This window comes from Streptomyces sp. NPDC051940 (assembly GCF_040680895.1).
Classification (GTDB): Bacteria; Actinomycetota; Actinomycetes; order Streptomycetales; family Streptomycetaceae; genus Streptomyces.
This window is the reverse complement of record NZ_JBFAXR010000031.1, coordinates 1-57094: the sequence shown is the minus strand read 5'-3', so window position 1 is coordinate 57094 and position 57094 is coordinate 1. Positions and strand designations below refer to the sequence as shown.

At 73.3% G+C, this 57094-nt stretch carries 46 protein-coding genes (1 of these 46 cut by a window edge); 18 read left to right on the top strand and 28 right to left on the bottom strand.

Annotation, left to right across the window (positions count from 1 at the left end; genetic code table 11):
* The 3 genes from AB0M28_RS15120 to AB0M28_RS15110 form a co-directional block, all read left to right on the top strand.
* On the top strand, nt 1–865 hold the 3' portion of the coding sequence (locus AB0M28_RS15120) for an oxygenase MpaB family protein (RefSeq protein ID WP_365403564.1). The gene continues 389 nt to the left of window position 1, outside the view; the window shows 865 of its 1254 coding nt (coding positions 390–1254); the start codon falls outside the window, past its left edge; its stop codon occupies nt 863–865.
* A gap of 61 nt (nt 866–926) precedes the next feature.
* Nucleotides 927–1469, top strand: coding sequence for a thioredoxin family protein (locus tag AB0M28_RS15115; protein WP_365403561.1), 543 nt, complete (start codon nt 927–929; stop codon nt 1467–1469).
* A gap of 240 nt (nt 1470–1709) precedes the next feature.
* Nucleotides 1710–2759 (top strand): M48 family metallopeptidase, encoded by a 1050-nt coding sequence (locus AB0M28_RS15110; protein WP_365403558.1) that lies wholly within the window; start codon nt 1710–1712, stop codon nt 2757–2759.
* Between the two features lie 56 nt (nt 2760–2815).
* On the opposite strand, the gene AB0M28_RS15105 is transcribed toward AB0M28_RS15110, so the two are convergent.
* On the bottom strand, nt 2816–3154 hold the full coding sequence (locus AB0M28_RS15105; RefSeq protein WP_365403624.1) for a helix-turn-helix domain-containing protein: 339 nt from the start codon (nt 3152–3154) through the stop codon (nt 2816–2818).
* 238 nt (nt 3155–3392) lie between these two features.
* On the opposite strand from AB0M28_RS15105, the gene AB0M28_RS15100 reads away from it, so the two are divergent.
* From AB0M28_RS15100 to AB0M28_RS15090, 3 genes are all read left to right on the top strand, one after another.
* Nucleotides 3393–4208, top strand: a complete 816-nt coding sequence (locus AB0M28_RS15100) for an NAD(P)H-binding protein (RefSeq protein ID WP_365403556.1) — start codon at nt 3393–3395, stop codon at nt 4206–4208.
* Between the two features lie 140 nt (nt 4209–4348).
* Complete coding sequence (locus tag AB0M28_RS15095; protein ID WP_365403553.1) at nt 4349–5350, top strand: NAD-dependent epimerase/dehydratase family protein; 1002 nt, start codon at nt 4349–4351, stop codon at nt 5348–5350.
* Nucleotides 5351–5500: 150 nt separating this feature from the next.
* Nucleotides 5501–6946: an ATP-binding protein gene (locus tag AB0M28_RS15090; RefSeq protein ID WP_365403550.1), complete on the top strand. Its 1446-nt coding sequence runs from the start codon at nt 5501–5503 to the stop codon at nt 6944–6946.
* 39 nt (nt 6947–6985) lie between these two features.
* On the opposite strand, the gene AB0M28_RS15085 is transcribed toward AB0M28_RS15090, so the two are convergent.
* The 10 genes from AB0M28_RS15085 to AB0M28_RS15040 form a co-directional block, all read right to left on the bottom strand.
* Nucleotides 6986–7624 carry a hypothetical protein gene (locus AB0M28_RS15085; protein WP_365403547.1) on the bottom strand — a complete coding sequence of 213 codons (639 nt, stop codon included), beginning with the start codon at nt 7622–7624 and terminating at the stop codon, nt 6986–6988.
* Between the two features lie 40 nt (nt 7625–7664).
* Complete coding sequence (locus AB0M28_RS15080; RefSeq protein WP_365403544.1) at nt 7665–9896, bottom strand: hypothetical protein; 2232 nt, start codon at nt 9894–9896, stop codon at nt 7665–7667.
* A complete protein-coding gene (locus AB0M28_RS15075; protein ID WP_365403541.1) occupies nt 9890–10339 on the bottom strand; it encodes a hypothetical protein in 450 nt (149 codons plus the stop codon). The genes AB0M28_RS15080 and AB0M28_RS15075 overlap by 7 nt, the downstream gene beginning before the upstream one ends.
* Before the next feature lie 114 nt (nt 10340–10453).
* Nucleotides 10454–11353, bottom strand: a complete 900-nt coding sequence (locus AB0M28_RS15070; protein WP_365403538.1) for a DUF5936 domain-containing protein — start codon at nt 11351–11353, stop codon at nt 10454–10456.
* 35 nt (nt 11354–11388) lie between these two features.
* On the bottom strand, nt 11389–12333 hold the full coding sequence (locus AB0M28_RS15065; RefSeq protein ID WP_365403621.1) for a type II secretion system F family protein: 945 nt from the start codon (nt 12331–12333) through the stop codon (nt 11389–11391).
* A 2-nt stretch (nt 12334–12335) separates the two neighbouring features.
* Entirely contained in the window at nt 12336–13670 is a 1335-nt protein-coding gene (locus tag AB0M28_RS15060; RefSeq protein WP_365403535.1) for a CpaF family protein, read from the bottom strand.
* A gap of 25 nt (nt 13671–13695) precedes the next feature.
* The gene (locus AB0M28_RS15055) at nt 13696–14031 is read right to left on the bottom strand and encodes a TadE family protein (protein WP_365403532.1); all 336 of its coding nucleotides are present in this window, start codon (nt 14029–14031) and stop codon (nt 13696–13698) included.
* An 80-nt stretch (nt 14032–14111) separates the two neighbouring features.
* Complete coding sequence (locus AB0M28_RS15050; RefSeq protein ID WP_365403529.1) at nt 14112–15785, bottom strand: AAA family ATPase; 1674 nt, start codon at nt 15783–15785, stop codon at nt 14112–14114.
* Nucleotides 15786–15788: 3 nt separating this feature from the next.
* Nucleotides 15789–16499, bottom strand: coding sequence for a Flp pilus assembly protein CpaB (gene cpaB, locus AB0M28_RS15045; RefSeq protein WP_365403526.1), 711 nt, complete (start codon nt 16497–16499; stop codon nt 15789–15791).
* Complete coding sequence (locus tag AB0M28_RS15040; RefSeq protein WP_365403523.1) at nt 16496–17359, bottom strand: hypothetical protein; 864 nt, start codon at nt 17357–17359, stop codon at nt 16496–16498. The genes cpaB and AB0M28_RS15040 overlap by 4 nt, the downstream gene beginning before the upstream one ends.
* A 579-nt stretch (nt 17360–17938) precedes the next feature.
* Between AB0M28_RS15040 and AB0M28_RS15035 the strand changes: the two genes are divergently transcribed.
* On the top strand, nt 17939–19567 hold the full coding sequence (locus tag AB0M28_RS15035) for a glycoside hydrolase family 18 protein (RefSeq protein WP_365403619.1): 1629 nt from the start codon (nt 17939–17941) through the stop codon (nt 19565–19567).
* 51 nt (nt 19568–19618) lie between these two features.
* Here AB0M28_RS15035 and AB0M28_RS15030 read toward each other — a convergent pair whose 3' ends face one another.
* From AB0M28_RS15030 to AB0M28_RS15020, 3 genes are all read right to left on the bottom strand, one after another.
* On the bottom strand, nt 19619–21937 hold the full coding sequence (locus AB0M28_RS15030; RefSeq protein ID WP_365403520.1) for a protein kinase: 2319 nt from the start codon (nt 21935–21937) through the stop codon (nt 19619–19621).
* A gap of 64 nt (nt 21938–22001) precedes the next feature.
* On the bottom strand, nt 22002–23333 hold the full coding sequence (locus AB0M28_RS15025; RefSeq protein ID WP_365403517.1) for an Nramp family divalent metal transporter: 1332 nt from the start codon (nt 23331–23333) through the stop codon (nt 22002–22004).
* Between the two features lie 90 nt (nt 23334–23423).
* Nucleotides 23424–23594 (bottom strand): hypothetical protein, encoded by a 171-nt coding sequence (locus AB0M28_RS15020; RefSeq protein ID WP_365403514.1) that lies wholly within the window; start codon nt 23592–23594, stop codon nt 23424–23426.
* A gap of 116 nt (nt 23595–23710) precedes the next feature.
* Between AB0M28_RS15020 and AB0M28_RS15015 the strand changes: the two genes are divergently transcribed.
* Entirely contained in the window at nt 23711–24673 is a 963-nt protein-coding gene (locus AB0M28_RS15015; protein WP_365403511.1) for a helix-turn-helix domain-containing protein, read from the top strand.
* A gap of 49 nt (nt 24674–24722) precedes the next feature.
* Here AB0M28_RS15015 and AB0M28_RS15010 read toward each other — a convergent pair whose 3' ends face one another.
* Genes AB0M28_RS15010 through AB0M28_RS15000 form a run of 3 tightly spaced genes read right to left on the bottom strand, consistent with a single transcriptional unit; the run spans nt 24723 to nt 26775 of the window.
* Nucleotides 24723–25127 carry a RidA family protein gene (locus AB0M28_RS15010; RefSeq protein ID WP_365403508.1) on the bottom strand — a complete coding sequence of 135 codons (405 nt, stop codon included), beginning with the start codon at nt 25125–25127 and terminating at the stop codon, nt 24723–24725.
* Nucleotides 25124–25873 carry an IclR family transcriptional regulator gene (locus tag AB0M28_RS15005; RefSeq protein ID WP_365403506.1) on the bottom strand — a complete coding sequence of 250 codons (750 nt, stop codon included), beginning with the start codon at nt 25871–25873 and terminating at the stop codon, nt 25124–25126. Before AB0M28_RS15005 ends, AB0M28_RS15010 begins: the two co-directional genes overlap by 4 nt.
* The gene (locus tag AB0M28_RS15000) at nt 25870–26775 is read right to left on the bottom strand and encodes a sugar kinase (protein ID WP_365403503.1); all 906 of its coding nucleotides are present in this window, start codon (nt 26773–26775) and stop codon (nt 25870–25872) included. The genes AB0M28_RS15005 and AB0M28_RS15000 overlap by 4 nt, the downstream gene beginning before the upstream one ends.
* 143 nt (nt 26776–26918) lie before the next feature.
* On the opposite strand from AB0M28_RS15000, the gene AB0M28_RS14995 reads away from it, so the two are divergent.
* Nucleotides 26919–28175: an amino acid deaminase gene (locus AB0M28_RS14995; RefSeq protein ID WP_365403500.1), complete on the top strand. Its 1257-nt coding sequence runs from the start codon at nt 26919–26921 to the stop codon at nt 28173–28175.
* Complete coding sequence (locus AB0M28_RS14990) at nt 28175–29731, top strand: D-aminoacylase (protein WP_365403497.1); 1557 nt, start codon at nt 28175–28177, stop codon at nt 29729–29731. Before AB0M28_RS14995 ends, AB0M28_RS14990 begins: the two co-directional genes overlap by 1 nt.
* Before the next feature lie 189 nt (nt 29732–29920).
* On the opposite strand, the gene AB0M28_RS14985 is transcribed toward AB0M28_RS14990, so the two are convergent.
* The gene (locus AB0M28_RS14985) at nt 29921–32326 is read right to left on the bottom strand and encodes a bifunctional polysaccharide deacetylase/glycosyltransferase family 2 protein (protein ID WP_365403494.1); all 2406 of its coding nucleotides are present in this window, start codon (nt 32324–32326) and stop codon (nt 29921–29923) included.
* A 713-nt stretch (nt 32327–33039) separates the two neighbouring features.
* Entirely contained in the window at nt 33040–33645 is a 606-nt protein-coding gene (locus AB0M28_RS14980; protein ID WP_365403491.1) for a hypothetical protein, read from the bottom strand.
* Between the two features lie 196 nt (nt 33646–33841).
* Here AB0M28_RS14980 and AB0M28_RS14975 point away from each other — a divergent pair, with 196 nt between their 5' ends.
* The 3 genes from AB0M28_RS14975 to AB0M28_RS14965 all read left to right on the top strand — a co-directional run bounded on the left by AB0M28_RS14975 (nt 33842) and on the right by AB0M28_RS14965 (nt 37866).
* A complete protein-coding gene (locus AB0M28_RS14975) occupies nt 33842–35056 on the top strand; it encodes a pyridoxal phosphate-dependent aminotransferase (protein ID WP_365403488.1) in 1215 nt (404 codons plus the stop codon).
* 77 nt (nt 35057–35133) lie between these two features.
* On the top strand, nt 35134–36246 hold the full coding sequence (locus AB0M28_RS14970; RefSeq protein ID WP_365403485.1) for a hypothetical protein: 1113 nt from the start codon (nt 35134–35136) through the stop codon (nt 36244–36246).
* 12 nt (nt 36247–36258) lie between these two features.
* Complete coding sequence (locus tag AB0M28_RS14965) at nt 36259–37866, top strand: substrate-binding and VWA domain-containing protein (RefSeq protein WP_365403482.1); 1608 nt, start codon at nt 36259–36261, stop codon at nt 37864–37866.
* Between the two features lie 20 nt (nt 37867–37886).
* On the opposite strand, the gene AB0M28_RS14960 is transcribed toward AB0M28_RS14965, so the two are convergent.
* Nucleotides 37887–38408 (bottom strand): hypothetical protein, encoded by a 522-nt coding sequence (locus tag AB0M28_RS14960; RefSeq protein WP_365403479.1) that lies wholly within the window; start codon nt 38406–38408, stop codon nt 37887–37889.
* A gap of 99 nt (nt 38409–38507) precedes the next feature.
* On the opposite strand from AB0M28_RS14960, the gene AB0M28_RS14955 reads away from it, so the two are divergent.
* The 3 genes from AB0M28_RS14955 to AB0M28_RS14945 all read left to right on the top strand — a co-directional run bounded on the left by AB0M28_RS14955 (nt 38508) and on the right by AB0M28_RS14945 (nt 42677).
* Nucleotides 38508–39872 (top strand): BTAD domain-containing putative transcriptional regulator, encoded by a 1365-nt coding sequence (locus tag AB0M28_RS14955; protein ID WP_365403616.1) that lies wholly within the window; start codon nt 38508–38510, stop codon nt 39870–39872.
* 97 nt (nt 39873–39969) lie between these two features.
* Nucleotides 39970–40605, top strand: a complete 636-nt coding sequence (locus AB0M28_RS14950) for a hypothetical protein (protein WP_365403477.1) — start codon at nt 39970–39972, stop codon at nt 40603–40605.
* A gap of 44 nt (nt 40606–40649) precedes the next feature.
* Nucleotides 40650–42677: a thioredoxin domain-containing protein gene (locus tag AB0M28_RS14945; RefSeq protein ID WP_365403474.1), complete on the top strand. Its 2028-nt coding sequence runs from the start codon at nt 40650–40652 to the stop codon at nt 42675–42677.
* A 45-nt stretch (nt 42678–42722) separates the two neighbouring features.
* On the opposite strand, the gene AB0M28_RS14940 is transcribed toward AB0M28_RS14945, so the two are convergent.
* From AB0M28_RS14940 to AB0M28_RS14925, 4 genes are all read right to left on the bottom strand, one after another.
* Complete coding sequence (locus tag AB0M28_RS14940) at nt 42723–43685, bottom strand: hypothetical protein (protein ID WP_365403471.1); 963 nt, start codon at nt 43683–43685, stop codon at nt 42723–42725.
* 8 nt (nt 43686–43693) lie between these two features.
* Nucleotides 43694–44305: a TetR family transcriptional regulator gene (locus AB0M28_RS14935; protein ID WP_365403468.1), complete on the bottom strand. Its 612-nt coding sequence runs from the start codon at nt 44303–44305 to the stop codon at nt 43694–43696.
* 5 nt (nt 44306–44310) lie between these two features.
* Nucleotides 44311–45939 (bottom strand): MFS transporter, encoded by a 1629-nt coding sequence (locus tag AB0M28_RS14930; protein ID WP_365403466.1) that lies wholly within the window; start codon nt 45937–45939, stop codon nt 44311–44313.
* 575 nt (nt 45940–46514) lie between these two features.
* Nucleotides 46515–47198, bottom strand: a complete 684-nt coding sequence (locus tag AB0M28_RS14925) for a hemolysin III family protein (RefSeq protein ID WP_365403463.1) — start codon at nt 47196–47198, stop codon at nt 46515–46517.
* 429 nt (nt 47199–47627) lie between these two features.
* Here AB0M28_RS14925 and AB0M28_RS14920 point away from each other — a divergent pair, with 429 nt between their 5' ends.
* A complete protein-coding gene (locus tag AB0M28_RS14920) occupies nt 47628–49460 on the top strand; it encodes a phosphoenolpyruvate carboxykinase (GTP) (protein ID WP_365403460.1) in 1833 nt (610 codons plus the stop codon).
* Between the two features lie 271 nt (nt 49461–49731).
* Nucleotides 49732–53037, top strand: a complete 3306-nt coding sequence (locus AB0M28_RS14915; RefSeq protein ID WP_365403457.1) for a tetratricopeptide repeat protein — start codon at nt 49732–49734, stop codon at nt 53035–53037.
* 41 nt (nt 53038–53078) lie between these two features.
* On the opposite strand, the gene AB0M28_RS14910 is transcribed toward AB0M28_RS14915, so the two are convergent.
* The 4 genes from AB0M28_RS14910 to AB0M28_RS14895 form a co-directional block, all read right to left on the bottom strand.
* The gene (locus tag AB0M28_RS14910) at nt 53079–53822 is read right to left on the bottom strand and encodes a GAF and ANTAR domain-containing protein (protein WP_365403454.1); all 744 of its coding nucleotides are present in this window, start codon (nt 53820–53822) and stop codon (nt 53079–53081) included.
* Nucleotides 53823–53841: 19 nt separating this feature from the next.
* Nucleotides 53842–54693: a GAF and ANTAR domain-containing protein gene (locus tag AB0M28_RS14905; RefSeq protein WP_365403451.1), complete on the bottom strand. Its 852-nt coding sequence runs from the start codon at nt 54691–54693 to the stop codon at nt 53842–53844.
* Nucleotides 54694–54718: 25 nt separating this feature from the next.
* The gene (locus AB0M28_RS14900) at nt 54719–56584 is read right to left on the bottom strand and encodes a CheR family methyltransferase (protein WP_365403448.1); all 1866 of its coding nucleotides are present in this window, start codon (nt 56582–56584) and stop codon (nt 54719–54721) included.
* A gap of 273 nt (nt 56585–56857) precedes the next feature.
* Entirely contained in the window at nt 56858–57052 is a 195-nt protein-coding gene (locus AB0M28_RS14895; protein ID WP_365403614.1) for a hypothetical protein, read from the bottom strand.
* Between the last annotated feature and the right edge of the window lie 42 nt (nt 57053–57094).

The following is a 57094-nucleotide window of genomic DNA, read 5'->3' as shown; positions in this document are numbered from 1 at the left end:
GCTGCCCGGCCTGTCGCTGTACGGCGGCTATCTGGCGTCCCGGATCGACAAGGTGCTGCTGCGCACCGGGGACCTGGAGTCGATGGCCCCGCGCAGACTCGCCGAGACGGCGACCTGGACGACGGACCTGGTCGCCCCCGGCGGGCTGGACCGGTTCGGCCCCGGGTTCAAGGGCATCCTGCGGGTCCGGCTGATGCACGCACTCGTACGGCGGGGGCTGAGCCGCCGCCCCGACTGGGACTTCGCCGCCTGGGACCACCCCGTCAACCAGATCCAGCTGGCCGGGACCCTCCTCCAGTTCTCCCTGATGGCCCTCACCGGCACCCGCGCCCTCGGACTGCGGTTCTCCGCCCGGGACAAGGCGGGGCTGTTCCACTTCTGGCGATACATCGGCCATGTCATGGGCATCGACCCCCGGCTGCTGCCCGCCACCGAGGCCGACGCCTGGCGGCTGCTCTGGCTGGTCGCCGCGACCGAGCTGCAGCCCGACGAGGACGCGGGCCGCCTCGCCGGCGCCCTGCTCTCCGCGATGCCCGGGTACGCGCTGCCCGCCCGGTGGCAGCGCTCCGCGCGGGCCCGCCACGCCCTCACCGCGTACGTCGGCTCGTACAGCCGTCTCGTCCTCGGCAAGGACAACGCGGACCGGCTCGGCGCGCCCGACAGCAAGGCCTTCCAGGCCGCCGTCCTGGCCACCACCGCGCTGACCTTCGGCGTCGAGACCCTGCGCCGCCTCACCCCCGGCGGTACCCGGCTGGCGGCCCGTGTCGGCTACCTCTCCATACGCCGCATGGTCGACCGCGGCATGCGCGACCACCACGGCGACCTCGCCTTCGACCGCCACGACCGGCTGCCCGGCGCCGCGTGAGCCGTGAGCCCCGCGGCGTCCGTGCAGGGCCTCCGCACCGCGGAGGCGTAGCATCCGGCCCATGGCCGTCTCCTCGCAGATGGTGCCGCTCGGCACCCCCGCCCCGGACTTCGCGCTCCCCGACCTCTCCGGCGAGACCGTCCGCCGCGACGACTTCGCCGCCGCGCCCGCGCTGCTGGTTGCGTTCCTGTGCAACCACTGCCCGTACGTCCGCCATGTCGAGGCCACCCTGGGCGAACTCCTCGCCCGGCACCCGGACCTGGCGGTCGTCGGCATCTGCGCCAACGACGCCGAGGCCTACCCCGGCGACCGCCCGGAGCGGCTCGCCGAGCAGGCCCGGCGGGCCGGGTGGACGTTCCCGTACCTCGTCGACACGCCGCAGGACGTCGCCCGCGCCTACCACGCCGCCTGCACGCCGGACTTCTTCCTCTACGACGCCGGGCGCCGGCTCGCCTACCGCGGCGCCATGGACGAATCCACCCCGGGCAACGACCGGCCCCTCACCGGCGCGGACCTGGACGCCGCCATCACCCGCACCCTCGCGGGTGAGTCCGTACCCGAGCCGCACCGGCCCAGCATGGGGTGCTCCATCAAGTGGCGGTGACCCGCCCGTCCGCCGGATAGTCCACACGCGCGACCCCCGTGGTTGCCGGATTCCGGCATTGTGCGGCTCCCGTCCCCCGCACGACCATGCCGACAGTGGAGCGCGCACAACCACGTGTGCCCTGATGCGGGGGACTTGCCGATGGGGACGGAGACGGTCGCGGCCAGCGGTGGCCTGCCTGCGGTAGCGCAGGTCGCCGGTGCGGGGGCTCCGGCGGTCCGGGGCCACCGGGTGCGAGGCGTGGCCGCCCGGGTCGTCGCCTCGGGCGTCCACCTGACGACCGGCGGTATCGCGGTGGGCGGCGGGCTGCTGATCGGCTTCGGCTGGGAGACCGGCATCCAGCCCTTCGTCGGGATCGGCATGATCGCCCTGGCCTACGAGCTGCATCCGCGCCGCGACCGGACGCAGGACTCCGGCGAGTCGCTCCTGCAACGCGCCGACGCTCCGGAGCACTTCGCCCTGCTGGACGAGGTCGCCGACGCCGTCGGCACGCACGGCTTCGACACCGTACGGCTCGACGCGGGCTATGCGATCAGGGCCACGCCGTACGGGCTGGGGCACCGGCGGCTCGACATCGGGCTCGCCCTGTGGGAGACGCTCACACCCGCGCAGCGCATCGCCTGCGTCGCGCACGAGCTGGGGCGGTTCGCCGAGCACGACGTCCGGCACAACGTGTTCGTACGGACCACCGTGCCGCTGCTGGGCGCCCCTTCCGACCGGGCGGCGGACGATTCGGACGCCCTGCGGGAGCAGTCCTTCGCCACCTCCCCGTACAGCCGGTTCGCGGACGAGATGGCGGAGGCCGCCGCCACCTTCCGGGTCACCAGCGCCATGTCGCGGTGGGTGATGTGGCTCCCCGCGCGACTGCTCGGGCGGACGGCCCGGCTGGCGCACCGGCTCGCCGTACCCGTGGCCGAGGAGGCCGCCGTCCGCGCGGACGCGGTCGCCGCACGGGTGGCGTCGACGGAGGCGGCCGTTCAGGCGCTCGTGCGCAGCCGTCATGCGGGGGCGGTGCTGACCGAGTTGGAGCGGATGGCGGTGGAGGCCAGGACGTTCAAGCGGAAGGACGTGGTCCGGGAGTTGTGGGGCAGGCTCGCCGCGTTCGCCGCGGGGCTCGCCGAGCCCGAGCGCGGCTCCGACGCGGTCTCGGCCCGTATCGCGCTGCTGGGCCGGGACGGGCCGCACGCGGCTCTCGTGGCCGTCGACGCTGCGGCGTCCGCCGCGATGGACGGGGAGCTGGCGGAGGTCAAGCAGGCGGTGGCCGAGCGGTTCGTCCGCGACAGTGTCTGATTCGTCTACGGCGTGGGGCACCCGGCTCGTCTACGGCGTGGGGGCGCCCGACTCGTTTACGGCATGGGGGCGCCCGACTCGTCGTACGCCTCGCGTGACCGCTCCACGTCGGGGAGGTGCCGCGCCGACCACTGCGTCAGCGACGCGAACAGCGGGGCGAGGCTGCGGCCCAGTTCGCTGATCTCGTACTCGACCCGGGGCGGCACCTCGGGGTGGTACGTCCGCACGACGAGGCCGTCGCGCTCCAGCTGACGCAGCCGCTGGGTGAGGACCTTCGGGGTGATCGTGCCGATGGCGCGCTGGAGTTCGACGAAGCGCTGGCGTCCGTACTCGTTGAGCGCCCAGAGGATGGGCGTCGTCCACCGGCTGAAGACCAGGTCCACGACCGGTGCGATGGGGCACGCCTGCGCGGGAGGCCCCGCCTCGGCCGTGCGACCGCCGCCGGCGGTGTCCCGGTCCGTCGCCCGGTGTGTGCTCGCAGTCGCCACCTCGCGCGCTCCCTCCGATCGGTTCCTCCCCCGATGCTAGGCGCCTCCGGCGGGGCGGGGCGACCATGGTCTCGGCCACGGCCAGGGCCACGGGGGTCACTTTCCTCTAGGTACCTACTATCTTCGCGCTGCTAGCGTCGGCCGCATGATCACAGTCACCGGTGCAACCGGCAATATCGGACGCGTACTTGTCGAGATCCTCAGCTCCTCGGGCCAGGACGTACGGGCCGTCTCCCGCAGCGGCCCGCACCCCGCGGACCTGGGCGATCCCGCCTCCCTGAAGGACGCCTTCGCGGGCGCCGACTCCCTCTTCCTGCTACTGGCCGGCGAGCAGCTGGTCACCGGCCCCGATCCGCGGGACGTCCTCTCGCTGGCCGCGGCGGCGGGCGTGAAGCGGACCGTGCTGCTCTCCTCCCAGGCCGCCGGCACCCGGCCGGACTTCGGCTCGCACGAGCGGCTGCGGCAGTACGAGACGGCGGTGCGGGAGTCGGGGCTGGACTGGACGGTCCTGCGGCCCGGCGGCTTCACCACGAACACCTTCGCCTGGGCGGAGTCGGTCCGTACGCACCGCGCCGTGTACGCCCCGTTCGGGGATGTCGCGCTGCCGCTGATCGACCCGGCGGACATCGCGGCCGTCGCGGCGGCCGCCCTGCAGGAGGACGGTCACACAGGCCGTACGTACGAGCTCACCGGTCCGGCGCCCGTCACGCCGCGCGAGCAGGCGGCGGCGATCGCGGGGGCGCTGAGCGAGCCGGTGACGTTCCACGAGCTGACGCCCGCGGCGGCCCGGGAGACGCTGCTCGGCTTCATGCCGCCGGAGGTGGCGGACGGCACGCTGGCGATCCTGGGCTCGCCGACTGCGCGGGAGGCCCGGGTCAGCCCGGACGTCGAGACGGTGCTCGGGCGCCCGGGGCGGTCCTTCGCGGAGTGGGCGGCGGCGAACGGCGGGGTGTTCCGGTAGGCGGGGGCGGGAGGCCGGGGCGGCGCCGGGTGCGGCCTTCTGCGGTGGGCCTTCTGCGGTGCGGCCTTCTGCGGTGCGGTCTTCTGCCGTGAGCAGATGCCCCTTGCCGCCGTCCCGTCGCTGGTCGCAGACTCACCGGCATGCGACTCCTCATTCTCGGCGGAACCGAATTCGTGGGCCGGGCCGTGGCCGAAGACGCCCTCGCACGTGGCTGGGAGGTGACCGTCTTCCACCGCGGCCGGCACGCGGCGCCCGAAGGGGCGCGCGATCTGATCGGTGACCGGACGACGGCGGACGGCCTGGCGGCCCTCGGCGCGACGGAGGAGTGGGACGTCGTCGTCGACACGTGGTCGGCGGCGCCCCGCGTCGTACGGGACAGCGCCCGGCTGCTCGCGGACCGGGCCGGCCGGTACGCGTACGTGTCGACGGCGTCCGTGTACGCCGCGCCGCAGCCCGTGGGCATCGACGAGGGCCGGCCCACGGTGGCCGGCGACCCTGACGCCGGGGAGGTGGGGTACGCCGAGGCCAAGCGGGGCGGGGAGCTGGCGGCGGTGGCGGCGTTCGGGGAGTCGCGCTCCCTGCTGCTGCGGGCGGGCCTCATCCTCGGCCCGTACGAGAACATCGGCCGGCTGCCGTGGTGGCTCACGCGGATCGCCCGCGGCGGCGACGTCCTCGCTCCCGGCCCGCGGGAGCAGAGCGTGCAGTACGTCGACGCGCGCGACCTGGCGGCGTTCACGCTGGACGCGTCGGTGGCCGGCCGGTCGGGGGCGTACAACGTGGTGAGCCCGCCGGACTTCACGACGCTCGGCGAGATCCTCGACACGGCGGTCGCGACGGCGAACCCGTCAGGCGCGCGTCTCGCCTGGACGGACCCGACCCGCATCCTGGACGCGGGCGTCCAGCCCTGGATCCAGCTCCCGATCTGGGTACCCCGCGGCGAGGACTTCGACGCCCTGATGACGCTGGACACCTCCCACGCCCGAAACGCGGGCCTGCGCTGCCGCCCCGTCGAGGCGACGGTACGGGACACGTGGCGCTGGCTCGAGTCGATCGGCGGCACGGCCCCCCAGCGCCCGGACCGCCCGGTGGTGGGCCTGGACCCGGAACTGGAGGCGAAGGTCCTTTCGGCTGACGCCGGCTGAGGCGCCCCGGGCCGGACGGGGGCAGGCGGGCCGTAACCATCCGGCCCGCCACTCTGTTATGTAGAGGTATACCTCTACTAACTACGCCTCGACATCCATGGAGGCATCATGGTCCGACGCCCGAGCAGGCCCGTCCCCAAGCCAGAGGAGATGTTCGACCGGGACGTCGAATGGAGCGAGCTCACCGCTTTTGCCGAGAATCCCGAACCTGGACCCTCCCTTGGTGTGGTGTCCGGACGTCGACGCCAGGGCAAGACGTTCCTCCTCGATTCGCTGGCAGAAGCGACCGGTGGCTTCTACTTCCAGGCGCTGGAGGCCTCACGTTCCGAGTCCTTGGCCATGCTGGGCCGCGCCGTGGCCGAATACACCGGCAGCGCGGTCCCTCATCGTCCCGAGAACTGGAGCGAGGGCATCGACCTCCTCTTCGACCTCGGCCGTGAGGCGCCGACCACCGTCGTTGTGGACGAATTCCCCTATCTGGTACGGACGGACCCCTCGCTGCCATCGGTGATCCAAGCAGCGATCGGCGCCCGGACAGGTCGCCACCTCAAGCGCTCGCCGAGGCTGTTGCTCTGCGGCAGCGCGTTGTCCTTCATGGGCGGCCTGCTCTCCGGCACCTCCCCCCTGTACGGGCGCGCGAGTCTGAACCTCGTCGTCCACTCGCTCCCGTACCGCCAGGCGGCCGCGTTCTGGGGAATCGACGACCCGCGCCTCGCCGTACTCACCCATGCCGTCGTCGGCGGCACACCCGCCTACCGGCGCGACTTCGTCGCGGGCGATGTCCCCGACGGACTGGCCGACTTTGACGACTGGATGTGCCGCACGATCCTCAATCCCGTGAGTGCCATCTACAGCGAGGCTCCGTACCTTCTCGCGGCCGAGAGCGAGTTGCGCGACCGCTCCCTGTACCACTCCACGCTCGCGGCCGTGGCCCTCGGGAACGAGACGTCCGGAGGCATCGCCGGCTACCTGGGCCGCGCTCGGACCGATGTGGCTCTGCCCCTCACGATCCTGCGGAACTGCGGACTGGTCACCGTGGAGGACGACGCCTTCCGGCGCAACCGCCCTCGTTACCGCATCTCCGAGCCCCTGATCACGTTCCATCACGCGGTGGTCCGTCCGGAACAGGCTGCCTTTGACCGCCACCGGACAGAGGCAACGTGGCAGCGGAGCCAGAACACGTTCCTGAGCAAGGTGGTCGGACCGCACTTCGAGTACCTGTGCCGCGAATGGGTGCTGGAGCATGCCGACCCCGAGACCTTCGGCGGCATGCCCGTACGGGCGGCACCCGGAACGGTGGCCGATCCGTCCGCGCGTACCTCACATGAGGTCGACGTCGTGGTGCACGGCGCAATCGGTCAGGACTCTGGGATCTTGCTGTCAGTGGGCGAGGTCAAGTGGAATCGGGTGATGGACCTCCATGACCTGGCCCGCCTCCGCAACATCCTCGGTCTGCTCACAGCCCGGGGCATCGATACGACCCACGCGGTCCCCGCGTGCTACAGCGGAGCCGGCTTCTCTCCCGACCTGCGCGCGGCTGAGGGGCGCGGTGAGGTGGTGCTGGTGGGGTTGGAGCGGTTGTATCGGGGGGAGTGAGTCGGCGGTTCCGAATCGCCCGGGCGCGTCCGGCGTCGCTCACCGTTTGTTGATGTAGGGCTTGTCCGCGGTCGGGACGTTCGCGGTGCGGGGGCAACCGAGGGAGGTGGCAAGCTGTCCTGCCAGTTCGCGCAGGAGTGCCATCCGGGCGTCTGGGGAGTCGTCTACCGCAACGCCGTCGAGGCTTTCGCTCTTCATTTCGACAATCATTGCGGCTCCGCTTCGATCTCCCTCACGGGCACACTTGAAGTACAGGTCCCCGCTCCGAAAACCTGCTGAGGCACGCAGGCCATACGGGTATCGCCGCGAGTAATAGCTGCTTTCCAGCCCTTCGTTCGGGTCCTGTGGCAGGTCAGCAAGAAGGGCAGCTGTCACGGGGATGCTTTCCATGCGCGGCGCGCCGGGACTCGTGTCTGGCTCCAGCGGACGGATGTCGCAGAGCTTCAGTGGCCGGACGGGTGTTCCACCGTTCAGCGCTTGGTTCAGCGTCGCGGCAGCACCAGGTACATCCCCCTCCGAGCCGTGCTCGAAGCGGTCGTCCCCGGCGATCGCCACCACGGCCGTCCCTGCCTTGTCCGAGACACCCCCGCACACCGCGGTGGCGGACACCCCGCCCTCACCCAGGCACGCGGCAAGGGGCAGGCTCACCGCGAAGGAGGCGGCCGCTGCGACCAGCACTCGCTTGAGACCACCAGCCCCCGTCCTTGGAGACACGCCTTCACCTTCCAAGCTTTCCTGAGGTCCAACCGACGTCGTTGGAGCCCCTGTCATACGCATTGGCAGCGCTGTCCAGCATGTTCTTGCCGTCTTCCAAGGACACGCCACCTCTCGAGTAGTAAGCGATGGTCGGCTCTTTCGCTGCGCCGAGCCCGGCCGTGCGATACCCGCTCGCGTCCTCGGCTGCTCGGCTCGTGTAGTCCGTCTGATGTGTGGCCGCGTCGATTCGTTGCCCGGCAAGCTCGTCGATGGCACTGACTCCGGCCTCCACAACCATTGGAACGGCGACTGTGGTAACCGCTGCCGCCCCAGGCCCGGCAAAGGGCAGGACCGCCAGACCCGCACCCGCACCGAGGCCTTGACTGACCCCGTACTTCTTCCATGAAGCGGCGTTCGCGGCCTCCGCATCCTGGCGCTCTGCCTGATCGTGGTAGGTCTGCTCGATGTCGAGAATCCGCGCGCCGTCCATGGCTCCGTGCGCATACGCGCCCGTGTCGGAAATGTGTTGGGCGGTCACAGGGTCGTGTGGATAGGCGGACATTGCATTAGCAGTGAAGGAACTCTGAGCGGCTGAGAGAATCGCGTGCCCCATCTCGCCCCGCGCTGCGGTACTCAAGAATGCCCGTGCCTCATCAGATCGCAGATCGAGGTGCCCTGCCCTCTCGTGACCGTAGAGCGCGCCCCGGTCCACAAGGTCGTTGTTCCCACCATCGTCGGCCAGCGACCAGTTCAGATCATCGATGTATCCCGCCCCCATCCGGGCGACGGAGTCACTCAACCCTGGCCGCGCATCAAGAAACCCGGCATCCTTCGCCACCGAGTGCACCACCTGCCCCATAACCCGCCCCGCCGCATCCGACCTCTCCAGCCCCACCTCCCCATGAGGCACCCCCAGCGTCGCCGCCTCCAGGGCGTGGCCCAGTTCGTCGTGGCCCAGGGAGCGGGGGTTGTCCGGGGGGTCCGCGAACCATGTGCGGTGCTTCAGGAGGTACTCCAGGTCCGGGTCCGTTGAGGAGCCGTTGTCGAAGAGTGACGTTGCCGCGGTGGGGTTGTGGCCCAGGGCCTCCAGGTAGCCCGGGAACGGGTCCGTGCCCGAGTCCGCGTGGCCGAAGGTGAGGTGGTCGCCGGCGCCTGCCGGGGTGCGCCAGAGGGTTTCCGGGGCTACGCCGCGGGACTGCCAGTCCTGCTCGAAGTCGATCAGGGAGCGGCCGTAGTCCTGCAGGAAGTCCGTCTCGTACTCGCCGTTGCGCAGCAGGGCGCTCATCACCTGGAAGCCGTACGGGCCCGGCGGGGGCGAGCCGGGGAAGGAGCCGCCCTGCAGGCTGACGCGGTCGTTGCCCAGCGCCGTCATCCGGCGTTCCCAGCGCTCCATCGCCGGCGCGGACGACTGGGTCGCCGTGGCCAGGGTGAAGCCGAGGGACTTCTGGAGGCGGGTCAGTTCGTCGATGGATGAGGGCGGCGCGTGAGCCGCGTTGCGGGCCCAGAACTCCAGTGTCCGCTTCGGGCCCATCGACAGCGCGAAGCGTTCCGCGAAGTCCGGGTCGCCCTCGTGCCGTGCGAGGAGGGTGTTCAGGCGGCGGAGTTCCGCCTCGGTGAGGGGGCGGTTCGCGATGCCTGCCAGTGCCGTGGCCGCGGTGGCGTCCCGCTCCGCCCGGTCCCGGCCCGTCTCCGCCGCCTCCAGGCTGCCGTATCCCGCGTTCGAGAAGCCCCTGTCGCGGCCGTTCGCGTCGCGTTCCAGGGCACTGCGGAGGTTCTCGTCGGCCTCCGTCGCCTCGGCGAGGATCGCGGCGATGTAGCGGTTCGCGGTGGCGGCGTCCGACGCGCCGGTCAGGAGCGGCTGGTCCGGGACGGTGAGCGCGGGTGGGCGTGGGGTCGCGGTGACGTGGCCCGTTGCGGGGTTCAGGGTGAGGTTCGGGTCCGTCGAGAGGTGGGCCGCGTAGTCGTTCAGCTTCTTCTGGAGCGCGGTGAGCGTCTCGTGCGCGTCCAGCAGCACCGCGTGGACGTCCCGGGCCTCTCCGGACGCGAGGCGCAACTGTTCGGCGATCGCCGCCATTTTCTGCTGGGCGGCGTCCGACGCCTCGCCCCGCCAGACCGCCGGGCCGATCGGCCCGCACACCTGGGCCGTGAACTCGCGCGCACGGTGCTCGAACTGCTCCGGCACCCTGCGCCAGCCCTCCACCGCGCCCGCCAGCGACCCGAAGTCCGCCGCCCTGAGGGCCTGATACGTCACCATGTCCGTACGGCCCCGCGTCCGCCCGCGCCGGACGCGATCCGCATGAGATCACCCTGCGCGCTGATGTCCCCCCGTGCCAGCAGGGTCGCCGACTGGCGGAGGCTCGAGCCGAGGTCGGAGGTCATCAGGCCCACAAGTCGGCGGGTCTGGTCGCGCCAGCGCTCTTCCAGTACGGCGAAGGCGGTCGCGCTGCCGAAGCCCTTCATGCCCGCTGCCGCGTCGCTGATCCCGGGGACGAAGTGGGACCTGAAGCCGTGCAGGACCGCGGCCTGCTCCCCCGCCTTGTCGGCCGCGGAGCGCAGCATCTGCGGGGTTACGACGAGTTGGACGCCGTACCCGGGCATCGGGTCGGAGCCGGCGCCGTCGAGGCTGGTGGGGGTCTCCGCGGCGCGCGCACGCACGCCCGCCTTGCTCTCCTCCCACTCCGCCCACGCCTCTGCCATCGCGTCCCTCCCGCCTCGAGCGCCAGTCGGATCTTCACCCTAGCGCCGGCGATCACGGTGAGCGTGCGCCTCGTCACCCTCCGGAGGGACCCCCGAAAGTGCCCATCTCGCGCCTTACTCCCCCGTCAGCACCCCGAACTCCGACCCCGAGCCCAGATACACCGCCGTGATCAGCAGGATGATCGTCGCCGGGACCATGAACGACGTGATCAGCAGCGTCGCCTTCGGGATCGCGCGGGCCGCGCGGCGGCGGGCGTTCTGGGCGTCGGTGCGGCGCTGGTCCGTGGCGATCTGGATGAGCGTGTCGACGATCGGGGCCCCCAGGTCCTCGCCCTGCTGCAGGGCGGTGACGAACTGGGCGACCTGTTCGGAGTCGTTACGGCGGCGGAGCTCCTCGAACGCCTGGCGGCGGCTGACGCCCATGTCCATCTGGCGCAGCGTGATGCGCAGTTCGTCCGCCCACGGTCCCTCGTACTTCTCCGCCACCCGGTCCAGGGCCTGGCGGAAGCCGAGGCCGGCCGAGACGACGACCGCGAGGACGTCGAGGAAGTCCGGGAGGGTGCGTTCGATCACCTCGCGGCGTTTGCGGACCGCCGCCCAGATGCCGACCTCCGCCCACCAGCCGCCGAAGGCGAACAGCAGTGCCGCGGCCACCCAGTTGCCCCGGGACAGCATCACCAGGGCGCCCACGCCGCCGAGCATGGCGTACACGGCGCGGCGGGCGGCGTAGCGGTCGAGGGTCAGTCCGCCGGGGTTGCCCGCCTGGTCGATGCGGCGGCGTTTGCGGTCGACCCGGGCCGGGCCCATCAGGCGCAGCACCAGGGGGGCGAAGCGCATGCCGAGGCGGTCCACGGCGGAGCCCACCTGGCCCGTGCGGGTCGCGCCCACCTCCAGGGCCAGCTGCAGGTCGGAGGGGAGTTTGACCTCGGAGCGGTAGACGCGGACACCGGCGAGGAGGCCGAGGACGGCCAGCGCGGTGACCAGCGCCAGCAACGGTGCGGCGTACTCAGACATGGATCCTCGCCATCCGCCGTATGTGCAGGGCGTACTCAGACATGGATCCTCGCCATCCGCCGGATCAGCAGGATCCCCGCGGCGTACAGGCCGACGGAGAGGATGATCGCGCCCTGGCCGAGGGCGGAGGAGCTCATCCGGTCCAGGGAGCCGGGGATGATCTGGTCGGTGAGGATCAGGGAGCCGAGGCCCATCACCGGGACCGTGTAGCCGGTGAGCGTGACCTGGGCGAGCTGGGTGCGGACCTCGCGGCGGGTCTCCTTGCGGTCGTTGAGGGTGACCGTCAGGTTGCGCAGGGAGGAGACGACCTGGCCGCCGGCGCGGTTGGACAGGACCAGGGTGGAGACCAGGACGACCAGTTCGCGGGAGGGGAGGCGGTCCTGGAGGTCGCCGAGGGCCTCGTCCAGGGAGACGCCGACGGAGAGCTGGTCGGTGACGCGGGCCAGCTCCTCGCCGGCCGGGGCGGGGAGTTCCTCGGCCGCGATGCCGAGCGCGGTGCGCAGGGCCAGGCCCGCCTGGGTGGCGTTGGCGAGGATGCGGGAGAAGTCGGGCAGCTGGTTGATGAACGCCTCGATACGGCGCTGGCGCTGCCAGTTGAGGAAGGCGTGCGCGCACCACAGGGCGATCACCCCGGCGACGGGCCCGAAGAACGCCGCGAACACCGCGTCCGCCACGATCCACACGGCGGCGACGAGCAGGACGACGTACACCGTGAACTCGCCCGGTGTCACGTCCAGTCCCGTGACCGCCAGCCGCCGTTCCAGGCGGCGGCCCAGCGCCGTACGGCGGACGCGGCGGTCCACCTGGGCGAAGCGGCGGCTCCGGCCGTCCGGGCCCTGGCCGCGTTCCTCGCTGAGGCGGCGGATGAGGGCCGCGCGCTGGGCCCGGCCCGCGGCGTACAGCCAGACGCCGGCGACGGCGAGGGCGCAGGCCAGCAGCGCGGCGCCGACGGCGAGGAGTGCGGCCGACTCGTAGTCCATGGTCACCGTGCCTCCCTCAGGTCCAGATGCGCGTCCGACGGCGCCACCCCGAACGCCGGCGGGACCGGTTCGCCCGCGTAGAAGAGGCGGTCGGCGCTGCGGCGCGGCAGCGGCGTGTAGTCGAAGCGGCCGCGGACGATCCGGTCCGCGCTGACAGGCAGCGGCTTGAACCGGCAGACCGAGGCCAGCTGGTAGACCTCGCGCCCGCGGGAGGACAGCATGACGATCTCGTCGATCTTGCGTGTGCCGTCCGTGTGCCGGGACAGCTGGACGATGCAGTCGACGGCGCTGTTGATCTGGTCGCGCAGCGCCTCGAAGGGCACCTCGACGTCCGACATGGAGGCCAGCGTCTGCAGCCGCATCAGGGCGTCCTCGGCGGAGTTGGCGTGGACCGTGGCCAGCGAGCCGTCGTGGCCGGTGGACATGGCCTGCAGCATGTCGAGGGTCTCGCCGCCGCGGACCTCGCCGACGATGATGCGGTCGGGGCGCATGCGCAGCGAGTTGCGGACGAGGTCGCGGATGGTGATGCGGCCCTTGCCCTCGACGTTCGGCGGCCGGGATTCGAGGCGGATGACGTGCGGCTGCTGGAGCTGGAGTTCGGCGGCGTCCTCGACGGTGATGATGCGCTCGCCCTCCGGGACGAGGCCGGAGAGGGCGTTCAGCAGGGTCGTCTTCCCCGCGCCCGTCGCGCCGGAGACGATGATGTTGAACTTCGACCGGACCAGGCCCGCGAGCAGCATCAGCATGTGTTCGTCGAGCGTTCCGAGCTCGACGAGTTCGTGCAGCTGGTACGAGCGGGGGAAGCGGCGGATCGTCAGGGTCGGGCCGGTCAGGGAGAGCGGGGGGATGATCACGTTGACCCGCTCGCCGCTCGGGAGGCGGGCGTCGACCATCGGGTTGGACTCGTCGACGCGGCGGTTGACGGTGGAGACGATGCGCTCGATGGTCTGCATCAGCTGCTCGTCGGAGGCGAAGCGCAGCGGCAGCCGCTCGACGCGGCCGGCGCGCTCGACGTAGATGTGGTCGGCGCCGTTGACCATGATCTCGGTGATGGAGGCGTCCTCGAGGAGGGGTTCGAGGATGCCCAGGCCCAGGGCCTCGTCGACCACGCGGCGGATGAGCTGGGCGCGTTCGGCGGTCGACAGGACGGGGCCCTCGCGGGAGAGGATGTGGGCGAGGACCCGCTCCAGTCTCACCCGGCGTTCGGCGGGGGCGAGGGCGGACATCTCGGCGAGGTCGATCTCCTCGAGCAGCTTGGCGCGGTACGCCGGGACGAAGCTCTCGCTGTGGCCCTCGACGGTGTGCTCGGGGCCGGTGATGCGTGAACGCAGGCTCATGGCGTCTCCCCCGTACGGCGGCCGCTCACGGCTCCTCACCTCGCGGCATCGTGGCGTCGCGGGTCACCGACCCGAAGCCGATGCCGGGGAAGAGGGAGGGGATCTCGACGGTGACGGTCACGTGCACCTCGTCCTCCCCTGTCGACGGCTCGACCTGGGCGCGTTCCGCCAGCCAGCCGCTCATCGCCTGCCGTCCCGCGGCGGCGGGGTCCGAGGGCGGGTCGTCCAGCGAGCCCATCCGGGCGGCGGCGCGGGCCGCGGTGCCGGCCTGCGAGGCGGCGTACGCGGCGATGCCCAGCTGGACGGCGCCCAGCGCCAGGACGAGCAGGATCGGCAGGAAGCCGATGAACTCGATGCTCACCGCCCCGCGGTCGCCGCGCCGCCCCGCCTGCGGCCGGCCCCTCGCACCACGCCTCAGGCGACGTATCCGACGCATACGGATCACCCGCCTTCCTCGTCCGTCGCCCCCGCCTTCCCCGTCACCGTGAACGGGAAGTCGAGCCCGCCGGGGAACAGCACCGGCACCTTCAGCCGCACCGTCGCCGTCGTCACCCCGCCCGACGTGGCCGTCGACACCTCCGCGTCCCACGCCGACGGCAGGTCCTCCTCGGCCGCCGCGGCCGGGTCGTCCCCGACGGCCGCCGCGCGGGCGGCCATGTCCGCCGCGTTCCCGGCGAGCGAGAAGGTGTAACCGACGAGCACGAACTGCCAGACCAGGGCCAGCACCAGCGCGATCAGCGGGATCATGCCCATGAACTCGACGGTGACCTGCCCCTTGTCGCCGCGCCGGCGCCGCCCCGTCGGCGGCACGGGGGTCATCCCCGGCGGCACTCCCGGCGCCGCTCCCGGCGGCAGGGCGGGCCGCGGGGCGGACGGCAGCTGGGGCGGGACGCCGGGCGGCTGCGGGGGGACGTCGGAAGACGGGGACTGCGCCGGGCGCGGCGCCGTCAGGCCCAGCTCGGCGGCGGTCGTCCACAGCGCCTGCCGTACGGCGGACTTGGGGCCGAGGTCCTGCAGCCGGCCCGCGTCGATGTGCGGCTGCAGCTCCTTGAAGCTCGCCGGTACGAGCGTGCGCGAGACCTTCGCGCCCGTCGCCCGGGCGATGATCGTGGGCTGGATCTCGGTGCCGCGCGTGAACCGGTTGACGATCACGGTCGTGTCCTCGGCCTTGCGGATCTGCAGCCTGTCCCACAGGCGCACCGTCCGCTTGGCGCCGCGCACCGCGATCACGTCCGGGGTGGCGACGAGCAGCGCGAGGTCGGCCAGTTCTACGGCGGCGGCGGAGGCGGCGCCGAGCTGGCTGCCGCAGTCGACGACGACGAGTTCGTAGCGGGCGCGCAGCGCGCTGATCGTCTGCCGGGCCGCCCGGTCGTCGAGGTCCTCGCCGCGCTCGCCCTCCGCCGGGGCGAGCAGCAGCCCGAGCCCGGTGTGGTGGCTGAAGACGGCGTCCTGCAGGACGCGCGGCGAGATGTCCTTGATCCCGGCGAGGTCGGCGATCGAACGCCGGAACTGCACGTCGAGATACGAGGCGATGTCGCCGGACTGCAGATCCATGTCGACCAGCGCCACCGTCCGCCCCGCCGCCCGCGCGGCCAGCGCCAGCTGGACGGCCGCGACCGTCGTACCCACGCCGCCCTTCGCGCCGCTGAGCGTGACGAGCATGCCGCCGACCCCGCTGCCGTACGCCTCGGGGCCGGCCGCGCCCAGGTGGCGGCGTACACCGCCGGCCCACACGGCCGCCGCGTGGACCCGGGCGGCCAGCTCGTCGTACGACAGGGGCAGCGCCGCCACGCCGCGTACGCCCGAGTCCATCGCGGCGGAGTAGCCCTCGGGGCTGACGTCGGCCGTCAGCAGGACGACGCCCACCGCGGGGAAGCGCAGGGCGAGTTCGCGGATGAGCTCCAGCGCGGGCACCGGGGCGATGCGTTCGTGGACCAGCACCACCTCGGGCAGGTCCCCGACGGAGGCGCCCGCGAGCCGGGCGAGCGCGTCGAGCAGCGTGACGGAGTCGGCGACCGGGGGCATCGGCTCGGCGTCGGGCAGCTGGTGCAGCAGCGACGCGGTGGCGCGGGCGGCGTCCGCGTCGCCGATGGCCGGGAGGATACGGATCGCCATGGGTCAGCCGTCCTCGTCCAGGGTGTACGTCCGGTCGCCGGGCGCGACCTCGGTCGTGCTGCCCGGGGCGACCAGGGCGAGGCGTACGTGCGCGGCGAACGACTCGGCGTACGCGAGGCGCTGGGCGTCCTGCGTGCTCAGCGCGAACGTGATCGGGACGGCGTCGCCCTCGTCGCGGCGCGGGTCGTTGTCGCCGGTGCGCTGGAAGGGGGTGAGCTTGCCGACGTCGATCACGGGGGCGTTCGCGACGATCAGTTTGGAGGTCGACTTCTCCTTGTCGCCCTCGCCCTGGAAGGTGGCGAAGATGTTCACCGTCGCGCCCGGGCGGATCTTGCCGGCGACGCCCGTCGAGGCGTCGATCATGATGGCGATCTCCTGCTGGCCGGGGCGCAGTGCGGGGCGGGCCGCCACCATGTCGCGCTGGAGGAGGGAGCCCTTGTGGAGGGTGGTCGTGGCGACCTTGCCGGCCAGGTCGGAGAGGTCGGTGACGGCGGTGTCCGGCAGCCAGCGCTCGGGTATCCGGGTGCGCTCGAACTGGCCGGGTTCGAGGGGCTCGTACGCCTGGACGTCGGTCTTCAGCTTGTACGCCGTCTGCTCCGGGCCGACCTTCGACTCGACGTCGCTGATCACCGAGAGCACGCCGACGAAGGCGCCCAGCGCGGCGAGCACGGACAGCAGCACCAGGATGATGCCGCGACGCTGTCGGGAGTTCATGGGACCAACCTCATCGGGGACGGAGGCGAGGGCGCGGGTATCCCGGGCGGGACGGGCGCGACACACAGCACGCAGCGGTCGCCGAGCACCTCGAGCCCGCACCACGGGCAGCGCTCCCGGCGGACGGAGGCCACGAGCTGGTGCAGCACCCCGGCGTCGAAGATGGCGGCGGCGAACTCCACCAGCTTGGGCGTCGCCCACCACCGCACGGAAGCCTCCGGCAGCGGGACCTGGAGCACGCCCTGCGCCCGCCAGGCGGGGGCGAGGGTGCGCTCCGGCCAGTCGGCAGCCAGCTGGCCGCGGGCGACGACGAGCGTCGTCGCGAAGTCCGGGCCCGGGGGCGGCCGGTCGGCCTTGGCCACCTGGGGCCGGGGGGTCGCCAGTACGGCGTAGTGCGTGCCGGGGAGCCAGGACTTCAGGTGCGATCCGACGCCCACGGGGACGCGGTCCAGCTTCGACAGGCTGCCCAGCAGGGCTCCGCTGTGCACGTAGTGCGTGAGCAGGCGGGCCGCGGAGGCGGCGATGCCCGGGCCCGGCTGCGGGCCGTGCGCGGGGTCGGTGAGCTGGGCGAGCTGGTGGGCGAGTACGGCGACGGCGAGCGGCGGCAGGGGCAGCGGGATGAGGGCGATCCGGTCGCTCTCCAGTACGGCGCGGACCGTGTACAGGCGGCGGACCAGGGGGGCCTGGGCCGCCTCGGGGTAGAGGACGAGCAGGAAGCCGTGGTGTTCGAGGGTCGCGGACGTCTCCGCGAGGGCGTCCTCCAGGGACTGCTCGGCGGGGGACTTGAGGACCAGCACGCGGGGCCTCCCCGTGTCGGGGAGGACCTGGTCGGGGCTTGTCACGGCGATGGCTAGGGGCACGTGTGGCTCCCGTCCGGTCGCGGTGGTCACGGATCGTCAGGTGTTGCGCACTGCTAGTGCAGCAGCCTAACGGCGGTTTCGGGGTTCGGGGTGTGGTTCGCGCGAATCTTCGCCGAGGTCCGGGTGTCCTGTGACCTGCGGTCGCGCTGCGGGGGCTTCGCCCCCGGGCCCCCTTCGCGGGCTGCGCCCGCATCGCGCCTGCGGCGCTCGTCCTCAAACGCCGGACGGGCTCGGTGTGGTCCCGTTCCGCTGCCGGGGGCTCCGCCCCCGGACCCCCGGTCGGCGCTTCGCGCCTCGGCCTCAAACGCCGGACGGGCTGGGGGTGGGGCCTCCCCCCCACGCCCCTGACCGCACAGTCGGCGCTTCGCGCCTCGGCCTCAAACGCCGGCCGGGCTTGAGGTGCCAACACCCCGTCCCGTCCGAGGCCTTGACACGCCCAGTGGTCTGGACCACATTGGTCCGGACCAAGCAAGCTGCTCCGCCCCACCCCACACTCCGGAGGCAGTCGTGCACCCCCGTACCCCCGACCACGGAAACCGCAGACCCCTCAGGCGCGCCCTTGCCACCGGGCTCGGCGCGCTGCTTGCCCTTGTCGGGCTCGCCGTTCTTCCGCATACCGCTCAGGCCGCCGACAACCTCGTGCAGAATCCCGGGTTCGAGGGCGGGATCGGCGGGTGGAGTTGCAGTGCCGGGAGCGGGGTTGCCGTGAGCAGTCCCGTGCACGGCGGGAGTGGTGCGCTCAAGGCGACGCCCGCCGGGCTCGACAACGCCAAGTGTTCGCAGACCGTGAGCGTGCAGCCCAACTCGGCGTATGAGCTGAGCGCCTACGTGCAGGGGTCGTACGTGTACCTCGGCGCCAGCGGCACGGGGACGACGGACGTGTCGACGTGGACGCCCGCGGCCTCGTCGTACAGCCAGCTGAAGGTCAACTTCACCACCGGTGCGAGCACGACGTCCGTGACCGTGTACCTCCACGGGTGGTACGGGCAGCCCGCCTACTTCGCCGACGACGTGAGCCTGACCGGGCCCGGCGGGACACCGCCGGCCATCCCCGCCACGCCGGGCGGCCTGCGCGTCAGCGGCGTCACCTCCACCACCGCGAGCCTCGCCTGGAACGCGTCCACCGGGGCGACCGGCTACAAGCTCTACCGCAACGGCGCGCTCGTGCAGAGCGTGGGCGGCACGTCGGCCACGGACTCGGGGCTGAGCCCCTCCACCGCGTACAGCTACACCGTGAGCGCCACCAACTCCGCCGGTGAGTCCCCCAAGTCGGCCGCCGTCACCGCGACCACCTCCCCGTCCGACAGCGGAGGCGGCGGCCCCGTACCCAAGCACGCGGTGACCGGGTACTGGCAGAACTTCAACAACGGCGCCACCGTGCAGACCATCGCCCAGGTGCAGAGCCAGTACGACATCATCGCGGTGGCCTTCGCGGACGCGACGGGCACGCCCGGCCAGGTGACGTTCAACCTGGACTCCGCCGGGCTGGGCGGCTACACCGTCGCGCAGTTCAAGGCGGACATCGCGGCGAAGAAGGCCGCCGGCAAGACGGTGATCATCTCCGTCGGCGGCCAGAACGGCACGGTCTCCATCAACGACTCCACCTCGGCGAACAACTTCGCCAACTCCGTCTACGCCCTCATGCAGGAGTACGGCTTCCAGGGCGTCGACATCGACCTGGAGAACGGCCTCAACGCGACGTACATGACGCAGGCGCTGCGCTCGCTGTCCTCGAAGGCCGGCTCCTCGCTGGTCATCACCATGGCGCCGCAGACCATCGACATGCAGTCGACGTCCAACGGCTACTTCCAGACGGCGCTGAACATCAAGGACATCCTCACCGTCGTCAACATGCAGTACTACAACAGCGGTTCGATGCTGGGCTGCGACGGCCAGGTCTACTCGCAGGGCTCGGTGAACTTCCTGACCGCCCTGGCCTGCATCCAGCTGGAGGGCGGGCTGTCGCCGTCCCAGGTGGGCCTGGGCCTGCCGGCCTCGCCGAGCGGGGCGGGCAGCGGCTACGTCTCGCCGACGATCGTCAACAACGCCCTGGACTGCCTGGCCCGCGGCACCAACTGCGGTTCGTTCCACCCGCCCCGGACCTACCCCGGCCTGCGCGGCGCGATGACCTGGTCGACCAACTGGGACGCCGCGGCCGGCAACGCCTGGTCGAACTCCGTCGGACCGAAGGTCCACGGGCTGCCGTGACACACCCGCCCGGCGCCGCCGTCCCGACTTCCCCGGGGCGGCGGCGTCGCGCTATCTGCTCACCCTCGACCGGTCCAGATGCGCCATCGTCGCCCGCGTCAGCGCGTGGTGCATGCCGAGCACGTGTGAGACGTCCGGCAGCAGCGCCCCCCACAGCCGCTCCGCCTCGGCGTGGCGGCCGAGCGCGGAGAGCACCCGGGCCAGGGTGAAGCGGCCCTGGAGGTTGAGCTCGTCGTGGTGGCCCTTGAGCGCGATACGCCGGTCCAGCACGCCCTCCAGCAGGGACAGCGCCTCCGCCGGGCGGCGGGCGGTGGCCGCGGTCTGCAGGGCGAGCTGGAAGCAGGCGTCGATGGTGAGCTCGTTGTCGGGACCCAGATAGCGCGTCAGGTCCATGGTCAGCGCGTCCCAGTCGGGCAGCGTCAGGGCGGCGTTCGTCACCAGGTCGAGCTGGTCCTGGAGCTGGAGGATCGCGTAGCGGGTGCGCAGCACCAGCTCGTCGTGCTGGGGCAGGACGCGCAGCAGGTCGGGCAGCAGCTCGCGGTAGACCGCGAGGGCGTCGTCGGCGGCGCCGGTCTCCTCGGCGTTCTCCGCCAGCCCGAAGCGGGCGCGCAGCGCCAGCACATGGTCGTCGCCCAGGGCCCGGGTGGTGTCGGCGACCAGGACGCGCCAGGCGGGGCGGGCCTCCTGCGGGTTGCCGGCGTCGGAGATCCAACGGACCAGCACGGAGCGGGCGGCGAGTCCCGCCTCGCTCTCGTTGTCGAGCAGGCCGATGAGCCGGGGCACCGCCTCCCGGATCCGCTTGGGGCTGACCGCGTCCCGGGTGGACGCCTCCAGCACGCCGGCGGCCAGCTGGCGGCGGGCCTCCTGGGGCATCCCGGCGGGGAGTTCACGGCGTATGGTCTCGTCGCTGAGCAGCGGGATGAGGTGCTGCCAGGCGCGCAGCGCCCGGTCGTGCTCCCCGGCCGCGCGCAGTTGCGTGGCCTCCTGGAAGCGCACGCCCAGCGTCACCGGATGCGTGTCGCCCATGACGGCCCGCAGGATGGGCGCCAGCTCGCCGAACAGCCGGCTGGCCTCCAGCGCCTGCCCGGACTGGGCCAGGTACCACGGGTACAGGCTGCGGGCGTACAGGGTGCGGCGGTCGTACGGACCGTGCAGGGCGATGATCCCCGGCAGCACCTCGCCCAGCATCGCGGCCGCGTGCTGCGAGCGGCCGTCGCGGGCCAGTGCGCAGGCCAGCTCGAAGCGGATGTCGGTGAGCATCGGATCGTCGGGGCCGAGCAGTTCGGCGGCGTCCCGGCTCAGCGCCTCCAGCTGCAGCACGGTGTCCCAGGCGGCGCTGGCCGCCAGGGCCGCGTCGCGGCGCAGGCGCAGCTCCTCGCGGGTGGCCTCGAAGAAGTCGTCCGGGTCGGGGTCCCAGTCCGGTTGTACGTCGTCCTCGTCGACCCACTCCTCCAGGACGACCACCTCGTCGGGGTCGACCGGCTCCGCCCCGGACGCGGTCGCGGCGGCCGGGCCGCCCAGGGCGACGGTGCGCAGCAGGTCCACCACCTCGGCGGCGTCCGCGGGGCGGTCGGCGGGGTCCTTCTCCAGCAGGTGCAGCACCAGCCGGTCGACCTCCGGCGGCACCTCGGGGCGCAGCGCGCTCGGCCGCTGCGGGGCGTCGTTGACCTGCTTGTACATCACCTGCAGGATGCCGCGGTCCTGCGGGAACGGCGGCCGGCCGGTGAGCATCGCGAAGAGCAGGCAGCCCAGCGCGTACAGGTCGGTGCGGCCGTCCACGGTGGTGCCCAGGCACTGCTCGGGCGCCATGTACGCGGGCGTGCCCACCATCCGGGCGCCGGTCAGCCGGGCGTTCTGGGTCTCGGACTCCTCCATGAACCGGGCGATGCCGAAGTCCAGCAGCTTCACCAGACGGCCGGGCGTGATCATCACGTTGCCGGGCTTGAGGTCGCGGTGCACCACGCCCACCTCGGGGGCGTGGGCGGCCTCCAGGGCCAGCGCGATCTGCGTGGACCACTCCAGGGCCTGCTCCACACCGGGCAGCCCGCTGCTGATCTCCATCGCCAGGGAGCGGCCGCGGACCATCTCCATCACGATGTACACCAGCGGGCCGTCCGCCCGGCCGACGTGGTTGTAGTCGTAGACGGAGACGATGTGCGGATGGGCCAGCCGGCCGGCCGCGGTGGCCTCGCGGCCCAGCCGGTCCACCAGCTCCTCGACCGTGTCCGGATGGGCCTCCTCCCGGAGCACCTTGACGGCCACGGGCCGCCGGATGCGCCGGTCGACCCCCTCCCAGACCTCGCCCATCCCGCCCGCGTCGAGCCGCCGCACCAGCTCGTACCGGCCGTCCAGAACATCGCCTGCCTGCATCCGCGCCCCTCCCCAGTGGCATCCGGCGGGCAGACCCTAGCGGGAAACCCCTTGCCCCGTCTGCCTACCAGTCCAGATCGCTGATTTCCTGCACGCAGAGCACAAGGAACAGCACGCCGGCCGCGAAGAGCATCACGTTGCTCAGCGCCCCGTTGCGCCATGCCCGCGGTGTGCGGCCGGAGTTGAGCAGCCACAGCAGCGTCAGCGCCAGGAACGGCAGGAAGAACGCGCCGAGCACGCCGTAGCCGATCACCAGGGCGAAGGGCTGGTCCAGCCAGAGCAGGCACATCGGCGGGAAGGTCAGCCAGAGCAGGTACGCCCGGAAGGCCGGCGACCGCTCGGCGCGCCCGTCGGCGACCTCGGCGACGGACTCGCTCACCCCGGCGCCACGGTCCCCCGCCGTCCCCGCCCGGACGTTCTCCACGAAGTCCGCGAAGAGCAGGCTCACGCCGTGCCAGACGCCGATGAGGGAGGTGAAGGAGGTGGCGAGGAAGCCGATCAGGAAGAGCCTGGCGGTGGCGTCGCCGTAGCGGTCCGCGAGGACGTCGCCGAGGTCGACCAGGCCCGTACTGCCCGTGGACAGCGCGATACCGGTGGAGTGCAGCAGCTCCGCGCCGACGAACAGCATCGCGATCACGAAGACGCCGGTGGTGAGGTACGCGACCCGGTTGTCCAGCCGCATCACCCGCAGCCAGCCGGTGTCCGTCCAGCCCTTGGCGTTGATCCAGTAGCCGTAGGCGGCCATGGTGACCGTGCCGCCGACGCCGCCGATCAGGCCGAGGGTGTAGATCAGGGAGCCGTCCGGGAGGACCGGGACGAGGCCGGCGAGTGCGTCACCGAGGTTGGGCGAGACCCGGGCCGCGAGGTAGACCGTGGTCACGAACATCACGCCGACCAGCACCGTCATGACCTTCTCGAAGACGGCGTAGCGGTTGTACCAGACGAAGACCAGACCGGTCAGTCCGCACAGGACCGCCCAGGTCTTCAGGCCCCACAGGTCCGGGAAGAGCGCCACGAGCGGCAGCGCGGAGGCGGACATGGCGGTGGCGCCGTAGACGAAGCCCCAGACCACGACGTACCCGGAGAAGTACCAGGTGGTCCAGCCGCCCAGGGTGCGCCAGCCCTCGAACAGGGTGCGGCCGGTGGCCAGATGCCACCGGCCCACGGCCTCGGCGAGGGAGATCTTCACCAGACAGCCGACGACCGCGGCCCAGAGCAGTGTGTAGCCGAACTCGCTGCCGGCGATCAGCGTGGCGACCAGATCGCCGGCTCCCACCCCCGTCGCGGCGACGACGACGCCGGGGCCGATGTGGCGCCAGCTCGCGGTGCGTACGCAGGCTGCTCCGGAGGTCGGTTCCGAGGCCCGCTCGGAGGTCGACCCGGATGTGTCGGACATACGCGCCCGCCTTTCGTACTCGTCCCCTTCGACGCTTGTTCAACGAGCGAGGCGGACAAGTGCGGCGGCCCGCAGGCGGGCGCCTTCCGGCTACGCCGCCAGGGCGTGGCGGTCGGTGCGCTCCTCGTGGGAGCGGGCCGCGGACGCGATCTGGCGGTCGATGCGGCGCTCGCGCACCGCGCCGGCCACGGCGGGGGCGGCGATCAGCAGGGCGAGAACCAGGACGAACAGGGCGCTGAGTGCGTTCTCCATCGAATTCATGCCTCAATCATCGCCGTTCCTTGCAGAAACAACGAGTGGCAGGACTGCCGTAGGGCATCGAATTACTGCCATACTGGGGAGGCGGGGAACGGCAACCGGCGGGAGAGGGGCGGGACATGCTGGAGAACGTCGCGTGCGTGCTGGTCAACGGGGTCAACGCCTTCGAACTCGGCGTCGTCTGCGAGGTGTTCGGCCTCGACCGCTCGGACGCCGGGCTGCCCGTCTACGACTTCGCGGTCGTGGCCGCCGAGCCCGCGCCGCTGCTGGTGAACCCGCACATGACGGTGGACACGCCGTACGGCATGGAGCGCCTCGCGCAGGCGGACCTGATCGCCGTGCCCGCCGGATCCGGCTTCCTCACCCGGGACTTCGCGCCGGAGCTGCTGCGCGCGCTGCGCGACGCGGTGGACCGCGGGGCGCGGGTGCTCAGCATCTGCTCCGGCGCGTTCCTGCTGGCCCGCGCCGGGCTGCTGGAGGGGCGCCGGTGTACGACGCACTGGCGGTACACCGACGAGCTGGCGGCCGTGGTGCCGGGAGCGCTCATCGAGCCGGACGTGCTGTACGTCGAGGACGGCCCGCTGATCACGTCGGCCGGCACGGCGGCCGGGATCGACGCCTGCCTCGCCATCGTCCGCAAGGAGCAGGGGGCCGGGGTGGCGAACGAGATCGCCCGCCGGATGGTCGTACCCCCTCACCGGGAGGGCGGGCAGGCCCAGTTCGTCCGCGCGCCCGTGGCGCCGGCCGGGCGGGACGATGCGATCGGGGAGGCGCTGCGCTGGATGCAGGAGCACATCGCCGAGGAGGCGAGTGTCGAACAGCTGGCGGCCCGCACCCATCTCGCGCCGCGCACCTTCGCCCGGCGCTTCCAGCAGGAGACGGGGACGACGCCGTACCAGTGGCTGCTCGGCCAGCGGGTGCTGCTGGCGCAGCAGCTGCTGGAGGAGTCGGACCTGACGGTCGACGCGATCGCGTCGCGCACGGGGTTCGGGAACGCGGCGGCCCTGCGCCAGCAGTTCGTACGACGGGTGGGCACGACCCCGCAGGCGTACCGCAGGACCTTCCGCGGGGTCGCGGCCTGAGCCGGGCCCAGGCCGCGACGGGGCGGGGCGGCCCCGTGGACCGGGCGGGTCAGCCCAGGACGGCCAGCGCGTCGATCTCCACCAGCAGGCCCGCCGGGAGGCCGACGTACACCGTGGTGCGCGCCGCCGGGACGGCCTTCAGGTCCGCGAAGTACTCGTTGTAGATCTCGTTGAACTCGGCGAAGTGGCCGGTGTCCGTCAGATACACGCGGATCATCACCGCGTCCTCCCAGGAGCCGCCGCCCTGCTCCAGTACCGACTTCACGTTGGTCAGGGTCTGCAGGGTCTGCTCGCGCAGGCCCGGACCGGCCGGCGTGGGCGGCTTGCCGTCCTCGGCGGGGAGGAAGCCGACCTGGCCGGCGACCTGCAGGATGCCGCCCTTGCGCACGCCGTGGGAGAACTTCGCGGGCGGGGTGGTGTGGGTGGGCGGGGTGATCGCGATCTTCTCGGTCATGCGGGGATTCTTCCTGAATAGTCGTTGCTGATGGCTTCCGCCGTGCGCCGCAGCAGCGGCAGCAGCTCCTTCAGCCCATCGGCGCCGATCACGACGGACGGGGCGGAGAGGGAGCAGGCCGCGACGGTACGGCCGTCCGCGCCGCGGATGGGGGCGGCGATGCAGTTGATGGACTCCTCGTGCCCCCCGAAGTCCGTCGCCCACCCCTGCTCGCGGACCGCCGCCAGCTCGGCCAGCAGCTCCTTGGGGGTGAGCACCGAACGCGGGGTGTACGCCGGATAGTCGAGGTGTTCGGCGAACGCCCTGCGCTCGGGCTCCGGGAGGTCCGCGAGCAGCAGCTTCGCCACCGCGGCGACGGTGATCGGCACGGGCTTGCCGATCCGGCTGTACATCCTGACCGGATAGCGGCTCTCGACCTTGTCGATGTAGAGCACCGCGTCGTCCTCGCGCACCGCGAGGTGCACGGTGTGTCCGCACTCCTCGTTCAGGCGCACCAGATGCGGGTGGGCGATCTCCCGTACGTCGAGACCCTCGGCGGCCTGCGCGGCGAGCGTGAACAGCCGGGCGCCGAGCCGGTAGCGCTGGTCCTGCTGGCGGTAGACCAGCCCGTGCTCGTGCAGGGTGCGCAGCAGCCGCAGGGCCGTCGACTTGTGGACGCCGAGCTCGCGGGCGACCTGCTCCAGACCGGCGGGCCCCTCGGCGAGGAGCGGCAGGATGGCCAGCGCGCGGCCCACGGACTGGCTCATCGCCGCGCCGCCTGCGCGGGCGCCGCCAGGTCCCCGTGGGAGGAGAGGGCGCGCGCCGCGAAATCGTGACCGCGCCCCAGGGCGTCCCGTACCGGCAGGTCCGCCAGTGTCGCCGAGAGGAACCCCGCCGCGAACGCGTCCCCCGCCCCGACGGCCGCGACGACCTCGACCCGGCGGGCGGGGACGTGCACCGTGCCCGCACCCGTCAGCGCGGTCGCCCCGGCGGCGCCCTGCTTCACGACCAGCACGGCGGGCTCGGGGAGCAGCGCGCGGACCGCCTGCGGGTCCGCCGCGCCCCACAGCGCCTCGGCCTCGTCGGCGCCGACGAACACCACGTCCGCGCCGCGCGCCAGATCCGCGAAGATCAGGCCCGCGTCGGCGGCGCCGCGCCACAGACCGGGGCGGTAGTTCACGTCGAAGGACACCCGGGGCCTGCCGGGGCGCCGCGCGGTGAGCCCGCGCACCAGGTCGCCGCAGCCGGGCGAGAGGGCGGGCGTGATCCCGGTGAGGTGGAGGATCCGCGTGTCCGGCACCGCCGTCCCGGGCGCCAGGGCGGACGCCGCCGATCCCGCCCGGTAGTAGGCGACCTCGGGGTCCCGGGCAGTGGTGGAGCGCTCGGCGGCGGTGCGGAAGTAGACGCCGGTCGGCCGTGTGGCGTCCCGTTCGACAGCGGAGACGTCCACGCCGTACGAGGCGACGGACCGCAGGACCAGATCGCCGAAACCGTCGGCCCCCAGTCGGCTCACCCAGGCCACCGCGTGCCCGGCCGCCGCCAGCGCGCACGCGACGTTCGACTCGGCGCCGCCGATCCCGGGCTCGAACGACGGCACCGCGGCCAGCGGGCCGGGCGCCGAGGGGGCGAAGGCGACCATCGTCTCGCCGAGGCACACCACGTCGTACATCAGCGCCCTCCTCACACCGTCCGGGATCCCCCGAACCGGGAGGAGCCGCATTGACCTGCCGTCCGCCGGGATGTTAGACAGCCATTCGCGATATACGCAATGCGCGTTGCACAGGACGCAACGCCGGAGCCGGGAGGGACCCCATGCCGGAGGCAGCAGCCGAGCGCGCCGACTACCGCTTCAAGGGCCTGCCGCCGGACGCCGACGGCATGCTGCTGACGGATCTGGCCGCCGAGCGCCGCCCGCTGTTCGGCGGCGGTTTCACCACGCCCCTGCTGACGCTGGACGCGGCCGCCCTGGAGCACAACCTCGCCGCGCTCGCCGCCTACTGCACCGCCCACGGCCTGGCGTTCGCCCCGCACGGCAAGACGTCCATGGCCCCGCAGCTCTTCCACCGCCAGCTGGAGCACGGCGCCTGGGGCATCACCCTGGCCGTCCCGCACCAGGTGCGGGTGGCGTACGCGCACGGCGTCAAGCGGATCTTCCTGGCGAACGAGCTGGTGGACCCGGCCGCGCTCCGGTGGGTCGGCGCCCGCCTGGACGACGACCCGGAGCTGCGCTTCGTGTGCTACGTCGACTCCGTGGCCGGCGTGCGCCTGATGGACGAGGCGCTGCGCGGCCGCGGCGGCCGGCCGGTGGACGTGGTCGTGGAGCTGGGCGGCGGTCCCGACGCACGGACCGGCGCACGGACGGAGGAGACCTGCCGCGAGGTGGCGGACGCCGTCGCCGCGTCGCCGGCGCTGCGCCTGGCCGGCGTCGCGGGATACGAGGCGGAGGCGACGCCCAAGGGCGAGGCGGGCGTCCGGGAGTGGCTGCGCCGGCTGACCGCGCTGGCCGTCGAGTTCGACAAGGCCGACCGCTTCGAGGGGCTGGACGAGATCGTGGTCAGCGCCGGGGGCAGCGAGTGGTTCGACGCGGTGGCGGACTCCTTCGCCGCGCTGCCCGAGCTGTCGCGGCCGGTGCTGAAGCTGCTGCGCTCGGGGGCGTACGTCAGCCACGACGACGTGCACTACGCCCGGATCACGCCGTTCAACCGGCTGCCCGAGGAAGGCAGCCTGGCACCGGCGTTCCGGATCTGGACGCAGGTCGTCTCGCTCCCCGAGCCGGGCCAGGCGTTCGTCAACGCGGGCAAGCGGGACCTGGCGTACGACCTGGACCTGCCGGTGCCCCTGTCGGTGCGCGGGCTGGACGGCACGGTGCGCCCGGCGCGAGGGCTGACCGTGCGCAGGCTGTCCGACCAGCACGCGTGGCTCGACGTGGCGGACGGCGCGGGGATCCGGGTCGGCGAGTGGGTCGCCCTCGGCATGTCCCACCCCTGCACGATCTTCGACAAGTGGCAGCTGATCCCCGTCGTCGAGGCCGACGGCACGGTGTCGGACTTCGTCCGGACCTACTTCTGATGTCACTCGTCATCCGCGGCGCGCTCGTCGTCGACGGCACGGGCGCGCCCGGCCGCCGGGCCGACGTGCGCGTCGCGGACGGCCGTGTCGCCGAGATCGCCGACCGCCTCACCGGTGCGCGCGAACTGGACGCGGCGGGACTGGTCCTGGCCCCCGGCTTCATCGACATGCACGCGCACAGCGACCTCGCCCTGCTGCGCGACCCGGAGCATCTCGCGAAGACCGCGCAGGGCGTCACCCTCGAAGTCCTCGGCCAGGACGGCCTGTCGTACGCGCCGGTGGACGACCGCACGCTGGGCGAGGTGCGGCGGCAGATCGCCGGCTGGAACGGCGACGGGTCGGACATCGACTTCGACTGGCGCACCGTCGGCGGCTACCTCGACCGCCTGGACCGCCAGGGCATCGCGGTCAACGCCGCGTACCTCGTCCCGCAGGGCACGGTCCGCGCGCTCGCGGTCGGCTGGGAGGACCGCCCGGCGACGGACGCGGAGCTCTCCCGGATGAAGCAACTGGTCGCCGAGGGCCTGGCACAGGGCGCGGCCGGCATGTCCTCCGGCCTCACCTACACCCCCGGCATGTACGCCCCGACCGCCGAACTCGCCGAGCTGTGCCGGGTGGTGGCGTCGTACGACGGCTACTACTGCCCGCACCACCGCTCGTACGGGGCCGGGGCGCTGCAGGCGTACGCCGAGATGATCGGCCTGGCCCGGACCTCGGGCTGCGCCCTGCACCTGGCCCACGCGACGATGAACTTCGGCGTCAACGAGGGCCGCGCGCCCGAACTGCTCACCCTCCTCGACGAGGCGCTCGCCATGGGCGTCGACGTCACCATCGACACCTACCCCTACCTCGCCGGCAGCACGACCCTGGCCGCCCTGCTGCCCGGCTGGGCGACCGAGGGCGGCCCCGAGGCGACGCTGGCGCGGCTGCGCGACGCGGCGGTCTGCGAGCGGATCCGGCACGTGCTGGAGGCCGAGGGCTCGGACGGCTCGCACGGCGTCCCGATGGACTGGTCGACGATCGAGGTCTCGGGCGTCTCCCAGGACGGCCTCAAGGGCTGGATCGGCCGCCGCATCCCCAACTTCGCTGCGGCCCGCGAACTCCTGCTGACCGACGGCCTGTCCACCGCGATCCTGCAGCACGTCGGCCACGAGTCCAACGTCCGTACGATCATGGGCCACCGCACCCACACCGGCGGCAGCGACGGCATCCTGCACGGTGCGAAGCCCCATCCGCGGGCGTACGGCACGTTCCCGCACTACCTCGGCCACTACGTCCGCGAGCTGGGCGTCCTCACCCTGGAGGACTGCGTCCACCACCTCACCGCCCGACCGGCGGCCCGGCTCCGGCTGCCCGACCGCGGCACCGTCCGCGAGGGCCACCGCGCCGACCTGGTCCTCTTCGATGCGGCGACGGTCGGGGCGGGCGCGACGTACGACGACCCCCGCCGGACGCCCACGGGGATCCCGCACGTGCTGGTGAACGGGGAGTTCGTCATCCGGGACGGGCGGCGGACGACGGCCCTTCCGGGACGGGCGGTACGGCGCCGGGGCTGACCGGTCCCCCGCCCCCGGCCCCGTCCCCCACGGGGTCCGGGGGCGAAGCTCCCAGGACCTGGCGCGCCCGGACCGCGCCGCGGTCCGGGTTCATACGTGTGGGGGCCCCGGAACGGTACCGCTTGATCGGCCCGGTGCCGAGAGGGCCGAACGATGCCGTTTCCCGACGGCCGTCCGGAACGGAGAGCCTCACACCGCCTGGCGCAGGGTCTCCGTCGCCGTGCCGGTGCGCTGCATCCGGTGCCAGCCCAGCCGGCTGCCGAGCAGGGCCGTGAACACCGACTGGACCACCACCAGGTACATCAGCTGCCGGTACACGAACAGCTGCAGCGGCATCGTCCACAGCGGACCCAGCCGCTCCCCGTCCAGGCGCAGCGCGTACACCGCGCCGACCAGCTGCACGGCGAGGAAGCCGAGCCAGATCTGCAGGGACGTGGCGGGGTCCTGGAAGAGCACGCCGTACAGCGCGTACACGTCGACGATGGGCGCCAGCAGCGGCAGCAGCGTCTGGAAGACACCGAGGTACGTCAGACCGCGGCGGCCGAAGCGGCCCGCGGCGCCCTTCTCGCGCAGCGCGCCGCGGTGCTTCCACATCGCCTGCAGGGTGCCGTAGCACCAGCGGTAGCGCTGGCGCCACAACTGGCGCAGGGACGCCGGCGCCTCGGTCCAGGCGATCGCCGTCTCCTCGTACACCACGCGCCAGCCGGCCCGGCACAGCGCCATGGTGAGGTCGGTGTCCTCGGCGAGGGTGTCCTCGCTGACGCCGCCGACGCCGAGCAGCGCGTCGCGGCGGAACCCGCCGATCGCGCCCGGCACGGTCGGCATGCACTCCAGCACGTCGAACATCCGCCGGTCGAGGTTGAAGCCGATGACGTACTCGAGGTGCTGCCACCTGCCCAGCAGCCCGCCGCGGTTGCCGACCTTGGTGTTGCCGCTGACCGCGCCGACGGCCGGGTCGGCGAAGGGCTGGATCAGGTTGCCGATGGCGTCCGGCTCGAAGACGGTGTCGCCGTCGATCATCACGACGAGGTCGAAGTGCGCCCACGCCAGCCCGGTGTTGAGGGCGGCGGCCTTGCCCGCGTTGGGCTGGCGGACCACCATCACCCGCGGATCGGGGCAGGAGGAGGCGATCTGGTACGTCCGGTCGGTCGAGCCGTCGTCGACGACGATGATCTGCAGGTAGGTGTGCGTGCTCGCGAGCAGGGAGCGCAGCGTCTGCTCGATCCCGGCCTCTTCGTTGTACGCCGGGACGATGACCGTCACGGGGGCGTTGATCTCCGCGTGGGGGCGGCGGGCCCGCCGTACGCGCCTGACGTGGGTGCGCGCGAAGACCATCAGCAGGGCCAGCCGGCCCACGGTGAGCACACCGGCCAGCCCCAGGAACCAGGTCATGCCGACGGCGAAGACGTGCGCCGCGCTCTGCGCCCCGAGCAGGCCCTTGCCCTGCCACGCCGCCATCGTGCCGGCCGGCGGGTTCGCGTCCGGCAGGCCGAGGGCGGTGGAGACCGTGGTGTAACGGGTCTTGTCCCCGGGCGCGGCCAGGCTCTTGGCCAGCCGGGTGTACGTCGCGGGGGTCTGCGCGTACTGCTGCACACCGCGGCCCGAGGCCACGATGAGATAGCCGTCGCCGGCGGCGCGCTCGGCCGCCTCCCACTGCGCCTCGCACAGCCGCGCGGGGGTCGTGGTGTACGGCAGCCGCAGCAGGTGCGGGCTGACGTCGGCGGCGCCGGCCAGGACGTTGCGGGTGAGGGACAGCTCCAGCCGGGTGCGTACCGCGGAGGCGCTGCCGAGGTCGGCGGCGGTGTAGGTGTACGAGCCGAGTTCGTGGCCCTCCGCCTTGATCCGCCGCACCAGTTCGGGGTGCCGGGCGGCCTGGGCGCCGGTGACGAAGAAGGTGGCGTGCGCCTTGTTCTTACGGAGGAGGTCCAGGAGCTTCGGTGTCATCACCGGATCGGGCCCGCCGTCGAAGGTCAGCGCGGCGGTGCCCTTGGCCGGGGCGGCCGACTCCACCTTGCCGCCGGGCCCGACGCGCAGGACGGGGGCGCTGGACCGGATCCCCTTCGGCGCGGGCGCCGCGCAGGCGCCCGCGGGGGGCGGGGCGGAGGCGGCGACCTCGTGGTGGGTGTAGCCCTCGAAGAGGAGGGCGGCCACGGCGGCGATCAGGGTCAGGGCCAGCAGGATCCAGTGGGCCTTGGGGTCGGTACGCCGGGGGCGGGCGTGGCGCCGCGGATCGGCGACGGGCCGCGGCCGCTCGGGATGAAAGCCCCCGGCGGGCTCCGCAGGCCCGGCGCCGGAGGGCGCGGCCTCGTAGCGCGGGGGCTCGTCGGCGTGCCGCCGGGGCCGGGCGACGTAGGGGGGCGCGGCGGGGGCGCCCAGCGGATCGGCGGGCAGGGGGTGCACGCCCAGGGGATCCGCGGGCACGGCGTGCGGGGGCGCGGCGGCGTAGCCGGGGACGGGCTGGGGGTACTGCGGTATCGGCTGGGTGTGCGCGGGCGGCCCGCCGGGGCCCGGTTGGTGGACGCGCGGGGGCGGCATGCCGGGGCCCGGGGCGCCGGGGTACGGGGTCTGCGGCGGCATCGCGGCGCCCGGAGGCATCGCGGGGCCGTGGCCGTGCGGGTGCGGCGGGGTGCCAGCGGCACGGGGCGGGTGCGGCATACCCGGGCCCTGAGCGGGATGCGGCATACCCGGGCCCTGAGCGGGATGCGGCATACCCGGGCCCTGAGCCGGATGCGGCATACCCGGGCCCTGAGCCGGATGCGGCATACCCGGGCCCTGAGCCGGATGCGGCGTAACCGGGCCGGGACCCGGACCGCCCGTCGCCGGGTGCCCGCCCGGGTACGGGGACGCCGGCCCGGGACCCCGACCGCCCATGCCCGGACGCTCAGCGCCGTAGGGCGGGGGCCCGCCGGGGCCCCGCCCACGCGCCCGCACGCCTGGCCCCTCGGGGTAGTCGGGCGCGACGCCCAGCCCTTCATCGCCGTAAGGCGACGGCCCCCCAGGGCCCCGCCCGCGCGCCCGCGCGCCCGGCCCCTCGGGGTAAGCGGGCGCGACGCCCGGCCCCTCATCGCCGTAAGGCGACGGCCCGCCGGGGCCCTCCGGGTAACCGGGGGCCGGCCCCTCGTCGGCGTACGGCGGCGGCGTGCCGCCGCCCCGGGCGTACCGGGGCATCTCGGGGTCGTCGTACCGGGACTGCCCACCCGGGCCGCCGCCGGCGGACCGGCGAGGCATTCCCCGCTCCGGTCCGCTCCCGCCCTCGCGGGAGGGGTCGCGCCGAGGCGTGCCGCCGCCGCGACCGCGCGAGGAGCGCCTCATCGGCCGCCCCCGCCGTTGCCGGCGCCGGGCGGCGTCGTGCCCTGGCCGTGGCCGCTACTGGACTTGGTGGAGCCCGGGTTGGGGCTGGTCGTCGTGGGGGCCGGGGAGTCGGACGCCTCGGGTGCGGACGTCGCCCCGGACGGCGACGGGGACGGCGCCGAGGTGTCGGCCGCCGGCTTCGCGGACGCCTCGGCGTCACCGGAGCCGGAGCCGGACCCGTCGCCGGACCCGTCCTTCTGCTTACCCGGGGAACCGCTCGGCAGCGGATCGGGCTTCGACTGCACCCACGGCAGCCCGTCGCTCGCGGGCCCGGCGCCGAGGACACCGGCCACCAGCACCATGAGGAACCCGGCGAACGCGACACCGGCCGCCGCCATGCCGTACCGCACGAGCTTCCTGCGCCGCCCGGAGGCGTCGACGAAGACCTGCCGCCCGCCCGGCTGCGAGGCCCCGCCCGAGGACGCGGGCCGGCGCAGCGGATAGCGGTCGGCCTCGGCGGCCGCCCGCCGCCCCTCATAGGGGTCGTCACCGGCGGAGTTCTGCCGACCGGGCAGCGGACGCCCTCGGTCCCTGCCCTTGGCCCTGCGGCCCCTCGTACCCATGGCGGGCGAGTCTAACGGCCGTGGGCGGCCGGACCTGAAGCGCACTCGGCCGCCCCTGGCCCGCGCGGCGGGGCGCCACCGGGGCATACCGGAGTCCCGGGGACAACGCGGCACCAGCGGAGCGACGAAGCGTGAGCTGTCCCTCACTCGCGCATATCCGGAGGCGCCGGGCGTTACCTCCCCGTAAGGTGTCGACATGTCACAGGTGATCCAGTCCACAAAGCTCGCGAACGTCTGCTACGAGATCCGGGGCCCGGTTCTCGAGGAGGCGATGCGGCTGGAGGCGGCAGGTCACCGCATTCTGAAGCTGAACATCGGCAACCCCGCCCCGTTCGGCTTCGAGTGCCCCCCGGAGATCCTGGAGGACTTCGTCCGCGCCGCCGGCGACGCCCACGGCTACGGCGACTCCAAGGGCATCCTCCCGGCCCGCCGCGCGGTGATGCAGCACTACCAGACCGTCGGCCTCGACCTGGACGTCGAGGACATCTACCTCGGCAACGGCGTCTCCGAGCTCATCCAGATGGCGATGCAGGCGCTGCTCAACGACGGCGACGAGGTCCTCGTCCCCGCCCCCGACTACCCGCTGTGGACCGCGGCCGTCTCCCTCGCGGGCGGGACGGCGGTGCACTACCGCTGCGACGAGGGCGCCGACTGGATGCCGGACCTGGCGGACCTCGAGCGGAAGATCACCGACCGCACCAAGGCCATGGTGATCATCAACCCGAACAACCCGACCGGCGCGGTCTACAGCAACGAGATGCTGCTCGCGCTGACGGAGATCGCCCGCCGCCACGACCTGCTGGTCTACTCGGACGAGATCTACGACAAGATCCTCTACGACGGCACCACGCACACCCCGACCGCCGTGATCGCCCCGGACCTCCTGGTGTGCACGTTCAACGGCCTGTCCAAGGCGTACCGGGTGGCCGGCTACCGGGCGGGCTGGATGACGCTCAGCGGCCCCAAGGAGCACGCGCGCTCGTACATCGAGGGCCTGACGATCCTGGCGAACATGCGGCTGTGCGCCAACGTCCCCGCGCAGCACGTCGTGGCCACGGCGCTGGGCGGCCGGCAGTCCATCAAGGACCTGGTGCTGCCCGGCGGCCGCCTCCTCGCCCAGCGCGACGCCGCGTACGAGGCGCTGTCGGCGATCCCGGGCGTGAGCGTGGTGAAGCCGAAGGGCGCGCTGTACATGTTCCCGCGGCTGGACCCGAAGGTCTACAAGATCAAGGACGACTCCCGGATGGTCCTCGACCTCCTCAAGCAGGAGAAGATCATGATCGTCCACGGCACGGGCTTCAACTGGCCGGCCCCCGACCACTTCCGCATCGTGACCCTCCCCCACAAGGACGACCTCACGGACGCGATCACCCGCATCGGCCACTTCCTGGACGGCTACAGCCAGGCGTAGCAGGGGGCACCCCGCGCCGGGTTCCGCACCGGACCTGAGACCCGCCGTCCACCCGCCGTTCACCGCCGCCCCGGGGAATGGAAGGCTCCGCGGAGCACGCTCCCCCCGTGAGACGCATACTGGCCATCGTCCTGGCGGTACTGGTGATCGGCGGCGTTGCCGCGGCCGTCGTCGCCGGCCGCGGCACGCAGGGCGGCAGCACGGCAACGACGACCGTGCGTGGAGTGATCGGATCGGAGAAGGCGGAGTTCTTCGAGGATCCGGAAGTGGTGGAGGCCCTCGCGGACAGGGGCCTCACCGTGAAGGTGGAGACCGCGGGCTCGTGGAGCATGCGGGATCTCCCCCTCAAGGACTACGACTTCGCCTTCCCGTCCAGTTCGGCCCCCGCCGAGGAGCTGAGCCACTGGACGAAGGTGCGGGGCGGCCCGGTGCGGCCGTTCTACTCGCCGCTGGTCGTCGTCGCCCACAAGACCGCGGCCGAGGTCCTGGACGCCAACGGGCTGGCCACACTCAGCGGTTCGGAGCACACCACCGGCACCCTGCACATGGCGGCCTACCTGCGCGCCGCGCGGCGGGACACCACCTGGCAGCAGCTCGAGGGCACCCGGGGCCACCAGGAGCTGACCGGCACGCTCTTCGTCACCAGCACCGACCCGCTCAGCTCCAACTCCGGCGCGCTCTACCTGGCCGCCGCCTCCTTCGTCGCCAACGGCGGAAAGGTGGTCGCCGACGGCCCGGCCGTCGACCGCGCCCAGGGCCTGCTGCGCAAGCTCGTCCAGGTGCAGGGCGCGCAGCAGCCCAGCTCCGACGGCCCGTTCCGGGACTTCGTGAGCGGTGTCGGCAATCCGCTGGTGATGGTGTACGAACAGCAGGTCGCCGCCCTGCTGCTGGCCGGCGACGACCCGGGCGACCTGACGGTCCTCTACCCGGACACCACCGTGTCCTCCGACCACACCGTCGTCCCCGTCACCGAGGCGGGCCGCCGGCTCGGCGAGGCCCTGCGCACGGACGCGAAGCTGCGCGCGCTCGCCGTACGGCACGGCTTCCGCCCGCAGGGCGCCCCGGGGGAGTTCACCGAGGCCACCGCCCGGTACACCGGGTACCTCAACCAGGACCTGACCGGCATCCGGCAGGCACCCGTGCCCACGGCCGAGGTGCTGCACGAGCTGGCCGACCGGGCCCGCAGCTAGGAGACACGCACGGTGAACGCCACTCTTCGACGGCTCCTGCACGCCCTCCTCGCCGCGGCGGTCCTCCTCCCCGCGGCCGCCTGCACGGGCGGCGACGGGAGCGACAGCGACCAGGACCGCACCACCCCCGGCGGCACCGTCCGCGTCCTCGCCTCCAGCGAACTCGCCGACATGGAGCCGATCCTGCGCGAGGCCCGCGCCGCGACCGGCATCCGCGTCGAGGCCACCTACAGCGGCACCCTCGACGCCGTGGAGACCCTCGCCTCCGGCCGCGCCGACGGCAGGTACGACGCCGTCTGGCTGGCCTCCGCCGGGCAGCTGCGGCTCCGGCCCGACGTCCGGCGCAGGCTGGTGTCGCAGACACCCGTGATGGTCTCGCCCGTCGCGTTCGGCGTGAGCGCGCGGGCCGTGGAGCGGCTCGGCTGGCAGGACCCGGAGAAGGTCAGCTGGGCGCGGATCCAGCAGGCCGTCGCCGCGGGAAGGCTGACGTACGGGATGACGGACCCGCTGCGCTCCAACTCCGGCTACTCCGCGCTGATCGCCGTGGCCTCCGCCCTCTCCCGCGCCCAGTCGGCGCTGACCGACGCGGACGTGCGGCGGGCGACGCCCGGGCTGACGGAGTTCTTCGCCGGGCAGTCGCTGACCTCCGGCTCCTCCGGCTGGCTCGCGGACGCCTACCAGCACCGGGGCACGGTCGACGCGCTGGTCAACTACGAGTCGGTGCTGCTGTCCCTGAACCGCGACCGCGGCACCGGCCTGACCGTGATCCGCCCGAGCGACGGCGTCGTCACCGCCGACTACCCCCTCGCCGCCCTGACGTCCGCCCCGCCCGAGCGGCGCGACGCGGTACGCGCCCTCACCCGGTATCTGCTGAGCGAGCCCGCCCAGCGCGCGATCACCGAGCGCACCCTGCGCCGCCCGGTCGCCGCGTCCGTCGACCCCGCCGCCGCGCTGCCGCCCGGCAAGCGCCGCGAACTGCCGTACCCGGGCAGCCTGTCGGTCTCCGACGCGCTGCTGGCGTCGTACGAGCACAAGCTGCGCCGCCCCGCCCGCACGGTGTACGTCCTGGACACCTCGGGGTCGATGGCGGGCGCCCGGCTGCGCGATCTGAAGGAGGCGCTGACGGAGCTGACCGGCACGGGGTCCGCGCCGGCGGGGCGGAGGTTCCGGGACCGGGAGGAGGTGACGCTGATGCCGTTCGGGTCGGCGGTGAAGAGCACGCGTACGCACACCGTGCGCCCCGGGGCGCAGGACGCGGCGCTCGCCGCGATCCGGGCGGACGTCGACGCGCTGCGCGCCAGGGGCGGGACGGCGGTCTTCAGCAGCCTGCGCGCCGCGTACGGGCAGCTCGCGCGGGCCGGCGGCGCCACCCCGTACCTCACCACGATCGTGCTGATGACGGACGGCGAGAACACCACCGGCGACACGGCTTCGGACTTCCGCCGCTACTACACCGCGCTGCCGCGCGAGCAGCGGGCGACTCCGGTGTTCCCCATCCTCTTCGGGGACTCGGACCGCGGGGAGCTGTCGGGCATCGCCGAGCTGACCGGCGGCCGGCTCTTCGACGCGACGAAGGGGCCGCTCGACGATGCCTTCGAGGAGATCCGCGGGTACCAGTGACCCAGGGCCGCGGGGCCTGGTCAGTCGATCTGGTCGCACACGTCGATCAGGCTCTCCGTCCCGCCCGTCCACGTCACCGTGCGCTGGCCCGCGGGGCTGAACTGGACGGTGTAGACGCCATCGACGACGTACTCGCCGCGCGGCAGATTGCCCTGTCCCTCCTGGAAGCCGATCAGCACGGGGCCGGTGGCGTGCCAGACCTGCGAGCCGTCCTCGGCGTACTCCACAACGGACCGGCCGCTCGCGTCGGCGTCGTAGAAGGCGCCGGTCTCGGTGTTGATGACGCGGGCGATCAGGGTGCCCTTGTACAGCTCCGTCTTCGGGGAGCCGTCGGGGTAGGTGTCGACGGTCTTGACCATGACCTCGTCGACGAGCTGCTCGATACGGAAGGCGAAGTCGCAGCGGACGCCCGCGGCGTAGTCGATGGGGCTGTAGGTCACGGGGCGCCACTCCCCGTCGCCTTCGCCGTCGGCCGCCGCGGGGGCGGCGAGGGCGGCGGTGAGGGAGAGCGCTGCGGCTGTGGCTGCTGCGTAACGGCGCATGTCAAAAGGCTCCTTCGGCTTGCATGGTGGTGCCTGCTGACCCGAGCCTCGCCCTCCCCGCTGACCACCGGCTCACCACGGCGTACGCTGCCAAGGGTGCTGGAGTTCCGCCTGCTGGGCCCGTTCGGGGCCGTCCAAGGGGGCCGTGAGGTCCCGGTGAGCCGGCGCCGCCAGGAGCGGCTGCTGCTGGCGGTGCTGCTGCTGGACGCGGGGCGCGCGGTGCCCTCGGAGTGGCTGGCCGAGCTGCTGTGGGACGGCGCCGGCAGCCGCGGCACGCTGCACACCTACGTCGGCAGGCTGCGGGCGGCGCTCAAGCCGTACGGCGTGCGGATCACCACCCGCAGCGACGGGTACGCCGCCGAACCGGGCGGATACCGCACGGACGCCGCCGAGTTCACCGAGCGGGCCGTCGCCGCGGCCGCGCTACGCGATCCCGCCGAGCGGCTGCGCCGTACGGAGGAGGCGCTGGCCCTGTGGCGCGGCCCGCTCCTCGAGGGGCTCGCGGACGACGAGCTGCGCGCCCGGCTCGGCGGCGGGCTGGCCGAGCTGCGGCTGGCGGCGCTGGAGCAGCGGGCCGAGGACCGGCTGCGCACCGGCCGCGACGGCTTTCCCGCGGACCGCTCCGCCGATGCCCCGCTGGCCGCCGAACTGGGGCCGCTGGTCGAGCAGTACCCGCTGCGGGAGCGGCTCGTCGCGGCGCGGATGACGGCGCTGTACCGCTCCGGCCGGCAGGCGGAGGCTCTCGGCCTGTACCGCAGCACACGGCTGGCCCTGGACGCCGAGCTGGGCGTGCAGCCCGGCCCGGCGCTGCGCGACGTGTACGAGCGGGTGCTGCGCGCCGATCCGTCGCTGGACGAGCCGCCGCTGCCGGCGTACGCGGTGCGCGTGCGCGACGTACGGCTGCCGCTGCACACCAGCGGGCACCCGGCGCTGGAGTTCTGCAACACGTGGGCCGGCTGGGACGGGGTACGGCGTACGGGCGCGGAGTGGCTGCGGGACTACCGGGCGCTGGCCGTCTGGGCCGGACAGCTGGACCTGGTCGAGGACTGGCTGGTGACCAGGCTGCTGAAGCTGGCCGAGCAGGACCCCGGCGCGGCCGCCGAGGCGCTGGCCGAGGCCCGCGAGCTGCGCACCGCCATCCACGACTGCCTCGTCGACCCGGCGGACCAGCGGGCCTTCAAACAGGTCGCGCAGGCCGCCCGGGCCGCCGCGCGGGCGGCGGAGTTCGTCCTCGACGAGGACGGGCTGGGGCGCTGGCGGCTGCCCGCCTCCGCGGGGCTGCGGCTGCCGCTGCAGGCGGTCGCGCGCAGCGCCGCCGACCTGCTGGCCGATCCGCAGCGCTTCACGGTGACGGAGTGCCCGTCCCCCGACTGCGGCTGGCTGTTCCTCAACGCGGCGGGGCGCCGCCGCTGGTGCACCCTCGGCACGTGCGCGGCGCGCGACGCGGGGGTCTGCGCCGGATGAGGCGTGAATGCCAACCTCCTGGAAGGGGAAGGGGATTGGCGCGCGGCCGCCGTTGCTATCGTGCCCGCAGACAACAGAGGGAAGGGTGGGGGAGAACATGAGCGCGCTGCCCAACGGACCGGCGGGTCCGCCGCCGGGTCCGCCACAGGGGCCCCAGCAGCCCCGCTGGGCCTGGTGGGTCGGCGGGATCGCCATCCCTCTGCTGGGCATCCTCGTCTCGGTCCTCGTGAACCAGGGGGACTCGTCCGGGGACGACGGGAAGGACGACACGTCCGCCACGTCGGTGCAGCCCTCCACGACGGGTGCGGGCGCCCCGAAGCAGCCGGCCCCCTCCGACTCGAAGAGCGCCGAGGCGGCTCAGGCGCAGTTCGGGCCGGCCGTCGTGAAGGCCGACACGACCAACTCCGGCTCGTATCTGGACCTGGACGGGTCCGCACCCGTCGTGTCGGGTTCCCCCATCAAGAGCGCGGACGTCATCTTCGGGGCGTCGACCGGTACCCCGGACCTGACCGTGCCGGAGTCCGCGTCCACCCTGGCTCCGCTGCCCGCCTCCGGTGCCGCGCCGACGGCCGCGGAGTGCGCCGAGGCGGTGAACAGCAGCGGCACCTACTGGTCGGAGGTGAAGGTGGGCGACCGCTTCTGCCTGACGACCGGTGACGGCCGCACCGCCTACCTCCGCGTCGTCGCCGCGCCGGTCCAGGGCACGGGAAGACTCGAGATCACCGTCTGGTAGACGCCTGACGCCCGGCGGAGGGGGTCCTGCGGCAGGATGGACCCATGCCGAACCGACTGGCCCATGAGACGTCCCCGTACCTCCTCCAGCACGCGGGCAACCCCGTCGACTGGTGGCCCTGGACGGCCGAGGCGTTCGAGGAGGCGCGGCGGCGGGACGTGCCGGTGCTGCTGAGCGTCGGCTATGCGAGCTGCCACTGGTGCCACGTGATGGCGCACGAGTCCTTCGAGGACGCCGCCACGGCCGAGGAGATGAACGCCGGCTTCGTCAGCGTCAAGGTCGACCGCGAGGAGCGGCCCGACGTCGACGCCGTGTACATGGAGGCCGTACAGGCGGCCACCGGTCAGGGCGGCTGGCCGATGACGGTGTTCATGACGCCGGACGGGGAGCCGTTCTACTTCGGCACCTACTTCCCGCCCGCCCCCCGGCACGGGATGCCGTCCTTCCGGCAGGTGCTGCAGGGCGTGCGCGACGCCTGGGCGGGACGGCGCGACGAGGTCGGCGAGGTGGCCGCGCGCATCACCCGGGACCTGGCGGCCCGCGCGCTCGGCGCACCCGCCGGGACGCCGCCCGGGGAGGCGGACCTGCACACGGCGCTGATGGGGCTGACGCGGGAGTTCGACGCGGTGCGGGGCGGGTTCGGCGGGGCGCCGAAGTTCCCGCCGTCGATGGTGCTGGAGTTCCTGCTGCGGCATCACGCGCGCACGGGTTCCCAGGCGGCGCTGCAGATGGTGCTGGCGACGTGCGAGGCGATGGCGCGGGGCGGGATCTACGACCAGCTCGGCGGCGGCTTCGCCCGCTACTCGGTCGACGCCGGGTGGGTGGTCCCGCACTTCGAGAAGATGCTGTACGACAACGCCCTGCTCTGCCGGGTGTACGCCCATCTGTGGCGGGCCACCGGATCGGAGCTCGCGCGTCGCGTCGCGCTGGAGACGGCGGAGTTCCTGGTGCGGGAGCTGCGCACGCCCGAGGGCGGCTTCGCGTCGGCGCTGGACGCGGACAGCGACCGGGTCGACGGGACGCACGCCGAGGGGGCGTTCTACGTCTGGACACCGGACGAGCTGCGCACGGTGCTGGGCCTGGAGGACGCCGAGCTGGCGATGCGGCACTACGGCGTGACGGTGGAGGGCACCTTCGAGGAGGGCGCGTCCGTCCTGCAACTGCCCGACACCGAACCCGCGGACGCGGACCGGCTGGCCTCGGTGCGGCAGCGGCTGTTCGAGGCGCGGGCCGGGCGCCCGGAGCCGGGCCGGGACGACAAGGTGGTGGCCGCCTGGAACGGGCTCGCCATCGCCGCCCTCGCGGAGACCGGCGCGTACTTCGACCGGCCGGACCTGGTGGCGGCGGCGGTCGACGCGGCGGACCTGCTGGTACGGGTGCACATGCGCGCGGAGGACGGCCGGCTGTGCCGCACGTCCCGCGACGGGGTGGCGGGCGGCAGCGCCGGCGTACTGGAGGACTACGCCGATGTGGCGGAGGGCTTCCTCGCCCTGACCGGGGTGACGGGCGAGGGCGTGTGGCTGGAGTTCGCGGGGCTGCTGCTGGACACCGTGCTGCACCACTTCCGGGCGCCGGACGGCGCGCTGTACGACACGGCCGACGACGCGGAGCGGCTCATCCGGCGGCCGCAGGACCCGACGGACAACGCCACGCCGTCCGGCTGGTCGGCGGCGGCGGGCGCGCTGCTGTCGTACGCGGCGTACACGGGCAGCGCCGCCCACCGCGAGGCGGCGGAGCAGGCGCTCGGCGTGGTCGGCGCCCTGGGCCCGCGGGCGCCGCGCTTCACCGGCTGGGGCCTGGCGGTGGCGGAGGCGGCCCTGGACGGCCCGCGCGAGGTGGCGGTGGTGGGCCCGGCCGGCGACCCGGCGACGACGGCCCTGCACCGGGCGGCGCTGCTGGCGCCGGCACCGGGCGCGGTGGTGGCGCTGGGCACGCCGGACGTCGACGAGGGGGTCCCCCTCCTCGACGACCGCCCCCTGCTGGCCGGCGCCCCGGCGGCGTACGTGTGCCGGGGCTTCGTGTGCGCCCTGCCGACGTCGGACCCGAAGGTGCTGGCCGAGCAGCTGTCGTGACGGGGGCGGTGCGCCGTCTGCTGTCGTGACGGCTGCGGTGAGCCCTCAGTTCACCGTCGTACGGACCGGATGGCCGGCGTCCGCCGGGCAGATGTGCACGGTGAGGCAGAGCTCGTCGCCGATGGTCACGCCCGTGGGCTGCTGGTCGGCGCGGTCCTGCGGGTCGCCCCAGCGGAGGTCCGGCTCGCCGTGCGGGGTCCAGCAGCCGTCGAGGTACTCGTACTGCGAGGTCTGGAAGAGGGTGACCATCGTGGCCCCGCAGCCGCACTCGGGGTGCAGCAGGTCCCAGCCGCCGGCCTTCCAGCCGGGGGATATCGCGAGCGCGTGGTAGTCGTACCCGCGCGGCTGCCCGGCGTTCCACTCCTGCACGCGCTGTTCGAGCGCCGCCGCGACGGGGCTGGGCCCGAGTTCGCTGCCGTAACCGCGCGACAGCCAGGGGAACTCGGTCAGCTCCTCGGGGTGCAGCACGCAGGGCACGGGTATGTGGCGGCCGCTGCCGGGCTCCGCCGGGAGCCCGTCCCCGGGCGCCACGTCGGCAGAGCGGCGCCAGAACACCACGGGCCGGGGGCCCTCGTTCAGCTCCTCGTGCCGCTCGGGGCACCAGAGGATCTGCAGCAGGTCGACGTCCTCCGACGGGAAGGGCGCGCCGGGCGCGTCCGCGCGGAACAGCTGCAGGACGGGCACCATCGGCACGGGCCGCGCGGGGCGTTCGTACCGGGGCCGCAGGGTGTGCGCCGCGCCGACCGAGGCGATCGCCTGGCGGATCATCTCGTACTGCCCGCAGTCGCAGTCCCCGTCGTGGTCGTGGCCGTCGTCCGCCGGATGCGCCTCTTCGCACACCGGCCACGGCTCCCCGGCGGGCCACAGCAGGGGTCCGCCCACCGAGCTCTCGCGTGCGGTCGGCGAGCCGGGCCGCGGGTGGAGGCGGACGGCGGTGCGGCCGTGCGCGTGCAGTTCGGGGAAGGCGGCGAGCATCGGGGCGCGCTGTGCGGGTGTCGTACGGATCATGCGCCCCATCAGAGCACCAGGCCGCGCTCCAGCACCAGCAGCGCCCGGTCGACGGTCTCGACGAGATCGCCCGCGCCCTCATCCTCGATCCAGTCGAGCAGTGCCTGCGTGAGCGCGCCCAGCACCGCGCCGGCCACGACCCGCAGTTCGAAGTCGTCCGCCGGGCGGCCGGTACGTTCGCCGAGGGCTCCGCAGAGCACCACGGCCGACTCGCCCATGCTCTCGTGGAGCCGGGCGCGCAGGGCGGGGACGGAGCGGATGAGGCCGAGCCGGGCGGCGAGTTCGTCGTCGACCTCCTCGCGCAGCGCCCCCAGCGACTCCAGTACGCCCCGCCGCAGCGCCGTGAGCGGCGGCTCGTCCGCCGGGCGGGAGCGGATGGCCTCGACGAGCATCGGGTCGTACTCGTCGGACAGGACGATGTCTTCCTTGGTCGGGAAGTAGCGGAAGACCGTGGACGGGGAGACCTCGGCCGCCTCGGCGATCTGCTCGACGGTGGTGGCGTCGTAGCCCTGCTCGCCCATCAGCCGGTACGCGGCGGCCCGGATCGCCTGCCGGGTACGGATCTTCTTGCGTTCACGCAGGCCCAGGTGGGCGTGGGAGGCGGGGAGGGAAGCTGCCATGGAGCTCATTCTCGGGCATGATCGGCGGGCCGGGCGACGTCGGCCTTCCGGGGTCCGCGGGCGTGCCGGGTGTCGCCGGCGTCCTCGGCTTTACGGGTCCCGCCGGCGTCCTCGGCTTTACGGGTCCCCTCCGCGCCCTCCTCCGCCGCCACCCCCGGCAGCACGCTCGCGGCAGCGAGCGCCGTGACGGCGGCGGCGACCCCGCACACCAGCAGGACGAGCGCCATACCGTGCACGTACGCGGAGTCCGCGGAGGAGGCCAGGGCGGCGTTGCCCAGCCGGTCGGCGACCGCGTGCGCGGCGACGACGGAGTCCCGGGCGACGTCGGCGACGCCCTCGGGCAGCCGGCCGGTGTCCAGCCGGTCGGTGTAGACGCTGTTCAGCAGGGAGCCCAGCAGCGCCACCCCGATCGCCCCGCCGACCTGCCGCAGTGTGGTGAGCAGTCCGGTGCCGCTGCCGGCGCGGTCCTTGGGCAGCGCGCCCAGCGCCGCGTCCATGGTCGGCACCATGGCGAAGCCGAGCCCGAAGCCGGTGATGCTCAGCCACAGGGCGGTGGTTCCGTAGCCGTCGCCGGCCTGGGTACCGCTGCCGAGGATCAGCGCGAACGCGAACACGGCCATCCCGCCGCCGACGACCACGCGCTGCCCCACGAGCTTCATCAGCGGCGCCGACGCCCGCGCGGCCACCAGCAGCCCGCCCATCAGGGGCATCAGGCGCAGCCCGGTGCCGAAGGCGTCGTTCCCGAGCACTGCCTGCAGATACTGCGGCAGTACGAACATCAGGCCCATCATCACGAACGTGGCGAGGACGGCCACGATGGCGTTCCAGCGGAACTGCCGGTTGCCCAGCAGCGCCAGATCGAGCATCGGCCGCTCGACGCGCCGCTCGCGCAGCACGAGCACGCCGATCAGCGCCACGCCGGCCGCCATGGCACCCACGATCAGCGGGTCCCCCCAGCCCTCCGCCGGCGCCTCGATCACGCCGAAGACGAGTGCGCCGAGCCCCACGACGGTGAGCAGCGCGGACAGCGGATCGACGCGGGGAGCGGCGGGATCCCGGGTCTCCGGCAGCAGCACGAGGCAGGCGACGAGCGCGACGGCGACCAGCGGAACGTTGAGGACGAAGACCGAGCCCCACCAGAAGTTGTCGAGCAGCCACCCGCCGACGAGCGGCCCGAGCGGCATCCCGACCGCCATGGCGGCGGTCACGGCCCCCACGGCCTTGGTCCGCTCCTCCCCGTCGAACATCCCCGGGATGACGGACAGCGCCAACGGCATGATGAACGCCCCGCCGAGCCCCATCACGGCCCGAGCGGCGATCACGGCCCCCGGCCCCTCGGCGAAGACCCCGACCACGCTCCCACCGAGGAACACGACGAGCCCCACCGCGAGCATCCGCCGCCGCCCGTACCGGTCCCCGAGCAGCCCGGCGGGCAGCATGCAGGCGGCGAAGACGACGGCGTACGAGTCGACGATCCATTGCAGCTCGCCGGTGTCGGCCCCGATCTCGCGGGCCATGGTGGGCAACGCGACATTGAGAATCGTCAGATCAAACCCAATGACAAGCACCCCGGCAACCAACGCCCCGAGCGCCCACCACCGCCTGACCTGCGGCGAACTCTGGGTGACGACCATACCCACTCCCTCCGGGAGCCAGTAGCTTTTGAAGGTGACTCCCAAATCCTAGCGACTCTCACCGACGACGGAAACCCCCCGACCGCTCCCGCGGGGGAGGGGCCGAAAGGCGGGGGAGCCGGGAACACAAGGGCGCCAAGGACGTGCTGACGTGCTGGGGGCAGGGCAGGGCAGGGCGGTGCGGGAGCACATGAGGCACGGGACCACCCGATCAAGCCCGCCCGGCGTTTGAGGGCGAGGCGCGAAGCGCCGACGGGGTCCGGGGCGCAGCCCCGGCAGCGGCACGGGACCACCCGACCAAGCCCGCCCGGCGCTTGAGGGCGAGGCGCGCAGCGCCGACGGGGTCCGGGGCGCAGCCCCGGCAGCGGAACGGGACCACCCGATCAAGCCGGCCCGGCGCTTGAGGGCGAGGCGCCCGCCGCCAGGCGTCAGGGCGAGGGACCCAAACCCAGCCCGGCCGGCGTTTGAGGCCGAGCGCCGTCCAGGCGCGAAAAGCGGGCGCAGCCCGCAAAGGGGGCCCGGGGGCGAAGCCCCCGCAGCGGAAGGCGACCGGCGAAAGAGCCCGCGAAACGCGGCTACGCGTGCTGGTACGCGACCAGCGAGATCCCGACGTAATGGACCACGAACGCCGCCAGCGTAAAACTGTGGAACACCTCGTGGAACCCGAACCACCGAGGCCAGGGATTAGGCCGCTTAACCCCGTAGATGACCGCACCCGCGCTGTAGAGCAACCCCCCGACCACAACAAGCACAAGCACCGCGATCCCCCCCGCCCGCATGAAGTCGGGCAGGAAGAACACCGCCGCCCACCCCATCGCGATGTAGCACGGCGTGTAGAGCCACCGAGGCGCCCCCACCCAGAACACCCGGAACGCGATCCCCGCAAGCGCGGCCGCCCAGATGAACCACAGCAGCGCGTCCCGCCGCCCGCCGTCGAGCAGCAGGATCGTGAACGGCGTATACGTACCGGCGATGATCAGGAAGATGTTCGCGTGATCGAGCCGCCGCAGCACCCCGTTGACCCGCGGCGTCCAGTTGCCGCGGTGGTAGAGCGCGCTCACGCCGAAGAGCAGGCACGCGGTCAGCGTGTAGACGGCGCAGGCGACCCGCCCCCGGGGACTCTCCGCGAGAGCGGTCAGCAGTACGCCGGAGAAGAGGGCCGCGGGAAACATCGCCGCGTGCAGCCAGCCGCGCAGCTTCGGCTTGACCTGCGCGGACGGCGCGGCGGGGACACTGGGGGCTTCGGGGACGGCGCTCACACCAGCACTCTACCTACGGAACCGTAAGTTACGGATCAGTCCGTCGGAGTGCCCCTCCCCACACAACCACCGCGCGGAGACCGCGCCGTGACCGCCCAAGGACCCGCACCAGGACCGCGCAGAGACGAAACCGCAGGCGAAGCCTCGCACGACACCGCACCCCCACACCACCCCCGCCCCCCGCAAACGCGCGCGAACGCGCGCAGACGTGGCGCTCCTCACGTGACGCGGGCTGGACAGTTCGTCTGAGCTAGACCATCATCAAATGAGCGCACCATCGGCACCGAGCGGGCTCATATGAGCGACATATGAGCGGCGCCCGGGTCGTGGCCCCCAAGGGGCGGCGGACTTGAAAAGCGGTTACACCTGTACGCACACCGACGAACAGCCCGTACCGCCCATCACCTCAACTTGGAGCATCGCGGAGTCATGACGCCCCTCACGTCCCCCACCTCCCTCACACACGACGCCCCCACCAAGCACGAAGGACTGATCTCCTGGGTGCAGGAGATCGCCGAGCTCACGCAGCCGGACCGGATCGTGTGGTGCGACGGGTCCGAGGCCGAGTACGAGCGCCTCGCCGAGGAGCTCGTGGCGAAGGGAACGTTCCGGAAGCTCGACCCGGTCAAGCGCCCCGGCTCGTACTACGCCGCCTCCGACCCCTCGGACGTCGCGCGTGTCGAGAGCCGCACGTACATCTGCTCCGAGCAGGAGAAGGACGCCGGTCCGACCAACAACTGGATGGACCCGGCCGGGATGCGGGAGATCTTCGCCGGCGAGAAGGGCGTCTTCCGCGGCTCGATGCGCGGCCGCACCATGTACGTCGTGCCCTTCTGCATGGGCCCGCTCGGCTCCCCGCTGTCCGCGATCGGCGTCGAGATCACCGACTCCGCGTACGTGGCGGCCTCCATGCGGATCATGACCCGGATGGGGCAGGCGGTCCTGGACGAGCTGGGCGACGAGGGCTTCTTCGTGAAGGCCGTGCACTCCGTGGGCGCGCCGCTGGCCGAGGGCCAGGAGGACGTCGCCTGGCCGTGCAACGAGACCAAGTACATCTCCCACTTCCCGGAGACCCGCGAGATCTGGTCGTTCGGTTCGGGCTACGGCGGCAACGCGCTGCTGGGCAAGAAGTGCTACGCGCTGCGCATCGCCTCCGTCATGGCCCGCGACGAGGGCTGGCTGGCCGAGCACATGCTCATCCTGAAACTGACCCCGCCGCAGGGCGAAGCCAAGTACGTGGCCGCCGCGTTCCCGTCCGCCTGCGGCAAGACCAACCTCGCCATGCTGGAGCCGACGATCCCGGGCTGGACCGTCGAGACCATCGGTGACGACATCGCCTGGATGCGCTTCGGCGAGGACGGCCGGCTGTACGCCATCAACCCCGAGGCCGGCTTCTTCGGCGTCGCGCCCGGCACCGGCGAGCACACCAACGCCAACGCGATGAAGACGCTGTGGGGCAACACGGTCTTCACGAACGTCGCCCTCACCGACGACGGCGACGTGTGGTGGGAGGGCATGACGGAGGAGACCCCGGCCCACCTCACGGACTGGAAGGGCAACGACTGGACGCCCGCGTCCGGGACGCCCGCCGCGCACCCGAACGCCCGGTTCGCCGTGCCGGCCGCGCAGTGCCCGACCATCGCGCCGGAGTGGGAGGACCCGAAGGGTGTGCCGATCTCGGCGATCCTGTTCGGCGGCCGCCGCGCCACGGCCGTACCGCTGGTGACGGAGTCCTTCTCCTGGCAGCACGGTGTCTTCATGGGCGCGAACGTCGCCTCCGAGAAGACCGCCGCCGCCGAGGGCAAGGTCGGCGAGCTGCGCCGCGACCCGTTCGCGATGCTGCCGTTCTGCGGCTACAACATGGGCGACTACATGGCCCACTGGATCAAGGTGGGCGCGTCGGCCGACGCCGCGAAGCTGCCGAAGATCTACTACGTCAACTGGTTCCGCAAGAACGACAAGGGCGCGTTCGTCTGGCCGGGCTTCGGTGAGAACAGCCGCGTCCTGGAGTGGATCGTCGGCCGGCTGAACGGTACGGCGGAGGGCGTCGAGACGCCGATCGGCGTGCTGCCGGCGAAGGACGCGCTCAACACCGAGGGTCTGGAGCTCTCCGAGTCGGACCTCGACTTCCTCCTCTCCGTCGACCCCGAGGTCTGGCGCGAGGAGGCGGCCCTGATCCCCGAGCACCTCAACACCTTCGGCGACCACACCCCGAAGGAGCTGTGGGACGAGTACCGGTCGCTGGTCCAGCGCCTCGGCTGACCCCTTCTCCCCTTCTCCCCCGACGAGCGGGGGTGCGCCGACGACGCCGCACCCCCGCCCCCATCCGGACCCCCGTCCCGGGCGCGCACTCGCCCGGGGCGGGGGTTTTTCGCGCTTCTGGCCACAGCTCTGAACGCCTGGGGCGTCCCACGCGGCCCCCTGGCGCAAACACCCCCGAAAGCGGAGTTGTCCACAGGGGGATGCATAACGCCGCTGCCAGGCGGAAGACTTGGTGCCGGAAGGCAAGGAACCGCGCCGAGGGGGAATGCGCATGCCGGGAAGCACGGGCGGCACGAACACACGACCGGACCATCTCGACCCACCGCACCGGGCGGAGGCGGAGCAGCTGCTCGCGCGCGCCGTGGACGAGGAGGTGCGCCGCACCGGCGGCCGGACCGACGGCGTGGTGCTGCTGAGCCGCGCCCGCGCCGCGCTGGACGAGATAGCACGCAGCGCGACGGAGGAGTACCGCACCTACGTCCAGGCCCTGGAGGAGGCGAGGGCCGGCCGCAAGACGCTCGGCGAGCGGTTCACCGGCGAGGCGCTCGGCCCGTCCCTGACGGCCGTCGTGGCGACGGCCGGGGTCGCCCTCGTGGTGTCCGCGGACGAGGGACTGGGGTCACGCGGCGCCCTGTGGACGGGTGCCGCCGCCGCCCTGGCGGGCCTGGTGGCGTTACTGCTGCAGCGCTGGACGGTGCACTGGTGGTCATCGCACAGCATCTCCGGCGCCAGCGGTCAGCCCGGCGGCCCCGAGCAGCTGCGGCTGCAGTGGCTGACGGCCCTCGAACTGCGCGGCGTCCGCCCGTACTTCGACCAGCAGCGCATGCTCGCCGCCAGCAGCCGCGGCGCCCAGGGCGGCCAGGGCATCCCCGCACAGACGCCCAAGGCGGCAGGCGGCGACCGCGAGCCGCAGCTGCGCGGCGGCGACCGCAGCCAGGCCGCGAAGCGGCGCGCGGTGCTGGAGCAGTCGTGGAAGCAGCTGCCCGGCGGCAAGGGCCCGTTCGCGGACCGGCGCGCGGAGCTGGCCCGGATCGCCCAGTGGGTGCACCACGGCCGGGCGTCCACGGACACCAAACCGACCGTGGTGGTGCTGCACGGTCCGCCGGGCGCCGGGCGCACGACGCTCGCCCTGCGGGCGGCGCGGCATCTGCGCGACCAGTTCCGCGGCGCCTGCGTGGTGGATCTGCGCGGGCAGTCGCCGGGCGAGGTGCCGCTGCCGACCCGGGACGCGCTGCTGCATCTGCTGAACCGGCTGGGTGCGCCCCGCGAGCAGCTGCTGTTCCGGGAGCGGCCCGCGCCGGACGCCCATCTGCGCCGGCTCGCCGAGCTGTACCACCAGCACCTGACGGACGTCCCGGTGGTGGTCGTGCTGGACGACGCGACGGACGCCGGCCAGGTCCGCACACTGATCCCGGACCGGTCCGAGTCGCTCGTCCTGGTGGTCGCGCGCGAGCCCCTGGAGCTGTCCGGCGATCTGGACGCCTGGGTGCACCAGCTGGCCGTGGGCCCGCTGGAGCCCTCCGGCGCGGAGGAGCTGCTGCGCGAGGCGGCGCAGGAGCGGGACGACGGCCCGTACGACGCGCAGTCCTGCGACGACGTGATCCGGCTGTGCGGCTCGCTGCCGCTGGCGCTGCGTATAGCGGGCTCCTCGCTGGGGCCGCGCTCCATGGCGGAACTGGCGGCCGATCTGGACGCGTACGGGCCGGTGGACCCGGTGGAGCGGGCGCTGTGGCTGCGCTACGCCGACCAGTCCGAGAGCATCCGGCGGCTGCTGCGCCGGCTGTCGCTGGCCGGCCGGGCGAGCCTGGGCGCGGCGGCGGGCGCGGCCCTGCTGGGCACCACGGAGGAGGAGGCGGGCCGGCAGCTCACCACGCTGGCGCAGGCGGGGCTGATCGAGCACGTGCGCGGCTCGCGGTACCGGCTGCACGACACGGTGCGCCGCTTCGCCCGGGAGCGGCTGCGGGACGAGGAGGACCCGGCCGAGCGGGCCGCGGCGCGCGACCGGCTGATCCGCAGCTACGCGGAGCTGGCCGACTCGGTGATCCGGCTGGTCGACGGCAAGACCTCCACCCGGGCCGACCAGTTCGGGCACCACGGGTTCGTGTCGCTGGACGCGGCGCTGCGCTGGCTGGACGACGAGACCAGCTTCATCACGGCCGCGCTGCGGGACACGGAGGGCCCGGCGGACGCGGACCAGGGCGCGGTGCTGCATCTACTGGGCGCGCTGGCCGACTACTGCCTGCTGCGGGGCGACCTGTACCGCCTCGGTGAGCTCAACGAACTCACCAAGGCGGCCGACCGGGGCCTGCTGGCGCGGTCCGTGCAGTGGCGCACGGGTGTGGCGGCCCGGCAGCTGGGCGAGCTGGACAAGTCCCGCACCACGCTGTCCTCGGTGGTCGACCTCTACCGCGAGGCGCAGCACGAGGCGGGGGCGGCGCGGGCACTGCGCGATCTGGGCATCACCCTGCAGCAGCAGGGCAGTCTGCCGGAGGCGCGGGCCCGGCTGCGCGAGGCGCTTGAGATGCAGCAGTCGGCGGAGCTGCGCGGCGACCGGGCCTGGACGCTGCACGCGCTGGCCGCCGTCGAACGGGACCGGGCGGATCTGCCGGAGGCGCTGCGGCTGCTCGCCGAGTCGCTGGAGCTGCACCGGGAGAGCGAGAGCGTGCACGGCGAGGCGTGGGCGCACTTCCAGCTCGGCCAGGTGCGGCTGCGGATGGGCGACGTCCCGGGCGCGGAGGAGGAGTTGAGGGAGGCCCTGGAGGGCTACCGGCGCACCCGCGACCAGCGGGGCGAGGCCTGGGCGCACACGCAGCTGGCCCGTGCCCGGCTGGTCGGCGGCGACGCCGCGGCGGCCGTCGAGGGGCTGCGCGCCGCCCTGGCCCGGCACCGGGAGAACGAGGACGCCCGCGGTGAGGCGTGGACGCTGTACTACCTGGGCCAGGCCCGGGAGGAGCGCGACGACTACGACGGCGCGGTGCGGGCGCTGGAGCGGGCGCGGACGATGTTCAGCCGGATGCGCGACGTGTACGGCCTGGCGTGCGCCCGGCACCATTCGGCGCGGGTGACGCGGGACATGCGGGCGGAGCAGACCGGTTCGCTGCGCAACTCCGGTTTCGCCCGGCAGCTGCTGGACGACGCCCGTAAGGACTTCCACCGCATCGGCGTGCCGCACGGCGAGGCGTGGACGTGTCTGGAGCTGGCGGTGGTCGACGCCGGCAACGGGCGTACCCCGCAGGCGCTGGCCCTGGTCGACGACGCGATAGCGCTGTTCGACGGGTACGCGGACCGGCGCGGAGGCGCGTGGGGGCGGTTCCTGCGCTGCACGCTGCTGCCGCTCGCCTCCCCCGGCGGCTCCGAGGTCGGCAGCGCGGTGGCCCAGCAGGAACTCTCCGAGCTGCGGGCCGAGTTCCGGTCGGGCCGCCAGGTGGGCGATCCGGCGCTGGAGGACTACGCCGACACGTACGCCCTGCTGCTGGAGCGGGGCGTCGAGCCGGAGACGGGCTGGCAGGCCTGGCGGCTGGGCATGGTCCCGAGCCGCCGCTCCCGGGAGGTGATGGGCTCAGCGGTACGGGCGTGACGGCCGGCGGCACGTTCGGGAGCGCCCCACCGGGAGCGTGCCTAGTCCCGGCGCCCCCTCCGGGGGCCCGGCAGCTCGATGCGCAGCGCCCCGGCGACCACCTCGTGGGCCACGTCCGCGAGGGGGCGCCGGGCCGAGCGCGCGTGGCCGCGGAGCAGCTGGAAGGACTCGTCCACGGTGATCGACAGGCGTGCGGCCAGCACGCCCTTCGCCTGCTCGATCACCACCCGGCTGCTCAGCGCCTGCTGCAGCTGTGTGGCGAGCGTGCGGGTGGCGGCCAGCTCGCGCCCGCGGGCCAGCGAGATGGCCGCGGCCTCGGCGAGGGAGCCGGCGATCCCGAGGGCCGCCGGGTCCAGGGACGGCTCGCTGCCGAAGAACAGCACCAGCGCGCCCAGGGTCTCGTCGCCGTGGCGCAGCGGCAGCGCACCGGCCCGCAGACAGCCGAACTGCTGCGCGGCCCGTGGCGCGTAGTAGGGCCAGCGCTGACGGGCCACCGCGCCCGCGAGCCCCACCTCGGGCACCTCCCGCCCGCGCCGCATGCACAGCAGCCCCGGCCCCTCCCCCCGTACCCCTGCCTCCAGCTCCAGCTCGGCCAGCCCGGGCGTGCCGGATCCGGCCACCGCCTGCTCGCCGCGCCGCTCGGCCAGTACGGCCACCGCCGCGCGCACCCCCAGCAGTTGTGCGGTCAGCGTCGCGAACCGGTCCAGGAACCGGGGAGTCTGCGTCACGTCGTCGGGAACAGCAGCCAGTTCCACGAACGTCGCAGCCAACCGGTGCTCCGTCATCCCCACCTCCGCCATCTGCTCAGCCCAGCTCCAGTTCACCGGCGTGGATGCGCACGGCCACGCTCTCGATCGTCGTACCGTCCCGGAAGGCCCGGGCCCTCATCAGCGCGAGCGCGTCGCCCACGTCGCAGCCCGTCCGCTCGGCGAGCATCCCCGCCGCCTGGTGCACCTCGGGCCGGAAGTCGGTGTCGCCGTACAGGCCGGGGTCGGCGTCCGGCCCCATCAGCACGTCCTTCACCAGCGCGTCCGCTATCCGGGACAGCCCCGTGGAGCCGAGCCCGAGCAGCAGCCCCGGCGACGGGTCGAAGACGGTGAGCGCTCCTATGCACCCGTCCTGCGCCGACAGCGGCACCGCGACGACCGAGTGGAGCCCCAGCTCCTCCACCGCGGCCCCGTAGCGCGGCCACCGCTCGGCCAGTACGGCCCCGGCCGCCCGTACCTGCTGCCCCAGGGCGGCGTCCCGCGCCGGCCCCTCCCCCAGGACGAACTCCAGGTCCTGCGCGGACCGGGCCGTCTCGTCGGAGGCCGCCACGGCCAGCTGCGCCCGGTCCGGCCCCAGCAGGGTGAGCGCGGCGCTCCCCGTACCGCACGCCTCCGCGACCCCCGCCATGAAGTGCGGCCGCGACACCCCCTTGCCCGGCGGCTCCAGCCGGCGCGCGAAGGCGTCGTGCAGCTGCGCCGCCGCCAGATGACAGGCCGCGACCTGGCGGTGTAACGCCGCCATCCGGCCGTGGAAGTCGTCCCCCGCACCCGCGCCGAGCCGCTCGTGTGCCAGCGCGTTCGCCTGTGCCCGGGCCGCACGCTCGCGGGCCGCCCGCGCGCGCCGTCGGACAGCCGGCGCGGTGGCGGCGCTGTCCTCGGCCGGGTTCATGGGGGTCAGCGTACGCGCGGGCCGCTCAGCGCACTTGGGCCGTACGGCCCTCTTCCATCAGCAGGACGACGCCGCCGTTGTGCCCGTCGAACGGCGAGCAGACCACCTCGCAGTTGATGCGGCGGCCGATCCGGTTCACCGCGGGGGTGTCGACGGGCCCCGCCCGCTTGCCGGTGTCGAGGCACTCCTTGATGACGGCGCGGAGCTGTTCCGCGGGCAGCCCGAAGTCCAGCCCGAAGAAGCGTTCGTCGATCACCTCGTCGGCCCGCAGCCCCCACAGTTCGGCCGCGCCCCGGTTCCAGCTCTTGACCCGCATATGGGCGTCGAGGACGACGACACCCGCCGCCACGGATCCGACCACACCCTCCAGGAACGCGCGTGCCTCGTCCAGCTCCTCGGTGCGGGTGCGCATCTCCTCGTTCATGGTCTCGAGCTCTTCGTTGCCGGACTGGAGCTCCTCGTTGGTGGTCTCCAGCTCCTCGTTCGTCGACTGGAGCTCCTCGTTGGTCGTCTCCAGCTCCTCGATGCTGGACTGGAGCTCCTCGTTGGTGGTCTCCAGCTCCTCGTTCGTCGACTGCAGCTCCTCGTAGGCGGTCTCCAGCTCCTCCCGGATCCGCTTTATCTCCGCCTTCAGCGTCGTCGGGGTGGTGACGTCGGTGAACGTGACGGTGGTGCCCAGCACCGGCCCGCTGCCGCCCACCAGCGGCTGGACGACGACGTCGAAGTACTGGATGTCGCCCGCCGTACGCCGCTCCGCGCCGCTCACCCGCAGGGTGCGCCGCTCGCCGGCGGCCCGCTCGACCAGCGGGAGCAGCTCGACGGGCCGGTGCGAGAGGTCCAGGTCCGCGAAGGGCTTGCCGATGTCGTTGGGTACGAGCCCGAACTGGATCCGCGCATGGCTGTTCATGAACATCACCGCCCCCTCGCCGTCCAGGGCGATGACGGCGCCGAGCGTGGAGTCCAGGACCAGATCGCGCAGCTGCCGGGCCCGGGACGCGCCGCGCAGTTCGGTGCCCGCACCGGGGCGCGGCCTCGGCGCGGCCGGCGGGTACAGGGGCCCGGCGTCGCTCGCCCGCCGGCGGAAGACCCGCTGGCGCATGCTGACCACGTCGAACCGGTCGGTGTCGTTGAGGAGCATCTCCGCCTTGCCCAGGAAGAGATAGCCCGCGGGCCGCAGGGCGAAGTGGAAGCGGTCGACGATCTGGCTCTGCGCCTCCATGTTGAAGTACATCAGCGTGTTGCGGCAGACCAGCAGGTCCAGCCGGGAGATGGGGGCGTCGCGCGTGATGTCGTGCCGGCCGAAGATCACCCGGCGGCGCAGGTCCGAGCGGAAGCCGTGGCGGGAGCCGTTCTGCTCGAAGTACCTGTCGCGCTGCTCCGTCCCGAGCGGTTCGAGGGACCGGGCGGGGTAGTGCCCGGCGCGGGCCGCGCGCAGCTCCTGCTCGTCGACGTCCGTGCCGTAGATCTTGACCCGGGCGATCGTCTCGTCCAGGCCGAGCGCCTCGGCGAACATGATCGCCAGCGAGTACGCCTCCTCGCCGGTGGAGCAGCCGGCGCTCCACACCCGGATCTCCTCGCTCCCGGCGTCCTCGATGACGGCGGGCACGACCTCGTGCCGCAGGAACGTCCAGGCGTCCGGGTCGCGGAAGAAGGAGGTGACGTTGATCAGGATGGTGTTGAACAGCGCGCCGAACTCGTACGCGTCGGCCTCCAGCCGGTCCCGGTAGTCCGCGTACGAGCCCACGTCCGCGTCTGCCATCCGCTTGCGGATCCGGCGGCCCAGCGTCGAGCGCTTGTAGCCGGTGAAGTCGAACCCGCGCGCGTCGCGCAGGAAGGCGAGGAGCTCTTCGAGCTCCTCGTCGTTCGCGGGTTCGGCGGGCCTGCTGGTCATGTCCTGGCCTCCCCGGCCGGTCCGTCCAGGAGCACGCCGAGGGCAGGGATGCCGCCGGCGGAGGGGGCGACAGCCACGACCTCTGACCGGTCCGCTCCGTGCTCGGCCGTCACAGGCCGGAGCCTATCGGAACGGGGCGCCCCGCAGCGGCGTCCGGAACCGGCCGAACCCCGGGACCGGCGGGATCACCGGAACCCGGGCGTCAGCCGCCACCGAACCGCCGGGTCAGCCGCCCCCGCGCGGCCCGGTCAGCGCCCTGAGGGGCCGGCCGCCTCAGCCGTCCCTACGCGCGTCCGGGGACGAGGCGGCGCGCGCCTGTTCGTCCTCGATCTCCTGCTGCTCCTCGAAGTCGACACGCTTCATGTGCCGGTTCATGCTCTTCAGCAGCTGCCACACGGCGAGCGCCAGCACGGCGAAGACGACGAAGCCGAGCAGGCCCGGGGTGACCTTGTCCTCGTCGAGCTCCATAGCCCGGGGGAGGGGCGCGACGGCAGCCCGATAAGTACTCAC

What these genes read in the sequence shown, in the direction of transcription:
- AB0M28_RS15115 (WP_365403561.1), top strand. Translation starts at nt 927, where the DNA reads ATGGCCGTCTCCTCGCAGATGGTGCCGCTCGGCACCCCCGCCCCGGAC.
- AB0M28_RS15100 (WP_365403556.1), top strand. Translation starts at nt 3,393, where the DNA reads ATGATCACAGTCACCGGTGCAACCGGCAATATCGGACGCGTACTTGTC.
- AB0M28_RS15095 (WP_365403553.1), top strand. Translation starts at nt 4,349, where the DNA reads ATGCGACTCCTCATTCTCGGCGGAACCGAATTCGTGGGCCGGGCCGTG.
- AB0M28_RS15090 (WP_365403550.1), top strand. Translation starts at nt 5,501, where the DNA reads ATGTTCGACCGGGACGTCGAATGGAGCGAGCTCACCGCTTTTGCCGAG.
- AB0M28_RS15080 (WP_365403544.1), bottom strand. Translation starts at nt 9,896, where the DNA reads ATGGTGACGTATCAGGCCCTCAGGGCGGCGGACTTCGGGTCGCTGGCG.
- AB0M28_RS15075 (WP_365403541.1), bottom strand. Translation starts at nt 10,339, where the DNA reads ATGGCAGAGGCGTGGGCGGAGTGGGAGGAGAGCAAGGCGGGCGTGCGT.
- AB0M28_RS15070 (WP_365403538.1), bottom strand. Translation starts at nt 11,353, where the DNA reads ATGTCTGAGTACGCCGCACCGTTGCTGGCGCTGGTCACCGCGCTGGCC.
- AB0M28_RS15065 (WP_365403621.1), bottom strand. Translation starts at nt 12,333, where the DNA reads ATGGACTACGAGTCGGCCGCACTCCTCGCCGTCGGCGCCGCGCTGCTG.
- AB0M28_RS15060 (WP_365403535.1), bottom strand. Translation starts at nt 13,670, where the DNA reads ATGAGCCTGCGTTCACGCATCACCGGCCCCGAGCACACCGTCGAGGGC.
- AB0M28_RS15050 (WP_365403529.1), bottom strand. Translation starts at nt 15,785, where the DNA reads ATGGCGATCCGTATCCTCCCGGCCATCGGCGACGCGGACGCCGCCCGC.
- cpaB (WP_365403526.1), bottom strand. Translation starts at nt 16,499, where the DNA reads ATGAACTCCCGACAGCGTCGCGGCATCATCCTGGTGCTGCTGTCCGTG.
- AB0M28_RS15030 (WP_365403520.1), bottom strand. Translation starts at nt 21,937, where the DNA reads ATGCAGGCAGGCGATGTTCTGGACGGCCGGTACGAGCTGGTGCGGCGG.
- AB0M28_RS15025 (WP_365403517.1), bottom strand. Translation starts at nt 23,333, where the DNA reads ATGTCCGACACATCCGGGTCGACCTCCGAGCGGGCCTCGGAACCGACC.
- AB0M28_RS15020 (WP_365403514.1), bottom strand. Translation starts at nt 23,594, where the DNA reads ATGAATTCGATGGAGAACGCACTCAGCGCCCTGTTCGTCCTGGTTCTC.
- AB0M28_RS15015 (WP_365403511.1), top strand. Translation starts at nt 23,711, where the DNA reads ATGCTGGAGAACGTCGCGTGCGTGCTGGTCAACGGGGTCAACGCCTTC.
- AB0M28_RS15010 (WP_365403508.1), bottom strand. Translation starts at nt 25,127, where the DNA reads ATGACCGAGAAGATCGCGATCACCCCGCCCACCCACACCACCCCGCCC.
- AB0M28_RS15005 (WP_365403506.1), bottom strand. Translation starts at nt 25,873, where the DNA reads ATGAGCCAGTCCGTGGGCCGCGCGCTGGCCATCCTGCCGCTCCTCGCC.
- AB0M28_RS15000 (WP_365403503.1), bottom strand. Translation starts at nt 26,775, where the DNA reads ATGTACGACGTGGTGTGCCTCGGCGAGACGATGGTCGCCTTCGCCCCC.
- AB0M28_RS14995 (WP_365403500.1), top strand. Translation starts at nt 26,919, where the DNA reads ATGCCGGAGGCAGCAGCCGAGCGCGCCGACTACCGCTTCAAGGGCCTG.
- AB0M28_RS14990 (WP_365403497.1), top strand. Translation starts at nt 28,175, where the DNA reads ATGTCACTCGTCATCCGCGGCGCGCTCGTCGTCGACGGCACGGGCGCG.
- AB0M28_RS14985 (WP_365403494.1), bottom strand. Translation starts at nt 32,326, where the DNA reads ATGCCTCCGGGCGCCGCGATGCCGCCGCAGACCCCGTACCCCGGCGCC.
- AB0M28_RS14980 (WP_365403491.1), bottom strand. Translation starts at nt 33,645, where the DNA reads ATGGGTACGAGGGGCCGCAGGGCCAAGGGCAGGGACCGAGGGCGTCCG.
- AB0M28_RS14975 (WP_365403488.1), top strand. Translation starts at nt 33,842, where the DNA reads ATGTCACAGGTGATCCAGTCCACAAAGCTCGCGAACGTCTGCTACGAG.
- AB0M28_RS14970 (WP_365403485.1), top strand. Translation starts at nt 35,134, where the DNA reads ATGGAAGGCTCCGCGGAGCACGCTCCCCCCGTGAGACGCATACTGGCC.
- AB0M28_RS14960 (WP_365403479.1), bottom strand. Translation starts at nt 38,408, where the DNA reads ATGCGCCGTTACGCAGCAGCCACAGCCGCAGCGCTCTCCCTCACCGCC.
- AB0M28_RS14950 (WP_365403477.1), top strand. Translation starts at nt 39,970, where the DNA reads ATGAGCGCGCTGCCCAACGGACCGGCGGGTCCGCCGCCGGGTCCGCCA.
- AB0M28_RS14945 (WP_365403474.1), top strand. Translation starts at nt 40,650, where the DNA reads ATGCCGAACCGACTGGCCCATGAGACGTCCCCGTACCTCCTCCAGCAC.
- AB0M28_RS14940 (WP_365403471.1), bottom strand. Translation starts at nt 43,685, where the DNA reads ATGATCCGTACGACACCCGCACAGCGCGCCCCGATGCTCGCCGCCTTC.
- AB0M28_RS14935 (WP_365403468.1), bottom strand. Translation starts at nt 44,305, where the DNA reads ATGGCAGCTTCCCTCCCCGCCTCCCACGCCCACCTGGGCCTGCGTGAA.
- AB0M28_RS14930 (WP_365403466.1), bottom strand. Translation starts at nt 45,939, where the DNA reads ATGGTCGTCACCCAGAGTTCGCCGCAGGTCAGGCGGTGGTGGGCGCTC.
- AB0M28_RS14920 (WP_365403460.1), top strand. Translation starts at nt 47,628, where the DNA reads ATGACGCCCCTCACGTCCCCCACCTCCCTCACACACGACGCCCCCACC.
- AB0M28_RS14915 (WP_365403457.1), top strand. Translation starts at nt 49,732, where the DNA reads ATGCCGGGAAGCACGGGCGGCACGAACACACGACCGGACCATCTCGAC.
- AB0M28_RS14910 (WP_365403454.1), bottom strand. Translation starts at nt 53,822, where the DNA reads ATGACGGAGCACCGGTTGGCTGCGACGTTCGTGGAACTGGCTGCTGTT.
- AB0M28_RS14905 (WP_365403451.1), bottom strand. Translation starts at nt 54,693, where the DNA reads ATGAACCCGGCCGAGGACAGCGCCGCCACCGCGCCGGCTGTCCGACGG.
- AB0M28_RS14900 (WP_365403448.1), bottom strand. Translation starts at nt 56,584, where the DNA reads ATGACCAGCAGGCCCGCCGAACCCGCGAACGACGAGGAGCTCGAAGAG.
- AB0M28_RS14895 (WP_365403614.1), bottom strand. Translation starts at nt 57,052, where the DNA reads ATGGAGCTCGACGAGGACAAGGTCACCCCGGGCCTGCTCGGCTTCGTC.